Annotated in this window: 55 protein-coding genes, 2 tRNA genes and 4 pseudogenes (2 of these 61 running past the window's edge); 45 read left to right on the forward strand and 16 right to left on the reverse strand. The window is 62.3% G+C overall.

All coding sequences use genetic code 11. From position 1 onward, the window contains the following. On the reverse strand, positions 1–225 hold the 5' portion of the coding sequence (gene wrbA / locus VF673_RS00280; RefSeq protein WP_440290483.1) for an NAD(P)H:quinone oxidoreductase. It extends 393 nt beyond the left edge of the window; only the first 225 of its 618 coding nucleotides appear in the window; its start codon is at positions 223–225; the stop codon falls past the left edge of the window. Beyond that, positions 222–575 carry an arsenate reductase (glutaredoxin) gene (gene arsC / locus VF673_RS00285; protein ID WP_090538163.1) on the reverse strand — a complete coding sequence of 118 codons (354 nt, stop codon included), beginning with the start codon at positions 573–575 and terminating at the stop codon, positions 222–224. The genes wrbA and arsC overlap by 4 nt, the downstream gene beginning before the upstream one ends. Positions 576–735: 160 nt before the next feature. Here arsC and VF673_RS00290 point away from each other — a divergent pair, with 160 nt between their 5' ends. Together VF673_RS00290 and VF673_RS00295 are read left to right on the forward strand one after the other, a co-directional pair. Then, on the forward strand, positions 736–1,989 hold the full coding sequence (locus VF673_RS00290; protein WP_440290484.1) for a YihY family inner membrane protein: 1,254 nt from the start codon (positions 736–738) through the stop codon (positions 1,987–1,989). Continuing rightward, positions 1,986–2,438, forward strand: a complete 453-nt coding sequence (locus VF673_RS00295) for a TlpA family protein disulfide reductase (protein WP_440290485.1) — start codon at positions 1,986–1,988, stop codon at positions 2,436–2,438. The genes VF673_RS00290 and VF673_RS00295 overlap by 4 nt, the downstream gene beginning before the upstream one ends. Before the next feature lie 6 nt (positions 2,439–2,444). Here the strand turns inward: VF673_RS00295 and VF673_RS00300 are convergent, their stop codons facing one another. The 4 genes from VF673_RS00300 to VF673_RS00315 all read right to left on the reverse strand — a co-directional run bounded on the left by VF673_RS00300 (position 2,445) and on the right by VF673_RS00315 (position 6,895). Beyond that, positions 2,445–3,023, reverse strand: a complete 579-nt coding sequence (locus tag VF673_RS00300) for a lytic transglycosylase domain-containing protein (RefSeq protein WP_407046242.1) — start codon at positions 3,021–3,023, stop codon at positions 2,445–2,447. 1 nt (position 3,024) lies between these two features. Beyond that, positions 3,025–3,738 carry a hypothetical protein gene (locus VF673_RS00305; RefSeq protein ID WP_320331760.1) on the reverse strand — a complete coding sequence of 238 codons (714 nt, stop codon included), beginning with the start codon at positions 3,736–3,738 and terminating at the stop codon, positions 3,025–3,027. Then, on the reverse strand, positions 3,735–5,468 hold the full coding sequence (locus tag VF673_RS00310) for a proline--tRNA ligase (protein WP_090538152.1): 1,734 nt from the start codon (positions 5,466–5,468) through the stop codon (positions 3,735–3,737). Before VF673_RS00310 ends, VF673_RS00305 begins: the two co-directional genes overlap by 4 nt. Before the next feature lie 161 nt (positions 5,469–5,629). Next, positions 5,630–6,895 (reverse strand): OprD family porin, encoded by a 1,266-nt coding sequence (locus VF673_RS00315; protein WP_440290486.1) that lies wholly within the window; start codon positions 6,893–6,895, stop codon positions 5,630–5,632. 252 nt (positions 6,896–7,147) lie between these two features. Here VF673_RS00315 and VF673_RS00320 point away from each other — a divergent pair, with 252 nt between their 5' ends. Together VF673_RS00320 and VF673_RS00325 are read left to right on the forward strand one after the other, a co-directional pair. Next, positions 7,148–7,579, forward strand: coding sequence for an HIT domain-containing protein (locus VF673_RS00320; protein ID WP_090538148.1), 432 nt, complete (start codon positions 7,148–7,150; stop codon positions 7,577–7,579). Continuing rightward, complete coding sequence (locus tag VF673_RS00325) at positions 7,576–7,794, forward strand: SlyX family protein (RefSeq protein ID WP_090538146.1); 219 nt, start codon at positions 7,576–7,578, stop codon at positions 7,792–7,794. The genes VF673_RS00320 and VF673_RS00325 overlap by 4 nt, the downstream gene beginning before the upstream one ends. 49 nt (positions 7,795–7,843) lie before the next feature. On the opposite strand, the gene VF673_RS00330 is transcribed toward VF673_RS00325, so the two are convergent. Further along, a complete protein-coding gene (locus tag VF673_RS00330; protein ID WP_440290487.1) occupies positions 7,844–8,440 on the reverse strand; it encodes a cold-shock protein in 597 nt (198 codons plus the stop codon). A 150-nt stretch (positions 8,441–8,590) separates the two neighbouring features. Next, positions 8,591–9,061 (reverse strand): Dps family protein, encoded by a 471-nt coding sequence (locus tag VF673_RS00335; RefSeq protein WP_440290488.1) that lies wholly within the window; start codon positions 9,059–9,061, stop codon positions 8,591–8,593. Positions 9,062–9,292: 231 nt separating this feature from the next. Between VF673_RS00335 and aspS the strand changes: the two genes are divergently transcribed. The 13 genes from aspS to VF673_RS00400 all read left to right on the forward strand — a co-directional run bounded on the left by aspS (position 9,293) and on the right by VF673_RS00400 (position 20,009). Then, positions 9,293–11,068 carry an aspartate--tRNA ligase gene (aspS, locus tag VF673_RS00340; RefSeq protein WP_440290489.1) on the forward strand — a complete coding sequence of 592 codons (1,776 nt, stop codon included), beginning with the start codon at positions 9,293–9,295 and terminating at the stop codon, positions 11,066–11,068. Between the two features lie 246 nt (positions 11,069–11,314). Then, complete coding sequence (locus tag VF673_RS00345; protein WP_090538137.1) at positions 11,315–12,061, forward strand: YebC/PmpR family DNA-binding transcriptional regulator; 747 nt, start codon at positions 11,315–11,317, stop codon at positions 12,059–12,061. A gap of 76 nt (positions 12,062–12,137) precedes the next feature. Further along, entirely contained in the window at positions 12,138–12,665 is a 528-nt protein-coding gene (gene ruvC / locus VF673_RS00350; protein ID WP_320331756.1) for a crossover junction endodeoxyribonuclease RuvC, read from the forward strand. 57 nt (positions 12,666–12,722) lie between these two features. After that, positions 12,723–13,322, forward strand: coding sequence for a Holliday junction branch migration protein RuvA (gene ruvA / locus VF673_RS00355; protein WP_440290490.1), 600 nt, complete (start codon positions 12,723–12,725; stop codon positions 13,320–13,322). A 46-nt stretch (positions 13,323–13,368) separates the two neighbouring features. Further along, positions 13,369–14,409 carry a Holliday junction branch migration DNA helicase RuvB gene (gene ruvB / locus VF673_RS00360; protein WP_090538132.1) on the forward strand — a complete coding sequence of 347 codons (1,041 nt, stop codon included), beginning with the start codon at positions 13,369–13,371 and terminating at the stop codon, positions 14,407–14,409. 88 nt (positions 14,410–14,497) lie between these two features. Continuing rightward, positions 14,498–14,965 carry a tol-pal system-associated acyl-CoA thioesterase gene (gene ybgC / locus VF673_RS00365; RefSeq protein WP_440290491.1) on the forward strand — a complete coding sequence of 156 codons (468 nt, stop codon included), beginning with the start codon at positions 14,498–14,500 and terminating at the stop codon, positions 14,963–14,965. Between the two features lie 4 nt (positions 14,966–14,969). Next, complete coding sequence (gene tolQ, locus VF673_RS00370; protein ID WP_090538130.1) at positions 14,970–15,644, forward strand: protein TolQ; 675 nt, start codon at positions 14,970–14,972, stop codon at positions 15,642–15,644. A gap of 2 nt (positions 15,645–15,646) precedes the next feature. After that, positions 15,647–16,096, forward strand: coding sequence for a protein TolR (tolR, locus tag VF673_RS00375; protein WP_090538128.1), 450 nt, complete (start codon positions 15,647–15,649; stop codon positions 16,094–16,096). 11 nt (positions 16,097–16,107) lie between these two features. Beyond that, positions 16,108–17,145, forward strand: coding sequence for a cell envelope integrity protein TolA (tolA, locus tag VF673_RS00380; protein ID WP_440290873.1), 1,038 nt, complete (start codon positions 16,108–16,110; stop codon positions 17,143–17,145). After that, entirely contained in the window at positions 17,145–18,443 is a 1,299-nt protein-coding gene (tolB, locus tag VF673_RS00385) for a Tol-Pal system beta propeller repeat protein TolB (protein ID WP_090538124.1), read from the forward strand. Before tolA ends, tolB begins: the two co-directional genes overlap by 1 nt. Before the next feature lie 44 nt (positions 18,444–18,487). Continuing rightward, positions 18,488–18,991 (forward strand): peptidoglycan-associated lipoprotein Pal, encoded by a 504-nt coding sequence (pal, locus tag VF673_RS00390; protein WP_090538122.1) that lies wholly within the window; start codon positions 18,488–18,490, stop codon positions 18,989–18,991. Positions 18,992–19,006: 15 nt separating this feature from the next. After that, complete coding sequence (gene ybgF / locus VF673_RS00395; protein ID WP_440290492.1) at positions 19,007–19,807, forward strand: tol-pal system protein YbgF; 801 nt, start codon at positions 19,007–19,009, stop codon at positions 19,805–19,807. A 126-nt stretch (positions 19,808–19,933) separates the two neighbouring features. After that, positions 19,934–20,009, forward strand: a tRNA-Lys gene (locus VF673_RS00400). A 43-nt stretch (positions 20,010–20,052) separates the two neighbouring features. On the opposite strand, the gene VF673_RS00405 is transcribed toward VF673_RS00400, so the two are convergent. Then, entirely contained in the window at positions 20,053–20,511 is a 459-nt protein-coding gene (locus tag VF673_RS00405; RefSeq protein WP_440290493.1) for a hemerythrin domain-containing protein, read from the reverse strand. 169 nt (positions 20,512–20,680) lie between these two features. Here VF673_RS00405 and VF673_RS00410 point away from each other — a divergent pair, with 169 nt between their 5' ends. Both VF673_RS00410 and VF673_RS00415 read left to right on the forward strand, forming a co-directional pair. Beyond that, complete coding sequence (locus VF673_RS00410; RefSeq protein WP_090538118.1) at positions 20,681–21,139, forward strand: ferritin-like domain-containing protein; 459 nt, start codon at positions 20,681–20,683, stop codon at positions 21,137–21,139. Positions 21,140–21,150: 11 nt separating this feature from the next. Next, positions 21,151–21,351, forward strand: a pseudogene (locus VF673_RS00415) (hypothetical protein); the annotation flags it as partial. A gap of 190 nt (positions 21,352–21,541) precedes the next feature. Here VF673_RS00415 and VF673_RS00420 read toward each other — a convergent pair. Beyond that, positions 21,542–22,183: a Yip1 family protein gene (locus tag VF673_RS00420; protein ID WP_440290494.1), complete on the reverse strand. Its 642-nt coding sequence runs from the start codon at positions 22,181–22,183 to the stop codon at positions 21,542–21,544. Between the two features lie 138 nt (positions 22,184–22,321). Here VF673_RS00420 and nadA point away from each other — a divergent pair, with 138 nt between their 5' ends. Beyond that, entirely contained in the window at positions 22,322–23,362 is a 1,041-nt protein-coding gene (nadA, locus tag VF673_RS00425; RefSeq protein WP_090538113.1) for a quinolinate synthase NadA, read from the forward strand. Between the two features lie 51 nt (positions 23,363–23,413). Here nadA and VF673_RS00430 read toward each other — a convergent pair whose 3' ends face one another. After that, positions 23,414–24,817, reverse strand: coding sequence for a M48 family metalloprotease (locus tag VF673_RS00430; RefSeq protein WP_320331835.1), 1,404 nt, complete (start codon positions 24,815–24,817; stop codon positions 23,414–23,416). 135 nt (positions 24,818–24,952) lie between these two features. On the opposite strand from VF673_RS00430, the gene VF673_RS00435 reads away from it, so the two are divergent. After that, positions 24,953–25,201, forward strand: coding sequence for a sulfurtransferase TusA family protein (locus VF673_RS00435; RefSeq protein WP_090538111.1), 249 nt, complete (start codon positions 24,953–24,955; stop codon positions 25,199–25,201). 77 nt (positions 25,202–25,278) lie between these two features. Here VF673_RS00435 and VF673_RS00440 read toward each other — a convergent pair whose 3' ends face one another. Both VF673_RS00440 and VF673_RS00445 read right to left on the reverse strand, forming a co-directional pair. Next, the gene (locus tag VF673_RS00440) at positions 25,279–25,746 is read right to left on the reverse strand and encodes a peroxiredoxin (protein WP_090538109.1); all 468 of its coding nucleotides are present in this window, start codon (positions 25,744–25,746) and stop codon (positions 25,279–25,281) included. A 20-nt stretch (positions 25,747–25,766) separates the two neighbouring features. Next, a complete protein-coding gene (locus tag VF673_RS00445; protein ID WP_273123175.1) occupies positions 25,767–26,324 on the reverse strand; it encodes a glycine cleavage system protein R in 558 nt (185 codons plus the stop codon). A 185-nt stretch (positions 26,325–26,509) separates the two neighbouring features. Between VF673_RS00445 and dapA the strand changes: the two genes are divergently transcribed. The 5 genes from dapA (at position 26,510) to VF673_RS00470 (ending at position 30,165) form a co-directional block, all read left to right on the forward strand. After that, positions 26,510–27,385 (forward strand): 4-hydroxy-tetrahydrodipicolinate synthase, encoded by an 876-nt coding sequence (dapA, locus tag VF673_RS00450; protein ID WP_440290495.1) that lies wholly within the window; start codon positions 26,510–26,512, stop codon positions 27,383–27,385. 32 nt (positions 27,386–27,417) lie between these two features. Continuing rightward, a complete protein-coding gene (gene bamC / locus VF673_RS00455) occupies positions 27,418–28,512 on the forward strand; it encodes an outer membrane protein assembly factor BamC (protein WP_440290496.1) in 1,095 nt (364 codons plus the stop codon). An 8-nt stretch (positions 28,513–28,520) separates the two neighbouring features. Further along, entirely contained in the window at positions 28,521–29,318 is a 798-nt protein-coding gene (locus VF673_RS00460; RefSeq protein WP_090538102.1) for an MBL fold metallo-hydrolase, read from the forward strand. Next, positions 29,318–30,031: a phosphoribosylaminoimidazolesuccinocarboxamide synthase gene (gene purC, locus VF673_RS00465; RefSeq protein WP_440290497.1), complete on the forward strand. Its 714-nt coding sequence runs from the start codon at positions 29,318–29,320 to the stop codon at positions 30,029–30,031. The genes VF673_RS00460 and purC overlap by 1 nt, the downstream gene beginning before the upstream one ends. 44 nt (positions 30,032–30,075) lie before the next feature. Then, positions 30,076–30,165: transfer RNA gene (locus VF673_RS00470), tRNA-Ser, on the forward strand. Positions 30,166–30,207: 42 nt separating this feature from the next. On the opposite strand, the pseudogene VF673_RS00475 reads toward VF673_RS00470, so the two are convergent. Further along, positions 30,208–31,409: pseudogene (locus tag VF673_RS00475) on the reverse strand (ISL3 family transposase). Between the two features lie 178 nt (positions 31,410–31,587). On the opposite strand from VF673_RS00475, the pseudogene VF673_RS00480 reads away from it, so the two are divergent. The 8 genes and pseudogenes from VF673_RS00480 to VF673_RS00515 all read left to right on the forward strand — a co-directional run. After that, positions 31,588–32,610 (forward strand): annotated as a pseudogene (locus VF673_RS00480) (PDDEXK nuclease domain-containing protein). A gap of 81 nt (positions 32,611–32,691) precedes the next feature. Beyond that, complete coding sequence (locus VF673_RS00485; protein ID WP_440290498.1) at positions 32,692–34,074, forward strand: TolC family protein; 1,383 nt, start codon at positions 32,692–32,694, stop codon at positions 34,072–34,074. Further along, positions 34,071–35,069 carry an HlyD family secretion protein gene (locus tag VF673_RS00490; protein ID WP_440290499.1) on the forward strand — a complete coding sequence of 333 codons (999 nt, stop codon included), beginning with the start codon at positions 34,071–34,073 and terminating at the stop codon, positions 35,067–35,069. The genes VF673_RS00485 and VF673_RS00490 overlap by 4 nt, the downstream gene beginning before the upstream one ends. After that, positions 35,054–36,250, forward strand: a complete 1,197-nt coding sequence (locus VF673_RS00495; RefSeq protein ID WP_440290500.1) for an ABC transporter permease — start codon at positions 35,054–35,056, stop codon at positions 36,248–36,250. The genes VF673_RS00490 and VF673_RS00495 overlap by 16 nt, the downstream gene beginning before the upstream one ends. Next, on the forward strand, positions 36,247–37,377 hold the full coding sequence (locus tag VF673_RS00500; RefSeq protein WP_440290501.1) for an ABC transporter permease: 1,131 nt from the start codon (positions 36,247–36,249) through the stop codon (positions 37,375–37,377). The genes VF673_RS00495 and VF673_RS00500 overlap by 4 nt, the downstream gene beginning before the upstream one ends. 414 nt (positions 37,378–37,791) lie before the next feature. Continuing rightward, positions 37,792–38,625, forward strand: a complete 834-nt coding sequence (locus VF673_RS00505; RefSeq protein WP_440290502.1) for an HDOD domain-containing protein — start codon at positions 37,792–37,794, stop codon at positions 38,623–38,625. A gap of 171 nt (positions 38,626–38,796) precedes the next feature. Then, positions 38,797–41,223, forward strand: coding sequence for a mechanosensitive ion channel domain-containing protein (locus VF673_RS00510; RefSeq protein ID WP_440290503.1), 2,427 nt, complete (start codon positions 38,797–38,799; stop codon positions 41,221–41,223). A gap of 251 nt (positions 41,224–41,474) precedes the next feature. Continuing rightward, positions 41,475–41,834, forward strand: a pseudogene (locus VF673_RS00515) (formate/nitrite transporter family protein); the annotation flags it as partial. 116 nt (positions 41,835–41,950) lie between these two features. On the opposite strand, the gene VF673_RS00520 reads toward VF673_RS00515, so the two are convergent. Both VF673_RS00520 and VF673_RS00525 read right to left on the reverse strand, forming a co-directional pair. Continuing rightward, on the reverse strand, positions 41,951–42,775 hold the full coding sequence (locus VF673_RS00520) for a hypothetical protein (protein WP_440290504.1): 825 nt from the start codon (positions 42,773–42,775) through the stop codon (positions 41,951–41,953). A 51-nt stretch (positions 42,776–42,826) separates the two neighbouring features. Beyond that, positions 42,827–43,426: a tetratricopeptide repeat protein gene (locus VF673_RS00525; protein WP_440290505.1), complete on the reverse strand. Its 600-nt coding sequence runs from the start codon at positions 43,424–43,426 to the stop codon at positions 42,827–42,829. A 252-nt stretch (positions 43,427–43,678) separates the two neighbouring features. On the opposite strand from VF673_RS00525, the gene VF673_RS00530 reads away from it, so the two are divergent. The 11 genes from VF673_RS00530 to gspL form a co-directional block, all read left to right on the forward strand. After that, a complete protein-coding gene (locus VF673_RS00530) occupies positions 43,679–45,778 on the forward strand; it encodes a PhoX family protein (RefSeq protein ID WP_440290506.1) in 2,100 nt (699 codons plus the stop codon). A 357-nt stretch (positions 45,779–46,135) separates the two neighbouring features. Beyond that, positions 46,136–46,972, forward strand: a complete 837-nt coding sequence (gene gspC, locus VF673_RS00535) for a type II secretion system protein GspC (RefSeq protein WP_440290507.1) — start codon at positions 46,136–46,138, stop codon at positions 46,970–46,972. Positions 46,973–46,978: 6 nt separating this feature from the next. Beyond that, entirely contained in the window at positions 46,979–49,033 is a 2,055-nt protein-coding gene (gene gspD, locus VF673_RS00540; protein WP_440290508.1) for a type II secretion system secretin GspD, read from the forward strand. A 20-nt stretch (positions 49,034–49,053) separates the two neighbouring features. Beyond that, on the forward strand, positions 49,054–50,574 hold the full coding sequence (gene gspE / locus VF673_RS00545; RefSeq protein ID WP_440290509.1) for a type II secretion system ATPase GspE: 1,521 nt from the start codon (positions 49,054–49,056) through the stop codon (positions 50,572–50,574). A 2-nt stretch (positions 50,575–50,576) separates the two neighbouring features. Further along, positions 50,577–51,788: a type II secretion system inner membrane protein GspF gene (gene gspF, locus VF673_RS00550; RefSeq protein ID WP_440290510.1), complete on the forward strand. Its 1,212-nt coding sequence runs from the start codon at positions 50,577–50,579 to the stop codon at positions 51,786–51,788. 1 nt (position 51,789) lies between these two features. Then, positions 51,790–52,260, forward strand: a complete 471-nt coding sequence (gene gspG / locus VF673_RS00555) for a type II secretion system major pseudopilin GspG (protein WP_090538077.1) — start codon at positions 51,790–51,792, stop codon at positions 52,258–52,260. Then, positions 52,257–52,817, forward strand: coding sequence for a type II secretion system minor pseudopilin GspH (gene gspH / locus VF673_RS00560; RefSeq protein WP_440290511.1), 561 nt, complete (start codon positions 52,257–52,259; stop codon positions 52,815–52,817). Before gspG ends, gspH begins: the two co-directional genes overlap by 4 nt. Continuing rightward, positions 52,798–53,196 (forward strand): type II secretion system minor pseudopilin GspI, encoded by a 399-nt coding sequence (gene gspI / locus VF673_RS00565; protein WP_090538073.1) that lies wholly within the window; start codon positions 52,798–52,800, stop codon positions 53,194–53,196. The genes gspH and gspI overlap by 20 nt, the downstream gene beginning before the upstream one ends. Then, complete coding sequence (gene gspJ / locus VF673_RS00570) at positions 53,193–53,825, forward strand: type II secretion system minor pseudopilin GspJ (protein ID WP_440290512.1); 633 nt, start codon at positions 53,193–53,195, stop codon at positions 53,823–53,825. Before gspI ends, gspJ begins: the two co-directional genes overlap by 4 nt. Before the next feature lie 29 nt (positions 53,826–53,854). Further along, positions 53,855–54,631 carry a hypothetical protein gene (locus VF673_RS00575; RefSeq protein ID WP_440290513.1) on the forward strand — a complete coding sequence of 259 codons (777 nt, stop codon included), beginning with the start codon at positions 53,855–53,857 and terminating at the stop codon, positions 54,629–54,631. Between the two features lie 16 nt (positions 54,632–54,647). Then, a protein-coding gene (gene gspL / locus VF673_RS00580; protein WP_440290514.1) for a type II secretion system protein GspL crosses the window boundary here: on the forward strand, positions 54,648–55,057 show its 5' portion. 823 nt of this gene lie beyond the right edge of the window; the window shows 410 of its 1,233 coding nt (coding positions 1–410); the start codon lies at positions 54,648–54,650; the stop codon falls past the right edge of the window.

Raw genomic sequence — 55,057 nt, forward strand, 5'->3', positions numbered from 1 at the left:
GAGAATCAGCGCCGAGCAATGCTTCAGATCATCCTCGGTGCAGTACAGGGCGCCGGACTCGGGAATCTCCGGTGCGCTGGCGCGGGTTTCCGGGGACACCTTGGGCACGGTGCGCACCCGCGCTTCGATCCCGGCCTGCTCGACACCTTCGGCGATCAGGCGGGCCATGCGCGCGGTGGCGCCGTTATGGCTGTAGTAGAGAACCAGTACATAGGGTGCAGTCATGCGTAGAGCTCCAGGACTTTCTCCGGTGGGCGGGCAACGATGGCCTTGCCGTCACGGATGACGATGGGGCGCTCGATCAGGCGCGGGTAATCGACCATGGCCTGAACCAGCTCGGCCTCGCTCAGGTCCGGGTTGTCCAGCTTGAGTTCCTTGTAGATATCCTCTCCCCGACGCATCAGGTCCCGGGCGTTCATGCCCAGCTGCTGCAGCAGGGCGCTGAGGGTGGCGCTGTCCGGGGGTGTCTCGATGTACTCGACGATTTCCAGCTCGTCTCCCTGCTGCTCCAGCAGCGCCAGCGCCTGGCGGGATTTTGAACAACGGGGGTTGTGATAGATACAGACCTTGGACATGGCAGCTCTCCAATCAGATCCTGTGGGTGGTTTAAGCCGGGCTTGCCCGCTATTCTAAGCCTAAAGCGCTCTGGAAAAGCCATCCGGCGGTGTTACGGGACAAGTCCTTGCACCGGTTCCGTCCAGCGCAGGTACTTGCAACCATTGTCAGGGAACATGAATGACACGTCGACTCCAGCGGCTGATGCACTTCTGTCGCTACCTGCTGCGCCGCTTTGGCGAGGATAACTGTCCCAAGAATGCCGCTGCCCTGACCTACACCACGCTGTTTGCCGTGGTGCCGGTAATGACTGTGACCTACGCGATGCTGGCGGCGATCCCGGCCTTCAGTCAGGTCGGCAGCCAGATCGAGGGCTTCATCTTCGACAACTTCGTGCCCTCCACCGGGGCGGCGCTGCGCGAATACCTCAGCGAATTCTCCCAGCAGGCCCGGCAGCTCACCGGCATCGGTGTGGCGCTGCTGATGGTCACTGCCTTCCTGATGCTGGTGAATATCGAAAAATCCTTCAATGCCATCTGGCGTATCCGCCAGCCCCGACGCGGGCTGTCGAGCTTTCTGCTGTACTGGGCGGTGCTCAGTCTGGGACCCCTGTTGCTGGGAGCCGGTTTCGTGGTCAGTACCTATCTGGCTTCGCTGTCCTTTCTCACCGGCGACGCCATGCTGGCTTCGGCCTGGAAGGAGCTGCTCGCCTGGCTGCCGCTGATGCTGAGCATTGCCGCTTTTACCCTGATCTTCGCCGCCGTACCCAACACTCGGGTGCGTTTTCGCCATGCATTGGCCGGTGGTGTGCTGGTGGCGTTGCTGTTCGAGGGAGCCAAGGCGTGCTTTGCCCTGTATGTCGCGCTGTTTCCCAGCTTCCAGCTGATCTACGGCGCCTTTGCCACCTTCCCGCTGTTTCTGCTGTGGATCTATGTCAGCTGGTTGATCATCCTGTTCGGTGCCGAACTGGTGTGCAATCTGGGCAGCAGCGCCGCCTGGCAGCGTCCGGCCCAGCCCTGGTTGCTCAGCCTGCTGGCGCTGCTGCGAGTGTTCATGCAGGCGCAGAAAAGCGGGCAGGTGGTCGATCTGCCCGGGGTCAACGCCTCGGGTTGGATCATGCCCGAAGACCAGTGGCTGGACCTGACCGAGTGGATGGAGCAGCAGCGACTGATCACCCGTGCCCAGCAGGGCGGCTATGTGCTGAGCCGCGACCCCGGGCAGATGACGCTGGCCGAACTGCTGGGCAGCCTGCCCGAACCCATGCCATCGGTGGCGCAATTGCCGGTTACACTGGGGCAGCATGAAGACTGGTATCCGCCGCTGCGCGAAGCGCTGCAGCGACTGGAAGACTGCCGCCGGCAGGTGCTGGACGGCAGCCTGCGCAGCTGGCTGGCGGATGACGGCCAGGCGAACGCGGAGGGGGAGGGCGCATGAGAAAGTGGTTGTGGGTGACGCTGGTGATTGCAGCGTTCGGGCTGGCCGGCTGCGGCAACGAGCAGTGGCGCGATCACCAGGGCGAAGCCGTGGCCAGGACCGAGCTGCAGGGCAACTGGGTGGTGGTCAACTACTGGGCAGAGTGGTGTGCTCCCTGTCTGCACGAGTTGCCTGAGTTCAACCGGCTGGCGGCGGCGCGGCCGGATATCCGCGTATTCGGCGTCAATTACGACGGTGTCAGCGGTGAGGAGCTGCGCGAACTGTCCGACCGCATGGGGATTGCCTTTCCGGTGATGGGGCAGGACTTCGAGAAGAGTCTGGAGCTGGAGCGCCCACAGGTGCTGCCGACCACCTACATCTTCAATCCCGCCGGTGAATTGGTGCACAGCCTGCCGGGGCCGCAGACCGAAGCGTCGCTGATGGCACTGCTGGGTCAGGACCAGGGCTGATCGGACTCAGTCGCGGACGTACCAATAGCGGTACCAGTATTCCTGCACCTTGTCCGGGTACCTGTGACTGCCCAGGCTGCCGTTGTAGCGGGCCAGGGCGCGCCGCAGATCACCTTTTTCCAGATCCAGATAGTACTTGAGAATGGTGCAGCCGTAACGCAGGTTGGTCGCCAGGTCTATCAGGTTGTCATCCGGCCGGCCCAGTTCGTTTTTCCAGAAGGGCATGACCTGCATGATGCCCTGGGCGCCGGCCCGGGACAGGGCGAAGCGGTCGAACAGGCTTTCCACATGAATGACCGCCAATACCAGGTCGGGCTTGAGCCCGGCGCGGGTAGCTTCGCGGTGTACCAGACGCAGAAAGCGCAGACGCTCGGCCTCGTCGGGAATGTAGCGGTGCATCCGCGTGGACATGTCCAGCAGCCAGACCTGGGCATCGAAGGCGTCACTGAAGCTGTCAGCCTGGGACACCGCCTCCATCAGCAGCGCACGCAGCTCGGGGTCGACCGGCGGGCTCTGGCTCACTGCCCCGACTCCCGGGGCGGTGCAGAGCAGAAGACATAACACTATCCATGTGTTGCGCAGCATGTCAGGGCTGTCCGTTGTGGTCCTGTGCCTGTTGCCGGTCGAGGGCTTCGACGAACTCGAACTGCAGCTCCGGATCGCCGATCGTCAGCAGTATGAGCATGTTCTCCAGCTGGGTGGATTCCTCGCTCAGGCCCAGGGCTTCCAGCTGCCGGACGCGGCTCACCCACTGGGCGACATCCCCTTCCTCCAGGCTGTCGTAGATCAGCGGCACGGCCTGCTGCAGCAGACTGCGCAGCTCGCGGCTGACCAGCAGGTCGGCCTCGGCAACTACATTGCCGTTGGTTCTGGCAACCAGTTCAATGGCGCGAAGCTGGTTCAGGTCCAGATCCACGAACTGCTCCTCCAGCAGGTTCAAGCGTACCGCACCTTCATGGTCGGTCTGCAGCGCAAACTCCTGACCTTCGGCAATCAGGGTCAGCGTCTGGTTGGCCCAGGGCACCGTCTGGTAGCTCTCCCGGCTGCTCAGCTGTCGGCCCTCGGCATCCAGCTCGATGACTTCATGCAGCTTGTGCTCGGTTACCCGGATGATCCGCTGGGGGCGGGACAGTACCCGTGGTTCGCCTGCGTCAATGCTCAGGGTGTGGCTGACCAGATTGTGCTCGACACGGTTGGCAGCCGGGCTGGCCGGCTGCTGGGTGCTGCAACCGCTGAGCAGCAGGCCGGCGCACAGCCAGACTGCCCAGGGCGCCAGTGAATTATGCAGCGCTGTTTTCATGAACGTCCGATACGTTTGAGCAGGAAGTCGAACATCTGGTCCGCGGGCACGCTCTCGGCGTTCTCGGCGCGGCGGTACTTGTATTCCAGTTGACCTTCTGCCAGGCCGCGGTCACTGATGACCACCCGGTGCGGAATGCCGATCAGGTCCATGTCTGCAAATTTCACCCCGGGGCTGGTCTTCTTGTCGCGGTCGTCCAGCAGCACTTCCACGCCCGCCTGCTGCAGCGCGGAATAGAGCTGTTCGGTGGCTTCGCGCACGGCGTCGGAGCTTTCCATTTTCATCGGCACCAGGGCGACCTGGAAGGGGGCCAGGGCATCGGGCCAGAGGATGCCGCGGTCGTCATAGTTCTGCTCGATGGCGGCAGCGACCACGCGGGACACGCCGATGCCGTAGCAGCCCATCAGCAGAGTGCTGGTCTTGCCCTGTTCGTTGAGTACGCTGCAGCCCATGGCCTCGCTGTACTTTCGGCCCAGCTGGAAGATATGACCGACCTCGATACCGCGCTTGATCACCAGCTTGCCGTCGCCATCAGGGCTGATATCCCCTTCGACCACGTTGCGCAGGTCGGCAACCTCGTCGTAACGGGCATCGCGATCCCAGTTGACGCCGGTCAGGTGCTTGCCGTCCTGGTTGGCGCCGCAGACGAAGTCGGCCAGATGGGCGGCGCTGTGGTCGGCAATGACCTTGATGTTCATGCCGACCGGACCGATGGAGCCCGGCTTGCAGCCCAGCGCCTGCTGGATCTGCGCTTCGCTGGCGAAGGTCAGCGGAGCATGGACGGCCGGGTGGTTTTCGGCCTTGATCTCGTTCAGCTCATGGTCACCACGCAGGATCAGCGCGACCAGCGGCTGGGGCTGATCCTTTTCGGCGGCACCGAGCACGATCAGCGATTTGACGGTCCGGGTTGCCGGCAGGTCGAGGAACTGGCACACCGCCTCGATGGTGGTCTGGTCCGGGGTGTCGACCAGCTGCATCTGCTGGCTCGGCGCCGGACGCTCGCCCTGGGGCAGCTGGGCGGTGGCCTTCTCGATGTTGGCCGCGTAACGGCCGGTGTCGGAGAACACGATGTCGTCCTCACCGGACTCGGCCAGCACATGGAACTCGTGGGAACCTTCGCCGCCGATGGAGCCGTTGTCTGCCACCACAGGGCGGAACTCCAGACCCAGGCGGGTGAAGATGTTGCTGTAGGCCTGGTACATGCGGTCGTAGGTCTGCTGCAGGGAGGCCTGATCCATGTGGAAGGAGTAGGCGTCCTTCATGATGAATTCCCGGGCGCGCATCAGACCGAAGCGCGGGCGGATCTCATCGCGGAACTTGGTCTGGATCTGATACATGTTCAGCGGCAGCTGCTTGTAGCTGGTGATCTCGTTGCGGGCCAGCTCGGTGATGACTTCCTCGTGGGTCGGGCCGACACAGAACTCGCGGTCGTGGCGGTCCTTCAGGCGCAGCAGTTCGGGGCCGTACTGTTCCCAGCGGCCGGATTCCTGCCAGAGTTCGGCGGGCTGAATGGCGGGCATCAGCACCTCCAGGGCGCCGGCCTTGTTCATTTCGTCACGCACGATGTCTTCCACCTTGCGCAGCACCCGCAGGCCCATCGGCAGCCAGGTGTAGAGCCCCGAGGCGATCCGTCGGATCATGCCCGCGCGCAGCATCAGCTGGTGGCTGATGACGACGGCGTCGCTGGGAGTTTCCTTGAGGGTGGAGATCAGATATTGGCTGGTGCGCATGGCTGGGTGGTGTCCTGCTGAGAGAAGATCGGGAAATGGCGTCTATTGTACGTTCGCGCCCCATGGACGTATAGCCTGTCAGCGGGCCTTGGCGGCCTGTCGGTGCAGAAACGAAGAACCCGGCCGGAGCCGGGTTCTTCGGGGTTACAGCAGGGTGGTGCTCAGAGCAGGGTCCAGGTGTAGGAGGCGATCAGACGGTTCTCGTCGATATCGCCCCCATCCAGGCCTGCGTCCTGACGGACAGTTGCGTTACGCCAGGTCAGGTCCAGGCCCTGCAGCGCGCCGCGCTGGACGGTGTAGCGCAGGTCGGTGCTGCGTTCCCAGCGGGTGTCGCGATCAATGCCGACAAAGTCGGTGTCGATATTGCTGCCACGCACATAGCGGGTCATGAAGCTCAGACCGGGAATGCCCATGCCTTCGAAGTTGTAGTCGTAGCGGGCCTGCCAGGAGCGCTCGTCCTTGGCGTTGAAGTCGATCACCTGGACCGAGTTGGCCAGATAGATGGCGTTGTCGGCATAGTCATAGCCCGCATCACCGCCCATGCGCTGGTAGGCGACGGTGAAGTCGTGGAAGCCGGCACCCAGGGTGAAGGCCAGCGAGGTGGCCTTGTTACCGAATTCCTCGCCCGCCGGGCTGTCGTCGGAGGTATGGTAGTGGGCCAGATCGGTGGTCAGGTTCAGGCCATTGCCCAGCTCGGCGGTATGGGTGATACCGGCGAAGTGGCGCTTCCACAGGTCTTCGGCCTTGGAGGTATACAGCGAGGCGCTGAGGTTGTCGGCGAACTCGTAGGTACCGCCGAGGTAGGTCACCTTGTCATGATCGATAGTACCGCCGGAGAAGCCGTAGGGATCTTCATATTCGGCGGAGTCGTTCATGTCGCCGCGGTCGGTCATGCGACCGGCTTCCAGCAGCAGTCCGTCAATCGAGGTGTTGGTGATGCTGTAACCGAAGTAGTGGTTGGGCAGCAGGCGGGAGTCTTCGTAAGCGATGACCGGGTTTTCCGGCAGGTGGTAGCCGTAGCGCAGTACGGTGTCACCACCGAAGTTGGCTTTCACTGCACCGCGAATCTCGGAGTATTCGTTCGGTACGGAACCGTCATTGTCCACCGGCAGCAGCCCTGTGCCGGCACGGCCGCGGCCGCTGTCCAGTTTGATGCCTGCCAGGGCCAGCACATCGGCGCCCAGGCCTACCGGGCCTTCGGTGTAGCCGGACTGGAAGTGCAGTGCGAAACCGGTGGCGGTTTCCTCGCGTTTGCTCTGTCCGACGTTGTTACGGAAATCACGGTTGAAATAGAAGGTGCGGTTGCTCAGGGTGGCGGAGGCCCCCTCAACAAAACCTTCTCCCTGAGCGACGGCCTGAGTGGCGATAAGTCCATTGCCCAGTGCAACTGCCAGAGCGATGGAACTCCATCTGATAGTGGTTCTCATGTTACCTGCTCCTTCCGGTGAATATGCTTTTGTATAAGTACTTCAAGCAGCTGGTTTCGAGGATGAGTAAAGCACCAAACCCTCAAATACGAAAGAAATCTGCCTGCTGTTTTTTCAAATAAGCAAGGCGCCCGCCAGTGCGGGCGGATATATTATTATTCGTCAGCCAGCATAACGTGTCGGAAATGTATTTCCTTGATTTACGTCATGATGTGCTTTTGCCAATGCACCCGTCATCCATAGGAATCCGGTATGTTCACTCTGCATCCGCAACTTGCCCAAGACAGTATCGTTATCGGCGAGTTCCAACTAAGCAAACTTCTTCTGGCAAACGATTCTCAATATCCCTGGTTTATTCTTGTTCCGCAGCGTGAGGATGTCAGTGAGATATTCCAGCTCGATCAGGTTGATCGGCAGCAATTGCTGAATGAATCCTGCTGGCTGGGCGAAGCCCTGAAGGATGCCTTCGGCGCCCACAAGATCAATGTCGCTGCGCTTGGCAATATGGTGCCCCAGTTGCATATTCACCATATCGTGCGTTATCGCCATGATCCTGCCTGGCCTGCGCCCGTGTGGGGGAAGCTGCCTGCAGTGCCCTATACCGAGGAACAGGTCGGTGAATGCATCAGACGGTTGCAGACGGTGCTGACTTCTAACATTCGTTATGGGGAGGGTTTTCGATGAGCAGCGATGATCTTGTACAGCGGATGAATGATCTCGAGACCCGGCTGGCCTTTCAGGACGACACCATTCAGGCGTTGAATGACGTGGTGAGCAAGCAGGAGCTGGAACTGGAGCGACTGCAGCGGGCGGTGGAACTGCTGGCTCGACGCCAGGCCGATCTGGCAGCAGCGCTGCCCGGGGAAGCGGACGAGGATCAGCCGCCACCCCATTACTGAGCGATGGCCGCCGGCGGGTGTGCCCGGCCGGCGGCTGCGCTCCCGATTCTCAATCGAGGGGTTGTACGTCCTCGGCCTGCAGGCCCTTCTCCCGGCGTGCGACGACGAACTCGACGCGCTGGCCTTCTTCGAGTACCCGGTGGCCTTCGCCGCGGATGGCGCGGAAGTGGACGAAGACGTCGTCACCCTGGTCCCGGGAAATGAAGCCGAAGCCCTTGCTGGTGTTGAACCACTTGACGGTGCCGGTTTCCCGCGGGCCGTCTGCTCTGGCGCGGCTGCGGCCGCTGCCCAGCGACAGCATGGTGGTCAGGGTAAGTACGGTCAGCAGGCAGACTCCGGCAATGGCAGCAGCCACGGCCCAGGTCAGCAGCGGGCCGGCCGTGGGAGTGATCAGCAGTACGGTCAGAGGCAGCAGCACGCTGACCAGTAACAGGGCCGAGCCCAGCAGACTCAGGCCGTTGCGTACAACCGACTGCTTGCGTGGCTGGACATTGAATTGCTGGAGGTTGGCCAGGCCCAGCAGTGTGGCAGCAATGGCGGTCAGATCGATGGCGCCCTGGCGGGAGAAGAACGGCAGGCTGAAATACAGGCCGCACAGCAGCGCTGCCAGACCTGCGATCAGGTGAAGGTAACGGAGATTATTCAAGGTGGTCCATCCTGTTGTAACTGTTCTATGAGTGAAAAACCGGCTGTACAAGCGTCATGGCCGGGTGCGCACTCTAACCTGAAATGTCGACGGTCACAAAGCGGATGGGGAGGGGAGAGAGGAGCAGGCGTTCGCCTGCTCCTACAGAGCTTACTTCTCCAGCAGGCTGCGCAGCATCCACGCGGTCTTTTCATGCTCCTGCATGCGCTGGGTCAGCAGGTCCGCACTGGGCTCATCACTGGCCTTGTCGCAGGCCGGGAAAGCCTCGCGGGCGGTGCGTGCACAGGTTTCGTGACCCTCGACCAGCAGGCGGATCATGTCGGTTGCGGCCGGCACGCCGTCATCTTCCTTGATCGAACTCAGTTCGGAGAAGGCTTTGTAGGTGCCCGGCGCCGGGAAGCCCAGGGTACGGATACGCTCGGCGATCTCGTCCACCGCCAGTGCCAGCTCGTTGTACTGGGTCTCGAACATGGTGTGCAGCGTCTGGAACATCGGCCCCTTCACGTTCCAGTGGAAGTTGTGGGTCTTCAGGTACAGGGTATAGGTGTCTGCCAGCAGATGGGACAGCCCCTTGGCGATCGCTTCACGATCCTTCTGGCTGATACCGATATCAATCTTCATTATGATCTCCAGGCTTGCTACGAAAAGTCTGTTCAGTATATGCCGAAGCAGGCGCCGCTCAAGCTGAGTTTGCCAATTGTCGGTATTGGTTGTGCCTATGGCCTGGCCGTTGCGCCGGCAATGCTCGCCTGAGTCGGGTGGTTTCGGGTATATTATGGCGCTTTTATCTATCCGGGCTGCCGGGCCGTCCGGCCGGGGCAGCCACTCTGTCGACAACAGGATTCCACACTCATGATGCGTACCCACTATTGCGGCCAGTTGAACGAAACGCTGGCAGACCAGGAAGTGACACTCTGCGGCTGGGTTCACCGTCGCCGCGACCATGGTGGCGTTATCTTCCTTGATATTCGCGATCGTGAAGGGCTGGCCCAGGTGGTCTTCGACCCGGATCGGGAAGAGACCTTCGCTCTGGCCGACCGCGTACGCAGCGAGTATGTGGTCAAGGTGCGCGGCAAGGTCCGCCCGCGTCCGGCCGGCGCCGTGAACCCGAACATGGCCTCCGGTGCCATCGAGGTGCTGGGCTACGAGCTGGAAGTGCTGAACCAGGCCGAGACCCCGCCGTTCCCGCTGGACGAATATTCCGATGTGGGCGAAGAAACCCGCCTGCGTTACCGCTTCATCGACCTGCGTCGGCCGGAAATGGCCGCCAAGCTGAAGCTGCGTTCGCGCATTACCAGCAGCATCCGCCGCTATCTGGACGACAACGGCTTCCTGGATGTGGAAACCCCGATCCTGACCCGTGCCACTCCCGAAGGCGCCCGCGACTACCTGGTACCCAGCCGTACCCATCCCGGCAGCTTCTTCGCCCTGCCGCAGTCGCCCCAGCTGTTCAAACAGCTGCTGATGGTGGCGGGCTTCGACCGCTACTACCAGATCGCCAAGTGCTTCCGCGACGAGGACCTGCGTGCCGACCGTCAGCCGGAATTCACCCAGATCGACATCGAGACCAGCTTCCTCGATGAGTCGGACATCATGGGTCTGACCGAGGGCATGATCCGCGGCCTGTTCAAGGAAGTGCTGGACGTGGATCTGGCCGACTTCCCGCACATGCCCTATGACGAAGCCATGCGCCGCTACGGTTCGGACAAGCCCGACCTGCGGATTTCGCTGGAACTGGTGGACGTGGCCGATCAGCTGACCGAAGTCGACTTCAAGGTATTCAGTGGCCCGGCAAGCGATCCCAAGGGCCGTGTCGCTGCGCTGCGCGTGCCGGGCGGTGCGTCGCTGGCGCGCAAGCAGATCGACGATTACACCAGGTTCGTCGGCATCTACGGTGCCAAGGGTCTGGCCTACATCAAGGTCAACGAGCGGGCCAAGGGCGTCGAAGGTCTGCAGTCGCCGATCGTCAAGTTCATCCCCGAGGACAACCTGAACGTGATCCTGGATCGTGTTGGCGCCGTGGATGGCGACATCGTGTTCTTCGGTGCCGACAAGGCGAAGATCGTTTCCGAGGCGCTGGGTGCCCTGCGCATCAAGCTGGGTCATGACCTGGACCTGCTCACCTGCGAGTGGGCACCGCTGTGGGTGGTCGACTTCCCGATGTTCGAGGAGAACGACGACGGCAGCCTGAGTGCACTGCATCACCCCTTCACCGCGCCCAAGTGCACCCCCGAGGAGCTGCAGGCCAACCCGCAGGCGGCGCTGTCGCGTGCCTACGACATGGTGCTCAACGGGACCGAGCTGGGCGGCGGTTCCATTCGTATCCATCGCAAGGAAATGCAGCAGGCGGTGTTCGACATCCTCGGTATCAGTGCCGAGGAGCAGCAGGAGAAGTTCGGCTTCCTGCTCGACGCCCTCAAGTACGGCGCGCCGCCGCATGGTGGTCTGGCCTTCGGTCTGGACCGTCTGGTGATGCTGATGACCGGCGCCAGCTCGATCCGCGAAGTGATTGCCTTCCCGAAAACCCAGAGCGCTGCCTGTGTCATGACCCAGGCTCCGGGTGCGGTGGATGCCAAGGCACTGCGCGAGCTGAACATCCGTCTGCGCGAGCAGCCCAAGGTCGAATAAGGCCGCAAGCCCTTCGCCCCGGGCACCGCTCCTCCCTGTAGGAGCACCGTCCCGGTGCGAACGGCGTGCAACGCACGCCCGAAATCCCGCTCCGCCGCGGGGTCACGGCTCCCACAGGGCGCAAGTGCGACACTTCTTTCTTGCAGGACCACCGCCCCGGTGCGAAGGGTGTCTTTTTGGTAGAAGCACCGCCCCGGTGCGAACGGCGTGCAACGCATGCCGGATGTAACAAGTACGGAGGTTTTCATGGCTGGTCATTCCAAATGGGCCAACATCAAACACCGCAAGGCGGCGCAGGACGCCAAGCGGGGCAAGATCTTCACCAAGCTCATCCGAGAGCTGACCGTGGCAGCCAAGCTGGGTGGGCCGGAACCGGCTGACAACCCGCGGCTGCGCTCGGCGGTGGACAAGGCTCTGACCGCCAACATGACCCGTGACACCATCGACCGGGCCATCGCCCGGGGTGCCGGCAGCAACGACGCGGACAACGTCGAGGAGCTGGTGTACGAGGGTTACGGCGCCGGTGGTGTGGCCATCCTGGTCGAGGCCATGACCGACAACCGTAACCGTACCGTCGCCGAGGTCCGTCATGCCTTCAACAAGTGCGGTGGCAACCTGGGTACCGAGGGCTCGGTAGCTTACCTGTTCACCCGCCGAGGCCAGATCAGCTATGCCCCGGGCGTGGATGAGGACGCCCTGATGGAGGCGGCGCTGGAAGCGGGCGCCGAGGACGTGGTGACCAATGACGATGGCTCCATCGACGTGCTTACCGCGTTCGAGGATTTCGGCGCGGTCAAGGATGCGCTGGATGCCGCCGGTTTCACCAGCGAGGCGGCGGAAGTGAGCATGATCCCGTCCACCACCACCGAGCTGGATCTGGATACTGCGCAGAAGGTCATCCGCCTGGTCGACATGCTGGAGGATCTGGACGACGTGCAGAACGTCTACAGCAACGCCGACATTCCGGACGATGTTCTGGCGCAGATGGAGTGAGTGGTATAGTCAGGGCATTCGCTGAAAGGGAGGCGCTGCCTCCCTTTCGTCTATCCGGCACAGGATGGCTGCTTGCATGGCGCTGATTCTCGGTATCGACCCCGGCTCGCGCATCACCGGTTTCGGCATCGTCCGTGACGGGCGCAACGGCTGCGAGTACGTCACCTCCGGCTGCATCCGGCTGGGCAGCGGGCCGTTCCCCGAACGTCTGAAACACATCTTCGACGGCTTGAGCGAACTGATCGCGCAGTACCGGCCCGAGGTGCTCAGCATCGAGCAGGTTTTCCTGGCGCGCAATCCGGATTCCGCGCTCAAGCTCGGGCAGGCAAGGGGGGCAGCCATAGTGGCGGCGGTATCCGCCGGGCTGCAGGTGCATGAGTATACGGCGCGGCAGGTCAAGCAGGCGGTGGTCGGAACCGGAGCGGCGGAGAAGACCCAGGTGCAGCACATGGTAACCCAGCTGCTGGGCCTGTCCGGCACCCCCCAGGCGGACGCGGCGGATGCGCTGGCAATCGCCCTGTGCCACGCCCACTCCATAGGGCTCAAGCAGCAGGTCGGCGGCGGCTTGATCGGCCTGCGGGCCGGTCGCATGCGGCGGCGTTGAGGCGCTCGGCAGGCGTGGGCAATATTTTGAATCGGGCAGACGCATAAGGGATGCACAATGATTGGTAGGCTTACAGGCATACTGCTGGAGAAGCAACCACCGCAGATTCTGCTGGATGTGGGTGGCGTGGGTTACGAGGTGGAGGCGCCGATGAGCACCTTCTACCGATTGCCGGCGCTGGGCGAAAAGACCACCCTGCATACCCATCTGGTCGTGCGCGAGGATGCGCAGCTGCTGTATGCCTTCGCCGACAAGCGTGATCGTCAGCTGTTCCGTGAACTGATCCGGCTCAACGGCGTGGGGCCCAAGCTGGCACTGGCGCTCATGTCCGGGCTCGAGGTGGACGAGCTGATCGGCGCCGTCCAGGCCCAGGATACCAGCGCCCTGACCCGGGTGCCGGGGGTGGGCAAGAAGACTGCCGAACGTCTGCTGGTCGAGCTCAAGGGCAAGTTCACGGCCTGGGAAAGCCTGCCCGGCACGGCGCCGCTGGCAACCGGTCCCGCTGCGCAGGCAGCCTCGGGCACCGCGGATGCGGTCAGTGCCCTCATTGCTCTGGGCTACAAGCCTCAGGAGGCCAGCCGGGCGGTGAACGCGATCAAGGAAGAAGGACTCAGCAGCGAAGAATTGATCCGCCGTGCCTTGAAGGGCATGGCCTGATAGGCTCTGACTTCGGTCACCTGAAACTGTTTACCCGGGACACCCCATGCTGGAAGAAGACCGCTTGATCGCCGCCGGACCACGGCAGCAGGAAGAGATGATTGATCGGGCCATCCGGCCTTATCGCCTGGCCGACTACATAGGTCAGCCGACGGTGCGCGAGCAGATGGAGCTGTTCATGGCCGCTGCCCGCGGACGCGGCGAGGCGCTGGATCATCTGCTCATCTTCGGTCCACCCGGCCTGGGCAAGACCACGCTGGCCAATATCGTCGCCCAGGAAATGGGCGTGAAGATCAAGAGTACCTCGGGCCCGGTGCTGGAGCGCGCCGGGGACCTGGCGGCCATGCTCACCAGTCTCGAAGAGGGCGATGTGCTCTTTGTCGACGAGATTCATCGCCTGTCGCCGGTGGTCGAAGAAATTCTGTACCCGGCGATGGAGGACTACCAGCTCGACATCATGATCGGCGAGGGCCCGGCAGCGCGCTCGATCAAGCTCGATCTGCCACCCTTCACCCTGATCGGCGCCACCACCCGCGCCGGCATGCTCACCAATCCGCTGCGTGACCGCTTTGGTATTGTCCAGCGTCTGGAGTTCTACAGTAACGAGGATCTGGCCACCATCGTCTCCCGTTCCGCAGGCATCCTGGGGCTGAAGATTCACCCTGAGGGGGCCTTCGAGATCGCTCGTCGTTCACGGGGTACGCCGCGGATCGCCAACCGGCTGCTGCGTCGGGTCCGTGACTATGCCGAAGTGCGTGGCTCCGGCAGCATTACCCGGGAGATCGCCGACCGGGCGCTGGACCTGCTGGATGTGGATGCGCAGGGCTTCGATCACATGGACCGGCGCCTGCTGCTGACCATGATCGACAAGTTCGATGGCGGCCCGGTGGGCATTGACAGCCTGGCCGCGGCGATCAGTGAGGAACGCCATACCATCGAGGATGTGCTGGAGCCCTATCTGATCCAGCAGGGCTTCATCATGCGTACGCCGCGGGGCAGGGTGGTGACCCGCCACGCCTATCTGCACTTCGGTATGGACCTGCCGGCCAGCAAGGGACCGCAGGCGGGGGATCTGTTTGATCAATAAGTGATGCCCCGGTGCCGTTCTGATAAAAAAATACTATCCCGTTTGGAGGTTGCACCCGCTATGCAAGAACACAATCTGGCACTACATTATGTCGGCTGAAATCACCGGGCGGCCATTCGAGCTCAGAGCCCGTGTCTACTTTGAGGATACCGACGCCGGCGGTATTGTTTACTACGTCAATTACCTGAAATTCATGGAGCGCGCCCGCACCGAGCTGGTGCGTGCCCTTGGTTTTGATCAGAGCGTACTGCAGCGCGAAAATATCATCTTTGTCGTCCACTCCGTCAGCGCCCGATACCATGCTCCGGCGCAGCTGGACGATGAACTTGTGGTGACGGCCGGTGTCTTGGAACTCAAGCGTGCCAGCGTCCGCTTCGCTCAGCAGGTAAGGCGAGCCGATGGCAGGTTGTTATGTGAGGGGGAAGTGCTGGTGGCCTGTGTCAGTGCCGATCAGTACAAACCCAGGATGATACCTCTGGCCCTGAACGAGGCTTTCAAGACCGTCCAGGCGAACCAGTCAATGCAGGATCGAGGAGAAGCAGAGAGTGCAAGCTGATCAAATGTCGATGTGGCACCTGATAAGTGGCGCCAGTGTTCTGGTGCAACTGGTCATGCTGGCCCTGGTCCTGGCATCCATTGCCTCCTGGGTTCTGATCTTCCAGCGCAGCGCGGTGACCCGTGCAGCCAAGCACAGCCTGGACGAATTCGAAGACCGTTTCTGGTCGGGGATCGACCTGGCCAAGCTGTACCGTCAGGTAACCGGCAATCCGAACCCCGATTCAGGGCTGGAGCAGGTGTTCCGTGCCGGCTTCAAGGAATTCTCCCGCATGCGTCAGCAGCCGGGTGTCGAGCCCGAGGCGGTGATGGATGCCGTGCAGCGCGCCATGCGCGTGGCCATCTCCCGGGAAGAGGAAAAGCTCGAGCAGCATCTACCGTTCCTGGCGACCGTCGGTTCCACCAGCCCCTATATCGGTCTGTTCGGTACCGTGTGGGGGATCATGAATTCATTCCGTGGTCTGGCCACCGTGCAGCAGGCAACACTGGCCACGGTAGCCCCGGGTATTGCCGAAGCCCTGATCGCAACGGCCATCGGTCTGTTCGCCGCGATTCCGGCTGTAGTGGCCTATAACCGCTTCTCGGCCCGTGCCGAGATCCTGATCAGCCGCTACTACACCTTCGCCGAAGAGTTCTCCAGCATCCTGCATCGCCGCGTGCATACCAGCGAAGGGGAGTGAGCATGTACACCCAACAGGGGAGACGCCAGAAACGCAAACCTGTCGCCGAGATGAACGTCGTTCCCTATATCGACGTCATGCTGGTGTTGCTGGTGATCTTCATGGTGACCGCCCCGATGCTCAACCAGGGCGTCAAGGTGGACCTGCCGCAGGTGGCCAGCGAGGTATTGCCCTCGGACTCCAATCAGCAGGTGCTGACCCTGTCGGTACTGGCTGATGGCACCTACTACTGGAACCTGGGCGAAACGGTGGATACCGAAAATCGAACAGAAACTGCCATTTCCCTGGAGGAGATGACCGAGGGGGTGGCCAAGATCATGCGTGCCCGCCCCGACACTCTGGTGTATATCCGCGGTGACCGTGAAGTGAACTACGGTGTAGTCGTGGCGGCAATGGCCGCCCTACAGCAATCCGGCGTGCCCAATGTGGGCCTGATCACCGAGGCTCCGTGAGCTACAGATCTATGGTGGAGTCGAACAAAGAGCGCCTCGGCGCTCCCCTGATCAAGGCGCTGGGCATTCACCTGCTGGTCGCCATGCTGCTGTTCGTCTCCTTCAGCAAGGCGCCCGAATTCGAGCCGGCCAAGCCGATAGTTCAGGCGACGCTGGTACAGCTCAATTCCAAGAGCCCGGCGACCACCCAGACCGAGCAGCGCATTGCCGGTGAGGCCGAACGCACCGCAGCTCAGCGGCATGAAGCCGAGGAGCTGGCCAAGGAGCAGCAGAAACGCCAGCAGGAACAGGAGGCCGCGCGCGCCGCTGAACAGCAGCGTCAGGCCGAGCAGCAACGTCAGGCCGAACAGCGCGAGGCGGCCGCCGCAGCGGAGCGCGCTGCCCAGGAACAGAAGGCCGCCGAGGAACGACGGCAGGCTGAGCAGGTCGAAAGGCAGAAGGCTGAAGAGGCAAGGCGTGCCGAGGCGGCCAGACGACTGGCCGAGGAAGAGGCCAAAAAGAAGGCCGCCGAGGAAGAAGCCCAACGCAAGGCCGCCGTGGAGGCGCGCAAGCGTGAGGAAGAGGCTCGCCGCCGCGCCGCAGAGGAAGCCAGGCGCAAGCAGGAGGCTGAAGCCAAGGCGGAAGCCGAACGCGTCGCCAGACTGCAGCGCGAGCAGGAGGAAGCCCGCGCCCGTGCTCTGGCGGATCTGCTGGCCGAGGAAACCCAGTACCAGCGGGCCCAGGCCGACCAGATCGGTGATCAGGTGGCGGCCAGCTATGATGATGTGATCCGCCGCTATGTCAGCGAGCAGTGGCGCCGCCCGCCGACCGCACGTAACGGCATGGTGGTGGAGGTGCGTATCAGCATGCTGCCTTCGGGCGATATCACCGATGTGGTGGTGCTGCGCTCCAGTGGCGATGCGGGATTTGACCAGTCGGCTGTCCAGGCCGTGCGTAATGTCGGTCGTATTCCGGAAATGCAGCAGTTGTCGCGGGACAATCCCGCCGCATTCGATCGTATGTACAGACAGCGTACCTTGCGCTTCAAACCAGAGGACTTGGACTTTTGATGAATTCATTGAAGTACTGGCTGGCCTGCGCTGCCATGCTGTTGATGGCACAGGTCGCACTGGCTCAGGAAGCCATCGAGATTACCCGAGGCAGCGACCGGGCCACTCCCATTGCCGTGGTGCCCTTCGGTTGGCAGGGGGCGTCTCCACTGGCCGAGGACATGGCGCAGATCACCGCCAACAACCTGCGTAACAGCGGCATGTTCGCCCCCTTCGCCCGGGAGAACATGCTCAGCTATCCCACCCGTGCCGAGGAAATCTTCCCCCGTGACTGGAAGATGCTGGGTGTGGAATATGTGCTGGCGGGTCAGGTAACGGCCACGGGCTCGGGCTATCAGCTGCAATATCATCTGTACAGCGTGCCGCGGGAACAGGTGATACTGTCACGCACAGTAAGTGGTGGTCAGAACCAGCTGCGGGATATCGCGCACAAATTGAGTGACGAGGTATTCGAACATATAACCGGCATCAAGGGTGCGTTCAGCACCAAGTTGTTATATGTGGCAGCGGAGCGTTTCTCCGCCGATAATATCCGCTATACTTTGCAGCATTCGGATTATGACGGTGCTCGTGCGGTTACTCTTCTGCAATCGCGGGAGCCGATATTGTCTCCGTCCTATGCACCGGACGGGCAGCGGATTGCCTATGTATCCTTCGAGTCGCGGCGTCCGGAAATATATGTTCACTATGTTCAGACCGGTCGCCGGGAACGGATAACCAGTTTTGAAGGACTTAATGGTGCGCCGGCCTGGTCGCCTGATGGCAAGCGACTGGCCTTTGTATTGTCCCGTGACGGAAATCCCGAAATCTACGTCATGGATCTGGACAGCAAGCAGATGCGTCGGGTGACCAACCATTACGGGATCGACACCGAGCCCACATGGATGGACAACAATACCCTGATCTTTACATCTGACCGGGGCGGGCGTCCCCAGATTTATAAACAGAACCTGAATAGTGGCTCCACAGAACGTCTGACTTTCGTGGGCAACTATAATGCCAATGCCAAACTCTCAGTGGATGGTCGGACTATGGTCATGGTCCATCGCCAGGATGGCTACAGGAATTTCCACATCGCTACACAGGATCTGGAAAGAGGCAATCTGAAAGTATTAACAGAAACGTCGTTGGATGAGTCTCCTACTGTCGCACCCAACGGTACTATGTTAATTTACGCTACCCGTCAACAGGGGCGGGGTGTACTTATGCTGGTTTCGACCAATGGTCGTGCACGGTCGGAGATTCCGACGAAGTTCACAGACCTGCGCGTACCGTCATGGTCCCCATACCTGCCATAGGGTATACCAACACTAAACCACTTGGGGTTTATCAGGAGTCTATGATGGAAGTTATCAAGTTCGGCAAATTGGCAGCTCTGGTTGTCGCTTTCGGCGTTGTGGTTGGTTGTTCCTCCAAGGGTGGTGACGCTGCCGGTACCGGCGCGGTAGACCCGAACGCCGGTTACGGCGCTGGCGCTACCACCGGTGCTGACAGTGGCCTGAGCAGCGAAGAAGCCGCTCTGCGCGCCATCACCACCTTCTACTTCGAGTTCGACAGCTCCGACCTGAAGCCGGAAGCCATGCGCGCTCTGGACGTTCACGCCAAGGACCTGAAAGCTCAGGGCAACCGCGTTGTTCTGGAAGGTCACACCGACGAGCGTGGCACCCGTGAGTACAACATGGCTCTGGGCGAGCGTCGTGCCGCTGCCGTTCAGCGCTACCTGGTTCTGCAGGGCGTGTCCCCGGCCCAGCTCGAGCTGGTCTCCTACGGTGAAGAGAAGCCGGCTGTTGTTGGCTCCACCGAAGAAGCATGGGCTCAGAACCGTCGCGTTGAACTGCGCAAGTAAGCAGTAAGAGGTCACATGAAAGGGTATCAGGGATTCACGCTGGGTTGTCTGCTGTTGCCGGTCGCGGCTCTGGCTCAAGTACCGGTGATGGAAGGGTCGGGTAACACCGGCTACTATCCGCAGCAACAGGCGCCGCGTCTGCCTGATACCCGTTCTGCCTCGGCTGGCCTCTCGGCAGAGGGCCAGCTTCTGCTTCAGCTGGATCAGATGCAGCAGGAAGTATCCATGCTGCGTGGCCTGCTCGAAGAGCAGGAGTATCGCCTCAAGAAGTTGGAACAGGATCAGCTTGATCGCTATCAGGATATTGATCGCCGACTTTCTGCACTTTCCGCGGGATCACCGGCGCCTTCCGGCGACAGTGGTTCTGCATCCCCGGGCCTGGCCCCGGCAACGCCTTCCACCCAGAATCAGACCAGCAACACGCCGCCGGCAGAAGCCGATCCGGAGCGCGAGAAGTTGCTCTATGAAGCCGCCTTTGAACAGGTGCGCCTGCGTGATTTCGAGAAGGCCGAGATGGCATTCAATGCCTTCCTGCGTCGTTACCCGCAGAGCGATTATGCGGGCAATGCCCAATACTGGCTGGGTGAGGTCTATCTGGCGCAGAACGATCTGGACAACGCCGGCAAGGCCTTCGCCCTGGTAATCAGCCAGTACCCCGGCCACCGCAAGGAGGCCGACGCTCTCTACAAGCTTGCCGATGTTGAACGTCGTCTGGGCAATCGAGACAAGGCTGCACAGCTGTACCAGGAAGTACTCAGCAAGCACGGCAATTCCTCAGCCGCACAGCTCGCCCGGCGGGACCTCAACGCACTCTGAGCAGGCGTCAGCGGGGCGTACCAGTGCAGATGGGTGCCGGCCACCGCGTGAGCGGCCAGCGATTGAAAAAATTGAAAAAACTTCTTGAATTTCCCATCTGAATCAGTAAGATATCGCGCATTCAACGGGTCGTTAGCTCAGTTGGTAGAGCAGTTGGCTTTTAACCAATTGGTCGCAGGTTCGAATCCTGCACGACCCACCATTTCCCCCCCCACGTTATCCTCTGCTTTACCCCCTTTCGATGATCAGGCAGCTCGCTTCATCAGCTTGAGTTTTTTCTGCTTCATCTGTTCACCGAGTTCCTCGAGCTGCTCCGCACTCAGCAAATCCTGCGCATCCTTGAACATTTCCTCTTCCTCCTCCTCGATGTGATGCTCCACCAGCTCCTTGAGCACCTTGATTCTGCCGGCGAATTCCACGGTGCCCGGGTCCGTACTCAGCAGATCGGGCAGTACCAGTGAATCCACGGCCCGGTGCTCTTCCTTGGCTTCGTGGTACATCTTGGCCTCTTCCTTGGCACCGGCCTTCTTGAAGGCGGGGTAGAAGTCCTCTTCCTCAAGGGTGGTATGGACTTCCAGTTCCAGGGCAATCTTCTGAAGCAGCTCCGCACGCTTCTTCACCGCCCGCTCCGTGGTGCCGCTGATTTCCTCCAGCAGCTTCTTGACCTTCTCGTGATCCTGTTTCAGCAAGTCTATGGCATTCATCTTGTTGTCCTCGGCCAGTGGCTACATCACATTCCTTGGACGGCTCGCCTCGCGGGGCGTTCAGATTATCTGCCGGTCGAGGTGCTGCGTTAAAACTGGTTGAACCACTGCCCAAGCGGCCCGGTCATTTGTTGTACCACTCACTTGCTGAATGAGCAGGAGCAACTTCATGACCTTAGATACCAAAGAAGTGATTTCCACCCTCAATGATCTGATCGAAACCTGCAAGGATGGTGAAAAGGGCTTTCGTGTATGCGCCGAGGACATTACCCGTCCCGAGCTGAAGACGCTGTTCAACCAGCGCGCCGGCGAGTGCGCCCAGGCCGCTCAGGAGCTGCAGGCCATTGTCATCCGTCTGGGCGGCAACCCCGAGGACAGCACCAGCATGGCTGGCGATCTGCATCGCCGCTGGGTAGATCTCAAGTCGGCCATCACCGGCAAGGACGATGAGGCCATTCTGAACGAGTGCGAGCGCGGCGAAGATGTCGCCAAGCGCAGCTACCACAAGGCCCTGGAAAAGGCTCTGCCGGAAGACATCCGCCAGGTGGTGCAGCGTCAGTACGACGGCGTACTGCGCAACCATGACCAGGTGAAGATGCTGCGCGACGCCGAACGCGCCCGCAGCTGATGCACTGACCCATGAAGCCGGCGTCAGCTGTCGAGCCCGCTCCCGGTTGTCCGCCGGCTTTACATTACGTCAGTGACGAGTCGCCAGGTTATTCCCGGCGGATCCTCAACGACAAACCCGTCTATTTCGACCAGCGGGGCAAACGCATACGCGACCCGGAAACCATCCGGCGCATCAACGCCCTGGCCATTCCCCCGGCTTATCAGGAGGTGGCAAAGCGGCTGGGCAACACGCCCTCGGTCTGCCGCAAATGCTATATCCATCCCGCGATTCTGGACGCCTTCCTGGAAGCGGGACTGGATCAGGTGAAATGGAGCACAGGTCGGGCCAGACGCCGCTGGCTCAAGCCCGAGGAAGTGGATCTGCTGAGCTTTCTGCAGCACTACAGCGTGGACGGCAGCCTCAGGGAATAAGGCCGGGGTCCAGTTGGCGCTCCTCGACATCCTGGTATTCGCCCGGCGGCGAGACCGCTCTCCAGCTTTCCATGTAGAACACCCCGACGCTGACCATGGCCAGCATGCCTGCGCCTATGATGCAGGCGCCGTAGAAATAGGCCTTGTCCTGCGCCAGGCGCATGAAATGGGGCAGGCCGAAGTACAGCTGCACAACAGAAAATAAACCCACCAGGCCGAAGACCGGCAGCAACAGCCAGCGTTCGGGATACAGAGCGGCCAGGCCGCCGAGCATGAAGGGCATCGACAGGAAGGTAGCGAAGGCGATGCCATGGGAAGCGGGCGGGCGATGGGGTGTACGGAACAGCACCCATCGTACTATGTAGCCCATGATGACGGCGTTGGTAACAAAAGCCAGCCAGACCGCCACGCCCAGCAACGCACCACTCTGGCTGGTGAGAAAGCGGCGATCCTCGGAGCCGAACAGTTCCCAGCCGACGGTGGTGCCTCCATACCAGGTGCTCAGGGCGGGAATCAGGGATCCGATCAGCAGCAGCGGGAGAAAGGCCCAGGGCCGACGTTCTATATCGTCATGGATGCGGGTCCAGGTTTTGCGAGGGGCGTAGAATAGACCTGGTACATGTCTGAACATGGGGATATGCCTTTTCCGGTGACCTTGTAATTCTTGACTGGAGCCCCCGGGGATAGTTCCGGCTGGCTTGCCGGCGGGATCGGTAGAACCTGTGGGTCGTGGTATGATGGCGGTCTGTGTTCCCGGAGGGGTTGTTAGATGTCTCAGATTTCCGAAAGGCTGCTGGTGCAGGCCCATCTGGCGGCCAAAGAGCCGGCTCCGCTGACCGATCAGGAAAAGGCGGATTACAAGGCTCGCATCGCGGCTGCGCTCAAGGCGCACGATGCCGTGCTGGTCGCGCACTATTACACTGATCCGCTGCTGCAGGAGCTGGCAGAGGAAACCGGTGGCTGCGTGTCCGATTCTCTGGAAATGGCCCGGTTCGGCAAGAACCACCCGGCCAGCACCCTGGTTGTGGCCGGCGTGCGCTTCATGGGCGAGACGGCGAAGATCCTCAGCCCCGAAAAGCGCGTGCTGATGCCGACGCTCGACGCCACCTGCTCACTGGATCTGGGTTGCCCGGCCGATGAGTTCTCCGCCTTCTGCGATCAGCACCCGGATCGTACCGTGGTGGTCTACGCCAATACCTCGGCAGCGGTGAAAGCCCGTGCCGACTGGGTGGTGACCTCCAGCTGCGCACTGCCGATCGTCGAGAGCCTGATGGACAAGGGCGAGAAGATCCTCTGGGCACCGGACAAGCACCTGGGTGACTACATCCAGCGCCAGACCGGCGCCGACATGCTGCTGTGGGACGGTGCCTGCATCGTCCACGAGGAATTCAAGGCCAAGGCCCTGCTGGACCTGAAGGCAGTCTACCCGGAGGCCGCGGTACTGGTGCACCCGGAATCGCCGGCGTCGGTGGTGGAACTGGCCGATGTGGTCGGCTCCACCAGCCAGCTGATCAGGGCTACCCAGGAACTGCCCAACCCGACCTTCATCGTGGCCACCGACAAGGGCATCTTCTACAAGATGCAGCAGGCCGCTCCGGATCGTCGACTCATCGATGCACCCACCGCCGGCGACGGCGCCACCTGCCGCAGCTGCGCCAATTGTCCGTGGATGGCGATGAACACCCTGCCGCGTCTGCTGCAGAGCCTGGAGCAGGGCACCAACGAGATCCTGGTGCCCGAGGAGCTGATCCCGGCGGCGGTACGTCCGCTGCAGCGCATGCTGGACTTCACCGCCAACCTCAACCGCTGATGGGTGGCATCTGGCCGGGACCAGGGTCCCGGTCAGACTCGCCATGCAGACTCAGAAACTCTTGATGATTTCCCGGCGACGGGCGACTTCGTCCTTGCGGGCATTGATCCGCGAGGTGACGACGAAGTTGTCGCCTGCGCGCTTGAGCGCCTGATCCAGCTGCTCATCGGCCTGATCCAGATCCCCGGCAAGCATGAAGTATTCCGCCCGGGCCTGGTGCACGCCGAGAATGTTGCCGGCCAGCCCGCGGACTTCCGACACCAGATACCAGACGTCCGGGTCGTCACTGCGCAGGCGTGCCAGGCGGTCGGTAACCTGCTCGGCGCCGCGGTAATCCTGCTTGCGCAGCAGCATGTTGGCCTTGGCCTCCAGCAGCGGATAGTTGTCCGGTTGCATTGCCAGCAGCTGATCGAGACGGGTGAGCGCCTGGTCCAGGCGGTTGCGACTGCCGTCCAGCTCGACCTGGGCCAGCTGCACGGCAATGTTGTCGGGGTGCTCGGCCAGCAGCGTCTGCAGCTCGGTTTCCGCCTCGGCCTGCTGGCCGCTGCGGATCAGGGCCAGGGCCAGACCATAGCGGGCGGCAGAGTGCTCGCCTTCATGCTGGTCCAGCAGGGCACGGAAGCGTTGGGCAGCCAGACCGGGGCTTTCTTCATAGAACAGCTGCACCCGGGCACGCATCATCTGGTAGTAGAGACTGTCACGGCGGCCATCGCCGCTGAGCTGGCCTGCGCGGTTGCGCGAGTCGGCGATCCGCGACTGGTTCACCGGGTGGGTCAGCAGGAATTCCGGCGGGGTACGGCTGAAGCGGCTGAGTCTGGCCAGACGCTCGAACATGTCCGGCATGGCATTGGGATCATAGCCTGCGCCTTTGAGGTTCAGCAGGCCGATGCGGTCGGCCTCCTGTTCGTTCTGCCTCGAGAACCGGCGCTGTTCCTGAATGGCGGCGGCCTGGGTCGAGGCCAGGGCAGCGAAGCCGGCATCGCCGCCACCACTGGCAGCGAGGATGATGCTGGCCAGCATGGCGGTCATCAGCGGTATGCGGTTCTGCTGCTGGTGCTGCAGACCGCGGGCGAAATGACGCTGGGACAGGTGAGCCAGTTCGTGGGCCATGACCGAAGCGAACTCGGCTTCGCTATGGGCATGCAGGAACAGCCCGCCGTTGACCCCGATGATGCCGCCCGGTGCGGCAAAGGCGTTGAGCTGGGGGCTGTCCAGGGTAACGAAGGTCAGGCGCCGGTCCTCCAGCTGACTGGTTTCGGCCAGCCCCATGACATGGCGTTCGACGTAGTCCTTGAGCAGCGGATCCTCAAGAGTACGTACCGAGCCGCGCAGCATGGACAGCCAGGCCCGGCCGAGCTGGTATTCCTGCTCGCGGGACATGATTGAGGAACTGGTGTCGCCGAGGGAGGGCAGATTGAACTCGTTGGCGGTCAGGGGCATGGCTACCGCTGTCATCAGGGAGAACAGCAGGATTCGGGCGGGGGCTCTGACGGCGTTGATCAATCGCATGGACTCACTCGTGGTTCAGGATGTGCCGCAGCGGGTGGCGCGTCGCAGGGTTATACTCGCGGCTTGATCTGGAGTGTACGCATGTTTGATGAAAAAAGTGAATTGCAGCCTGACCAGTGTCTGGACGCCCGGGGACTGGCCTGTCCGCTGCCGTTGTTGCGGGCCAAGGTGGCACTCAATGGCATGCAGAGCGGGCAGTTGCTGTATCTGGTGGCTACCGATGCCGGTTCGCAGCGGGACATCGCCCGCTTTGCCGAGCTGGCCGGACACGAGTTGTTACAGGCTGAGGAAAGGGAAGGGGAGTTCCATTACTGGTTGCGCAAGGCCTGAGTGATGGAGGCAGATGGTGCTCGCACCGCTGCAGGGTGCGGGCACCACCCCGTCCGGCATGCTGCCGGGAAGCTGGTTCAGTCCAGCGCCTGGGCGGCGGCCAGCACCTCGGCAACATGGCCGGGGACCTTGACCTTGCGCCATTCGCGGCGCAGTACGCCTTCGCGGTCGATCAGGAAGGTGCTGCGTTCGATACCTTCGTACTGCTTGCCATACAGCTGCTTCTGGCGGATCACATCGAACAGGCGGCACAGGGTTTCATCAGCATCGCTGATCAGCTCGAAGGGGAAGCCCTGTTTGGCGCGGAAGTTCTCATGGGTGCGCAGACTGTCCCGGGAGATGCCGAACACCAGGGTATCGGCGGCCTGGAACTGCTCGTACATGTCGCGGAAGTCCTGACCCTCGGTAGTGCAGCCGGGGGTATGGTCCTTGGGGTAGAAGTAGAGCACGACCTTCTTGCCGGCCAGTTCCGACAGGGTAACTGTGACGCCGCTGGTGGCGGGTGCAGTGAAGTCCGGCAGTGGGGTGTCCACCTTGATACTCATGAAAACAGCCTCGCTAGGGTTCAGTGAAGGGGACGCCAGGGTTCTATCACGGCGTCCAGGTTGAGTTCGTCGCAGAAGTCCAGAAACTGCTCGCGCAGCCAGCTGAGCTGGGTCTTGACCGGAATGGCGATGGTCAGCGTCAGGTTGAGCATCGGGGTACCGGTGTGCTGGGCCATGTAGGTGAAGCTGAGCATTTCCTCGATGTCGATTTCCAGGTGCTGGAAGAAGGTGCACAGCTCGGCGATCAGTTCCGGACGCTGCGCAGCAGTGACGAAGACGTTGTAGGGCAGTGCCGAGGGGCGTTCTTCGAGGGCGTTGCTGCGGCGCAGGGACAGTGTCCAGTGTTCCCTGCGCGCCAGAGGGGGCAACAGGGTCTCGAGGCGGGCCAGGGCGTCCCAGTTGCCGCTGACCTGCAGCAGCAGGGCAGTGCAGGTGCCGTGGCGGGTCATGCGGCTGCTGACGATCAGACAGCGCTGTTCCATGCACAGGCGTGTCAGCGTGCTCGCCATGGCAGTGGTCTGCTGGCCCATGGCATTGATCACCAGAAACTGCTCCCGCGGGCTGGGCGCTGTGGACATGGATACTCCTCGAGGTAATGAACTTGGCCAGCGGCCATCAGGCTGCCTATTGTCCCCGTCTGCCGCCGGGCGTTCAACCACCAGTTTTATTGCCGCCCGCCGCTTTGCAGAGCCGCGTCCCTTGTGCTGATCCCATGGCCTAAGTACCATTGCTGATCATCTCGTATCTTGTTGGAGCCCCTTGCATGATTTCAGGCAGCCTTGTGGCGCTGGTAACCCCCATGGACTCGCGTGGCAACCTGGATTGGCAGGCGCTTGACCGCTTGATCGAATTCCATCTGAACGAGGGCACCGACGGCATTGTTGCGGTCGGTACCACCGGGGAGTCCGCCACCCTGGACATGGAAGAGCACAAGGAAGTCATCCGCCGTGTGGTCGACAAGGTCGCCGGGCGCATTCCGGTGATTGCCGGCACCGGGGCCAACTCCACCAGCGAAGCCGTCGAGCTGACCGAAGACGCGCGCAGTGTCGGCGCCGATGCCTGCCTGCTGGTGACCCCCTATTACAACAAGCCGACTCAGGAAGGCCTGTATCAGCACTTCCGTTTCATCGCCGAGGCGGTGGACATCCCCCAGATTCTCTACAACGTGCCCGGGCGTACCGCCTGCGACATGCTGCCCGACACCGTGGTGCGTCTGGCGGATATCGACAACATCATCGGCATCAAGGAAGCCACCGGCGACCTGCAGCGTGCCCGTGAACTGATCGACCGCGTGGGTGATCGCATGGCAATCTATTCCGGCGACGACCCCACGGCCGTGGAACTCATCCTGATGGGCGGCAAGGGCAATATTTCCGTTACCGCCAACGTGGCACCGCGGCTGATGCACCAGCTGTGCGAGGCGGCGCTGAACGGCGATGCCGAGACCGCCCGCCGTCTGAATGAACAACTGATGCCGCTGCACAGGAAGCTGTTCATCGAATCCAACCCGATTCCGGTGAAATGGGCGCTGCATGAAATGGGGCTGATCGGCGATGGCCTGCGCCTGCCGATGACGCGACTGAGTGACGACTGCCAGCCTGTGGTGCGTGAAGCACTCAAGCAATGCGGTCTGCTGTGAATCCCGGGAACCTGATAATCAAGGAAATGCGAATGAAGCCTGTGCTCAATGCACTGACTCTGATGATGGTTGGCGTAGGACTGAGCGGCTGCGGCTATCTGTTCGGTGAAGATGGTTACTTCCGTGATCGGGGGTCGGACTACCAGACCGCCACCATCGAACCGCGCATGACAGTACCGCCGGAGCTGCAGAGCAAGCCCATCGGCGATCTGCTGCCAGTACCCGGCGAGGTCCGCGCCGGCGGCACAGGCAAGTACAAGGTGCCGCGTCCGCAGGGCATGGCAACAGGTATCGAGTACAGTGAATACTCGATGCAGCAGAACGGCGGTGAACGCTGGCTGCTGGCCCAGCATGGCACCTCTGCCATGTGGCCGCGGGTGCGTCAGTTCCTCAGCGACTACCGTGTGCCGGTCGCCCGGGAGTCGGCTACTCTCGGTGAGCTGGAAACCGGCTGGCTGGGCTTCGACGTGGACGCGGACAACCCGCTGGTACGGCGCCTGGCGCCGGCGGTGGGCCAGAACCGCCGCACCGATGGACAGGAACTGCGCCTGCGGATCCGTGTTGAGCCGGGCGTCCAGTCCGGCACCAGTGAGATCAAGGTACTGCAGGCGCAGCGCAGCCAGGGCAGTACCCAGGACAGCTGGCCCCAGAGCTCAAGCAACAGCAACCTCGAGCGGGCCGTCCTGGCCGAGCTGGAAAGCTATCTGAACCAGAGTGGCGGTGCCGACTCGGTGGCCCTGTCCAGTGCGCCCGCCGCGCGGCGCAGCTCGCTGGATCAGGACGGTGCCGGCAACCCGGTGCTGAACATGACCACCGACTTCAACCGCGCCTGGGCGGCCGTGGGTCAGGCACTGGCCAGCGCCGACATCCATGTTGATGACCTGGATCGCAGCGCCGGTGTGTATTATGTCAATCCGCAGCAGAGCGCCAGACAGGACAAGCCGGGCTTCTTCGGTCGCCTGTTCGGCCGCGGCAAGGCGGAGGCCGACGCGCAGCAGCGTACCCAGGTACGGCTGACACCGGTAGGCAATCGGGTGCAGATCACTGTGGAAGACAGCATCACCACCAGCTCTGATTCCAGCGAGGCAAGAGCGCTGCTCAGCCGGATCCTCGAGAATCTCAACTGAGGCGGCATTTGCGCTATTGCTCACTGGGAAGCGGCAGTCGGGGAAATGCCACGCTGATTGAGTACGGCACAACCCGACTGTTGGTGGACTGCGGCTTCAGCCTGCGCGCAACCGAGCAGCGACTGGCGCGGGCAGGGCTCAGCGCGCATCAACTCACGGCCATTCTGGTCACCCACGAACACTCCGATCACATCAGCGGCGTCGAGCGTCTGGCGCAGCGCTACTCCCTGCCGGTCTACATGACCGCAGGTACCCGCCACGGCATGGGGTCGACCGATCTGCCGGTGCGCCTGATCCGCTTCGGCGAGGACATCGACATCGGCGAGATCCGGGTCACCCCGGTGCCGGTACCCCACGATGCCCGGGAGCCCAGCCAGTTCATCTTCGACAGCGGCTATCACCGCCTCGGCGTGCTCACCGACACCGGCAGCATCACCCCGCTGATAACAGAAATGTACAGTGAACTGGATGCGCTTTTGCTGGAAGCGAATTATGATCCGCACATGCTCGCCAGCGGACCCTATCCACGCTTTCTTCAGGCCCGAGTGGGCGGCGCGTTGGGCCATCTGAGCAACCAGCAGGCCGCCGGCCTGCTCGCCTCCCTGGATACCCGTCGGCTGCAGCAGATCGTCATTGCCCATATCAGTGAAAAGAACAACCGGCCGGAACTGGCCCGGCAAGCTGTTTCCAGTGCCCTGGATGGCTGGTCGGGACAGTTGCAGCTCGCGGCACAGAACCAGGGGCTGCCCTGGCAAGAGATAACCGAGACCACACAACCAACTATCGCCTGCATCGGGAGCCGATAATGGAAAAACGCACTGAACTCTATCGCGGCAAGGCCAAATCGGTTTACACCACCGATGATCCGGATCGCCTCATCCTGCTGTTCCGAAACGACACCTCCGCCTTCGACGGCAAGAAGATAGAGCAGCTCGAGCGCAAGGGCATGGTGAACAACCGCTTCAACGCCTTCATCATGCAGAAGCTGCAGGAAGCCGGCATCCCGACCCAGTTCGACAAGCTGCTGTCCGACACCGAGTGTCTGGTCAAGAAGCTGGACATGATCCCGGTCGAGTGCGTGATCCGTAACTATGCTGCCGGCAGCCTGGTCCGCCGGCTGGGCGTGGAAGAGGGCACCAGACTGACCCCGCCGACCTTCGAGCTGTTTCTCAAGGACGACGCCAAGGGTGACCCCTTCATCAACGAATCCCACGTGGTCACCTTTGGCTGGGCGACCGCCGAGCAGCTGCAGCGCATGCGCGAGCTGACCTTCCAGGTCAACGACATCCTCAAGAAACTGTTCGACGACGCCGGCCTGCAGCTGGTCGACTTCAAACTGGAGTTCGGCCTGTTCAAGGGCGAAATCACCCTCGGCGACGAATTCAGCCCCGACGGCAGCCGCCTGTGGGACAAGGAAACCGGCAAGAAGATGGACAAGGACCGCTTCCGCCAGGGTCTGGGCAACGTCATCGAAGCCTACGAAGAAGTCGCCCAGCGCCTGGGCGTCCCCCTGTCTTAACGCTTTATCGGCCGCAGCGAAGCTGCTATCATGCGCGCCGACTTGGAGAGTTGCCGGAGTGGTCGAACGGGACGGATTCGAAATCCGTTGTACCCGCAAGGGTACCCAGGGTTCGAATCCCTGGCTCTCCGCCAATTGAAGCCAAAAGCCCTGTAAAAACAGGGCTTTTTTGTGGTTCATCGCGCATTTCCGGGGAAGGCGGCCTTGATCTTCAGAAAGAAGTAATCAATGTCGCGGTATCCGTAAGCCATGCGTTTGATCACTTTGATCTTGTTATTGATCCCTTCAAGCTGGCCGGTATGCATTGGCCAGCGCACTCTGGCCAAGATGCCTCGCCAGTAAGGCTTCAGTACTGAGGCGAAGTGCATCAATGCTGGGATGCCGCTTTCGGCAGCATGGGCATGCCATTGACGCACCGTCTTCGCCACTCCCAGGCATCAGGTGCGGTCCATAGCGATCGCAACCCTTCCTTCATTATGTGTACTGTCATGATTGGTTTGTTCGCCTGCAGTACTTCGTCGAGCCGAACCTGCTCACGCTCGTTGAGTGAGGCGGGATTACGCAGCAGCAACCAGTGCGCTTGCTTCACCACCCGACGTGCAGGGCGGTCATGGCGTAGCTGATTTGCAGCGTCTACGCGCACTCGGCTGATGACCTCGCGGCCGTACTTGGCGATCACATGGAACAGGTCATAGACGATGCGCGCGCTCTGGCACTGCGCTCGCACTTCAAGATCAAAAGCAGTGTTCATGTCCATAGCCACGGCCTCGATCCGGGCACGGCTCTCTGGACCAAGCTGTTCGAAGAAGGGGCGAATGGCCCGGCGAGAGCGGTCTTGGGTCACGTAGAGAACACGGCGTGTATCGGCATCAAGGATCACAGTGGCATAGCGATGTCCTTTGAACAGGGCGAACTCGTCCATGATCAGGCGACGCGGTCGAGGCGTTGGCAATAACTCTACCAGCGCCTGGAGCCGCTGATGATCCAGCCGTCTGACCGTCCCCCAATGCAAGCCGAACATATCTGCGACGTGGGCTACCGGCATGCGGGCGCAGCACTCTGCCACCGCCTGAGCCAGTCGCCGAGTCAGTCTGGCATGCCGATCAAGCCAGGGCACACGCTGCAGGTGGCGTCCGCATCCAGCACAGTCCAGACGATAGAGTGTCAGGTCGAGAAACACCGGCAGGCCCAGCATGGGAACATCCCTGACTGAGCGCCTGACTCGCTCATGAACTTGGCGGCAGGGCTTGGCGCAGATACCACAGGCGAGCCGCGCCCTGTCCGGCGCGAGAACGACACAAACGCGGTCATCAAAAATTTGAAGGTCTAGAAGGCGGAAATCCTGCCAGAACGGCAGCCAATCGGTATGATCTGACATGAGGCGGTGCTCTCGGATTATGGTGTTGGTCGCACAACCATCATGACCGAGATGTCACCGCCTCACCTCATTTCTGAAAACGAAAAGTCCGGGTTACCCCGGACTTCGGTGAAGAACCTTTTTTGTGCCTGAAGTTTATTGCAGTAGGCGCTTGCTGAAAGAATAAGGAAAGATTCAGATGAGCACGCCGAATATTCCCCAGAACCCGAACGAAAGCCACTTCCATGAAGTGCTGACGCTGATCCAGAGTGCTCGCCACAAGGCCGCACAGGCAGTTAACACTCAGTTGATTGAGCTGTATTGGCAGGTTGGCGCCTATATCAGCCGCAAGCTGGAGCAGGCAGAATGGGGCGACGCTGTTGTCAGTCAACTGGCTGATTACCTGAAGCAGACGCAACCTGGGTTGCGGGGTTTCACTCGCAGCAACCTGTTTCGAATGCGTCAGTTTTACGAGGCTTATTGCCACCAAGAGAAAGTCGCACCACTGGCGCGACAATTGTCTTGGAGCCATAACCTGATCATTCTAGGTCAGAGCAGGTAGGAAGAAGAGCGCGAGTTTTACCTGCGGATGGCGGTACAGGAAAAGTGGTCAAAACGCGAACTTGAGCGCCAGTTCAAGGCCGCGCTGTTTGAGCGTAGCGTCACGCGGCCGGCAAAAGTCTCAGCAGTGCTGAGACAAACTCATCCGACAGCCCTGGAGGTGTTCCGCGATGCCTACATGGTCGAATTTCTTGACCTGCCCGATAGTCACGTTGAGGCGGACCTTCACCAAGGTCTGCTCACCCGTCTTCGGGACTTCCTGATCGAGCTTGGCCGTGACTTCTGCTTTGTCGGCTCCGAGTACCCCTTGCAGGTAGGTGGGCGCGATTTCGCTCTGGACCTGCTGTTTTTCCATCGCGGCCTCAACTGCCTGGTGGCCATTGAGCTCAAGGTAGGACGTTTCGAGCCGGAATATCTCGGCAAGCTGGGCTTCTACCTGGAAGCGCTGGATCGCGATATCCGCAAACCTCACGAGAACCCCGCCATCGGCGTACTGCTGTGTGCCAGCAAGGATGACGAAGTGGTGGAATACGCCCTCAACCGCAGCCTGTCCCCGGCATTGATAGCCGAATACCAGACCCAGCTGCCGGACAAGGCGTTGCTGCAAGCCAAATTGCATGAATTTTATGCGCTCAACACCGCGCAGGGAGAGACTGAATGAGCGGGCACTCCAGGGCTGAATTAAACAGTACGGCGCTCTATAATCCTTGCATCTTGCTTGCCAGGAATGAAAGGAGACAACATGCCGATATCCCCTGGTCGCAGGCTGCTGGTGCTGCTGACACTGGGTTCCCTTACCGCATTCGTCTCTCTTGGTGCACAGGCGCAACCGCTGGCCCTGCATTTTGAAGAAGCACAAGAGCGCCTCTTGCATGTCTCCGATGCCCTGGCCAGCTCCCGCAGCCAGGTGGAGAGTCGTCGCCAGTTGGCTGAGGCCAGCCGCAGTTTGTCCTACCCGGATGTGTCCATTGATATCCGCCGCCTGCACTTCCAGAAAAGCCTTAAGCTGCCACTGGGCTCGCTGGAGCCGGTAGCCGAGGCCTTCGATATCTCCAGTCCGCTGGAGTTCGCAGAAAAGGATTGGCGCACCCGGCCGATCGTGACGGCGACGATGCCGGTCTGGACTGGCGGGCAAATCAGCGCTGCCAAGGCCGCCGCCAATGCAGCGGCGGACGAGGCCGATGCCCTGCTGGCCCGCGCTGGCCAGGATGAAACCGTGCAACTGGTGGAGGCCTACTTCGGGCAGCAGTTGGCGCAACAGGTTGTCGCGGTGCGACTGGAGGTCCGCAACGGCCTGCAGGAGCATTACGCACATGCGCGCAAACTGGAGCAGGAGGGGTTTGCCACTCGCGCCCAGCTGTTGCAGGCGCAGGTGGCACTGGATAATGCCGAGCGCGAATACGCCAAGGCAGTCAATGACCTGCGCGGAGCTCAAGCGGTACTGGCCGGTTTGTTGCGCAGTGACGTTCCCATCCAACCCCTGTCGCCGCTGTTTGTAGTACAGGCACCCCTTGAACCTGTTGAATACTTTGTCGAGACTGCGGTGCGCCAGCACCCCGGCCTGGAGCAATTGCGCGCGGTGGGCGAGCAGGCCCGGCAAAAGGTTCTGGCGGAACAGGCCAACTGGAAACCGCGCGTATATCTGTTCGGCCAATATGACCTGAAACGCGAGGATGCGCTGCTCACCGAGTCCGATTGGGCCTTTGGTGTCGGGGTGAGTTACACGCTCTTTTCCAATACCGATCGCCATCGCCAGGTGGGCGCGGCGCGCAGTCAGCAGTTGCAGGTGGAGCACGGTTTGCGCGATACCGCCGTCAAGCTGGAAATCGGTGTGGCGCGCGCCTGGCTGGCAGTCGACAGCGCGCGCCAGCAATTCACCCTGCTGGAGAGTGCCCTGGCCAGCGCCGAAGAAAACCTGCGCCTGCAGGGCTTGTCGTTCCAGGAGGGGCAGGCAACCTCCCTCGATGTGATCGATGCCCGCCTCCAGTTGGGCAAAACCCGTACTGATCGTGCCCTGGCGGCCTGGGAGTTCGATCTTGCCTTGATTCAGCTGCTGGATGTCAGCGGACAGACCAACCGTTATAGCGATTACCTTCGCCAAGCCGACATAGTGCTTTCACCATGACCAATACCCGCTCTGCCCTCCCTCGCCTGCTGTTATTGCTGGCTGTTTCCCTGGCGCTGGCCGTCGTCATCGTCGGGCTCTGGCTGGCCTTTCGCACCGCCCCCGGACTGGTACAGGGCATGGCCGATGCCGACTCGGTCAAGGTGTCGGCAAAGATCCCGGCGCGGATCGCCGAACTGCATGTGCGCGAAGGTGAGCGCGTCAGTGCCGGGCAGCATCTGTTCACCCTCGACAGCCCTGAAGTGGAAGCCAAGTTCCGCCAGGCCACCGCGGTGCTGGATGCAGCCCGCGCCCAGGCGGCAAAGGCCAGCGAAGGCGCCCGCGTAGAGCAGATCAGTGCCGCCGAGGCCAACTGGCAGCGTGCAAAAGCCGCCTCGGACCTGGCGCGGACGACGGCCGTGCGTCTCGATCGCCTGCACAGTGAAGGCGTGGTCACCCGACAGCAGCGCGATGAGGCCCTGGCCCAGGCCAGCGCTGCCGAAGCGCTGACCAGGGCTGCACGCGCGCAATACGACGAGGCCCTGGCCGGTGCCCGCCGCGAAGACAGGGATGCGGCCGACGCCCAGGTACGCCAGGCTGAGGCAGCGGTCGCCGAGGTTACCGCTGCCCGCAATGAAGCCCTGGGATTGGCGCCGGCCGCCGGCGAAGTCAGCAAGCGCCTGGCCGACGTGGGCGAGTTGGTACCTGCCGGTTATCCGGTGTTCACCCTGGTGGATATCGACAACATGTGGGTGTCCCTCACCCTGCGGGAAGATCAGTTTGGTGCTGTGAGCATGGGGCACACACTCAAGGGCGACATTCCCGCCTTGGCGTTGAGCGGGGTTGATTTTGAGGTGTACTTCATCAGCCCGGCGGGCGATTTCGCTACCTGGCGGGCCACCCGGCAATCAGCGGGCTACGATGTGAAAAGCTTTGAAGTACGCGCCCGACCGGTGCAGCCGGTTGCCAACTTTCGCCCGGGCATGAGTGTGCTGTTTCCGTGGCCACAACCCTGAACGGAGCCGCCACCGGCTTTCGTGCATCGCTGCGCAGTTCGGCGCGACGCGAATGGCAATTTCTCTGTCACTCGCTCTGGGACATGGCCTTGATCAGCTGGATTCCCTGGCTGGCCATGATCCTGTTCGCGGCGATGTTCTACAGCGCCGTGCCCCGTACGCTGCCGGTGGCCGTGGTGGATGACAGCCGCGGTCCTGTCAGCCGCGAATTGATTCGCGCGCTGGATGCAGCCCCGGCACTGGATGTACGCTCGCATCCGCTGGACCTGCATCAGGCCTGGCCGTTGGTCCGTGCCATGCAGGTGGACGCGGTAATACATATCCCCGCCGATACCGACGACCAGATCCAGCGTGGTCAACCGGCAACGGTGTTCGCGTTTTATAACGCCGCCCTCACCACCGCAGGTGCCACTGCCTTTCGCGATATCGATGCGGCGGTAAAGAACCTCTCCGGCCGGATTGTGTTGGAGCACACCGCATTACAACAGGGCGTGGACAAACTGAAACCACCCCCTGTCAGCGTCCAGGTAACCGTGTTGTTCAACCCGGCGCGCAGCTTTGAGCAGTTCCTGCTGGGATTACTGCTGCCCGCGGTTCTGCATTTGATACTGTGCGTGGCCGTCACCAGTGCCTGTTGCCGGGAACTGCGCGATGGCACTGCCGGACGCTGGCTTGAACAGTGCGGCGGCAGCCTGCCGGGCGCCATTCTCGGTAAATGGCTGATCTATATCCCGATATTCTCCCTCTACGGTTTTGCGGCGGTGCTGTGGGTGAGTGTCATCCGCGGCGATGGTATTGCCGGCTCACTGATGGCGCTGCTGGCAGGCCAGGTATTGCTGTACACCGCCTACGCCGCCATCGGCTTGCTGCTGTCCGGCGTGATACGCAATATGGGTACCGCCTTGTCGGGCGTCGGCCTGTACGCCGGTACCTCGCTGGCTTTCTGCGGCGCCACCTTTCCCATCGACGGTGCCTCCCTGTTCGCCCGCACCTGGCACTACCTCCTGCCTTTTACCAGCTACGTGAAACTGGATGCGGCGGAACGCTATCTGGCAGCACCAGCGACAGTGACCTTCACCCATCTGGGGGCGCTGGTGCTGTTTATCCTGATACCGGGAGCCATCGGTTATCACGCCTATCGCCGGGCGGTCCTTGATCCTTCCACCTGGGGGCAACGATGACCCGCACGGCCATGCAGAATTATCGCGCTGCTTTTGTGGAGGCCTTTGCCAGCACCTTTCGCGCTGTTTTTACCGATCGCGCCGTGGTCATGGTGATGGTGGGCGCCGTTATCCTGTACTCGTTCTTCTATCCCACGGGCTACCAGCAACAGGTGGCCAGCGAACAACCGGTAGTGATTGTCGATCAGGATCGCACCGCCCTCAGCCGGGATCTGATACGCCATATCGAGCGTGTCAGCGCCGTGCAGGTGACGGCGCTGGTGGCCAGCGAGACGGAAGCCATCGCTCAGGTGAGCGCCATGAGGGCCGAGGGTTTCGTGGTCATTCCCAGGGGCTTCGAGCGGGATATCCTGCGTGGCGACCAGGGGGAAGTTGCCATCTATGCCAACGGCGCCTGGCTCGGGCGGGCCAATACCGTGCTCACCGGGCTGGGCGACGCCATCACCGGTTTTGCTCGCGAAGCGGCGGTCAGGCAGGCCGCCTTCGCCGGGGCCGCAGCACAGCCGCCCTTGCACCTGGTGCAGCGGCCCCTGTTCAACACGCGGGAAGGTTACGGCAGTGCGCTGGTCACCGGTGTGGCCGAACTGATCGTGCAGCAAACCCTGTTGGTGGGCATTGCGGTGATGGCGGGAACCCGCCGCGAACGGAGGGGACAACTGTTTTTCAGCGGCACCCAGCTGATCGGCATTGCCAGCGCCTGCCTGCTGATCGGCTTCATCAACATGCTCTACTACGCCGGGTTCATGTTCTGGTACCAGGATTACCCGCGAAGTGGAAACTTCCCGGGCATGCTGGTCGGCGGTCTGTTATTCGTTGGCGCGGTGGTGGCCCTGGGCATGTTCATTGCCAGTTTCTTCCGCACCCGCGAGCGGGCCTACCAGCTTATTCTGGTCACCTCCCTGCCGTTCTTCTTCCTGTCCAACCTCTCCTGGCCAGCCACATCGACACCGCAATGGCTGCTGTGGCTGGCCAAACTTCTGCCATCGACACCGGGCATCAACATCATGGTCAAGTTCAATCAGCTGGGCGCCAGCTTTGCCGAGGCAGCGTGGGAAATGGCGAACCTGCTGGTGTTGATTGTCGTGTTCGGCGTATTGGCCTGGTGGCGCTATCGTCGGCCATCCTGATTACCGCCCCCCTCCCTCATGCCTGATATTCGCTACTCGCGCTGCTGAGCCGGAGCAATTGCTCATGCTGTTTCCGGAGGGCTTCTCTCGTGATGAGATTCTTGGGTTTATGGGGGTGAGCGATGTTGAGCGGATTGCAGAAAAACGAATTGCACGGTTTGAGCGTGTTGTTTATCGGGAATGATGTATCAGCGTCCAGCAGCAGGCTCCATTCTATCACCGGCCACGCCATTTCTTCAGGTGCCGGTTCTCGTCCTCACCAAGCCGGATGCCGAAATTGTCCAGCAGGCTGTTGAACAATTGCGCGAGCGCCATAATGACCTTCGGTCCGTGTAATAATCACTCAGGGCTGCTACGTGCCCTGTGTGTAGTGCTGTTGGCTGGCCAGAAGGGCGGACCGCAAGGAGTAGGTGTATGGACATGAAACAGCGGGCAAGGGAGCTGCTGCGGCGGCTGGAGGCGGCTATTGCGGCCAACCAGCTGGTACTGCCTTCGCTGCCGGAGGTGGTGATCCGGGTGCGGGCGCTGACCGAGTCCGGCAACTGCTCGGTGGAGGAGCTGGAGCGGGAGATTTCGCGGGATCCGGCCATTGCTGCGCGTCTGGTCAAGGTTGCCAACAGTTCGATCATGCGTCGAGGTGTTCCGGTGTCTTCGGTGCGTCAGGCCATCGTGCTGCTGGGTTTCAGACTGGTGCGCTCGATGGTGACGCAGCTGGCGCTGTTGCAGACCATGGGTCGGGCTGGCGGGGACCCGGGGCGCCTGCGCGGTTTTGTCGAGGGCGGCCTGCATATCAGTGCCCTGTGCCGTGATCTGGCCGAATCCTTCCCCTATCTGGATGCGGAGCTGGCCGCCCTCGGCGGGCTGCTGCATGATATCGGCAAGTTGCCGTTGCGCGAGTTTCTCCGTCAGCAGCCCGAGCTGAGCGGGATAGAGCGGCTCAGATTCGAGCTGATGCTGCATCCTCTGGTCGGGGCCATGCTGCTGCGGCACTGGGATATGCCGGAGGAGCTGATACAGATGGCCCGCTGGCACGAAACGGTCCTGCGGGACAACGGCCGCCCGCTGCCTGATTATGTCGACGTGGTAATCGCCGCCAATCTGATGCATTACGGCACGCAGAAGGGGCGTTATGCCCGGTATGCCGGAGTGTCCGTGCCGGCACTGGAAAAGTGCCTGACCGGACGCAATCAGGACGAGCCGAACCTGCACGTGCGCAGGGAGCTGGTCCAGCTGATGACCAGTGAGTAAGCGCTCGCGTAACCCGGGTATCCTCGGATGCCGCTGGGCTGCCCCGACGCGTATCATGTGTGTCTGGCAGGCCCGGGCTCGACACCCATCGAACCGGAGCGCTGCCTGCGACTCGAATGAGCAGGACGCAACCTCACAACGCCGGAATTCGACTTCAACGGGATGAACCGCATGTTCCTCAAGCCAATATCTGCCCTTCTTGCACTGTTCTGGATTCTGCTTGTTGTGCCGCTGGTCCAGGCGCAGTCTTCGGTCATTGAGGAAGTAACGCCCGAGCAGGCCCGGGAAGTGCTTGATGCCCTGCAGGACGATGAGAACCGGGAGGAGGTGCTGCGCGCATTGGAGGAGAGGGCGGCAGAGGAGTCTGCAGAGGAGTCTGAGGTGGCGGTGGAGGAAGAGACGCCGCTGAGTGCAATCGTGCCGCTGGAGGCCGATGGGCTTATTGCCCGCACCCTGGATCAGGTAGGGGACTGGGCAGCGGGGCTGCGGGTCCAGCTGATGCGCGTTACCCAGGCGCTGGGCGAGCTGCCCAACTGGTTTCAGACCACCTTTTTCAATGAGCAGGGGCGCCTGTTGCTGCTGCAGGCGCTGGCCGATATGGCGCTGGTGCTGGGTGTGGGGCTGTGTCTGGAGTGGTTGCTGCGTAGGCTCCTTCGCCGTTCCATGCAGAGCCTGCTGCACAATGCCCGGCAGGCGGATGTTCAGGCGCCGCCAGTCGCGGCGCCGACCCGGGTTGCCGATCCGGTGGTGAAGGCAGCACTGGACCCGACGGATGAGAGTACTGCCCTGGTGCAGACCCAGCGCGATGGTCTGGAGCAGGTTGAGGCGGTCCCGATAGAGCCACCGTCGGTCCTGATCGACCCGCAGGAGGCGGTGCCGGAGGACACCCATTCCGGCGTTGCCGCCCCTGTGGAGTCCGAGGTCAAGGCCCTGCGCCGGCTGCCTTTTGCGCTGACGGCCATGGTGCTGGATCTGCTGCCGCTGGGGCTGTTCTTCGGTATCGCGGCGCTGGTGCTGCAACTGCTTCCCGGTCTGGATATCCGTACCCATCTGGTGACCCGCGAGTTCGTCTATGCCTATGTCATCACCCGGGTGGTGATGGCGGTAGTGCGCCTGCTGCTGGCGCCGGGCGATGCCAGTTTGCGTATCGTCCAGTTGACTGATCTGGCCGCACAGCAGGTACACCGCTGGGCCCGTCGCCTGGTGGTGCTGGCGACCTTCGGTGTGGCCTTCGGCAACGCCCTGGCCATCCTGGGTTCGGGTACCGAGGCGCAACTGGTCGTGATCAAGGCGACATCGCTGCTGGTACATCTGAATCTCATCTATCTGGTGTTCCGCTTCCGCCACCCCGTGGCGCAGTGGATTGCCGGTTCGCAGGACAGGGAGGGGGTGGTGCATGCACTGCGCCAGTGGCTGGCCGGCGTCTGGCCCCTGCTGGCGGCGGTGCTGATCATGGGGACCTGGGTGGTCTGGGCCATGGGTATCGAGGATGGCTTCACCCGGCTGCTGGAGTTCATCGGGCTGTCGGCGGCCATTCTGGTGCTGGGACGCCTGGCGGCGGTGCTGGTGCTCGGCATGCTTGGCCGTCTGGCCGGCGTGGATGCGGATTCCCGCCAGCCCCGGAGCCTGCGCGGCCGGCTGCTGGCCCAGTATTACCCATTGCTGCGCTGGTTGGTGTCGCTGGTGATAACCGCGGTAACCCTGGTGGCGCTGCTCCAGGCCTGGGGGCTGGATGCGCTGGCCTGGTTCGCACCGGGCACCATCGGCCGCATGCTGGCCTCGGCCATGGCGACCATCGCCGTGGCCGTGGTCATCGCACTCATTGTCTGGCAGGCCAGCAACCGCGCGCTGGAAAGGCGCATTGCCCGCTGGCGTTCGGAAGGGGACCTGCTGCGTGCGGCGCGTCTCAATACCCTGCTGCCGATGCTGCGCTCGGCGCTGTTTCTGGTGATTGCCCTGATCGTCGGTCTGACCACCCTCAACCAGATCGGCATCAGCACCGCGCCGCTGATTGCCGGCGCCAGCATCATCGGTGTCGCGGTGGGCTTCGGCTCGCAGAAGCTGGTGCAGGACTTCATCACCGGTATCTTCCTGCTAATGGAGAATGCCATGCAGGTGGGGGATTCGGTGACCGTGGCCGGGGTGTCCGGCACGGTAGAGAACCTGTCGATCCGCACCGTGCGCCTGCGCTCCTCGGACGGGGTGCTGCATATCATTCCCTTCAGTTCGGTGACCACCGTGAGCAACGCCCACCGCGGCATCGGCAATGCGGCGGTGCGGGTCAGCGTCAGTTACGACACCGACATCGACCTGGCGATCAGCGAGCTCAAGGCCATAGGGGCAGAGCTGCGGCAGGACCCGGTGTTCGGTCCCAATACCCTGGCGGACATGGAGGTGTGGGGTGTGGATGCGGTCGATGGCTCCATGGTCACCCTGGCCGGACAGATGCGCTGCGTGGACAAGGCCAGATCCGGCATGCAGCGGGAAATCAACCGCCGTATCCTGGAGCGTTTCCGCCGGGCAGGCATCACCATCGCCGACCCGCGCGAGCGCCCGCTGATGACCGCAGGGCTGAACGGCGGCGCCGAGCCAGTCTGATCGGGCATGCACCAAAGCGGGCGCCATGGGCGCCCGCCTGCACTGTCCTGGATCAGTGATGCGCACCGTTATCCAGCGCTGCGTTTGGTCCCGGGGTTCAGCTGAACCTGTCTGGGTCGGGGCTTCTCCGCCTGTCTTCACTGCCAGCCGAGCTTCTGGCACAGCCCTTGCTCTTCCCTCGGTACAGCAACGCGTAACGAGGGGAGACGCATGGCGGCACACAGCGGACCTAAGCAACAACTGGTCATCGTCGGCACATGCTGTGCAACTGGATGGTGTCGCTGGGCGTGGTCGGCGCCATGATCTCCACCACCGTCGGCGGCAAGGCCATCGCCATGTGGATGCCGATCATGCTGTTCTTCTTCATGGGCTTCGAGCACTCGGTAGTGAACATGTTCCTGTTCCCCTTCGGCATGATCATGGGCGGTGACTTCTCGGTGATGGATTACATGATCTGGAACGAGATTCCCACAGCCCTGGGTAACCTGGTCGGCGGCCTGGCATTTACCGGTCTGACCCTGTACACCACCCACAGGCGCACAGCGGCGCAGCGCTCGCAGTTACGCCTGGTAGACTCGCACACTGGGCATCAGCCAGCATCTGGAAGTTGATTGGCGAAATCTGGCTGGTGTTGTTGATATGGGGGAGGGTGCAGGCAAGAGGGGAGGAGGATGCAGAGGCTGAAAAAAGAATCCAGCCGAGGCTGGATCCTTGCATTGCTGGTTGATCAGTTGCCGACTTTCAGCTGACCACCGCGCCCCAGACCGCCCTGAACTTCCTGAGCCTTGTAGTTACGCAGGGAGATGACCATGTTGTTGTAGGCATCCATGAATGCCGCCACGGTCGCCTTGCCCTCGGGCGTGCGGGAGAAACCGCCCATGCCGCCAGCCGCGCTGCCAGTCAGGGCACCCAATGCGGCGCCAAAGTTGGTAGCAGTAGCGTTACCTTCGGAGATGGACAGCTGTACGCCGGAACGGATATCGAACATGGTCATGGTCACCACGGACTGCTTGCTCTGCAGGGAACCGGCAACAGCACCAGCGAAGCCGCTCATCAGGCCACCCATACCCGCTGCCAGACCGCCCACGGACTCGTTACCGATAATGATCGCCGGCTCCAGGTAGTAGTCAGCGGCAACACGCTGACCAGCATGCTGGTTGGAACCAGCACGGAACTCGCCGGAGTTGCGCTGCTTGTCGGTAATCTCGCTCAGGCGGCTCTCGGTGCGGTTGTTGCCAATGGAGGTAATCACGAAGCAGTTGGATTGCTGAACGGCCAGTCGGATCAACGGCTCGATGGTGGTTACCTGGGTGGCTTGGCCAAAGCTGGCGAACCACTCCTTGCCGCGACCGTCGTCCACTGCGATGGTGCCTAACGGAGCGTCACAACGCTCGAGTGAACTGTTGGCGTTGACGCTGCTGGCACCGCCAGCTGCGCCGGAGGCGGCAGTGGCATTGTTGCCGGTGCTGATCAGGCCGCCGCCGGGGGTAACGCAACCAGCGATTGTCAGTGCAGAGGCGAGAGTGATGAATGGTAGAGTTTTCTTGAACATTTTTAACATCTCATTGTTGGGCAGAATAAACACTGAAGTTGAATAGTTGCATCAGCGCTGATACCAGGAACGGTCATGCCAGTACCAGTAATAGGGAGCGGACAGGTACCAGTGGCCCCAGTACTTGCGTTCAGCCTCACGTATCCGATAGTTCTCATGAGCTACCTGGCGGGCAGCCTGGGCTTCCGGCAGTAGCTGTTGTGCTTCGGTACTGCCCTGTGCTGCGGCGCGGCTCAACCAGGCCTCGGCTTCGGCCGGGTCGGCCCCCATCTCTTCATGACCGCCCAGATACAGCTGACCGAGAGCCAGTTGTGCGGCATCCAAGCCGTTGTCTCCAGCCCGGCGCAACCATTGAATTCCCTGATAACTGTCACGCAGCACACCATCGCCTCGCAGCAGGCGAAGGCCAAGGTCGTAAGCTGCACTGGGGTTCTGTTCCGCCAGTTGAGTGAGGGCCTGCAAGCGCTGCGCTGCGGCTGCATCGACTGGTTCAGGTTGGAAAGTGACTGTGCTGGTGGCTTGCTCGGTGCAGTGACTGTCCTGACAGACACGGACAGTGTCCTTGCGCTGCAATTGGGATTCTGGGGTCTGGTTGGCACACCCACCAAGCGTGAATGCTGCCAAGGTAATAGGCAGGAGAATGCGTCGCATGCTGATCAGTCCGTGAATGAATTGTTAAATTATCTTGCAAGCGAGGCGTAAGATATTTCTTTTTTGCTGGAAATGGAATTGATGGCAAAGTGCCTACAAAGTCATGCTTGATAGCTGGCCAGATGCTTTGGCTGATAAACAGTCAATGCCATCTATTTTTCGCCAAAGCTTAATCCGACTGTCGTCTGCTCTTAACCTTCTCTGGCCATCCTCTACTGCATCTCAACCAGCAGCCTGTAGAGGGAAGCACGGATGTCGAATGAAGTTCGCAATCAGATAACCATCGTTGACAACGGTAACGGTGACGAGCCGCAGATCAGTTACACGGATAACAGGCCCTTCGCCAGCGTGCTGGAGGCGCGGCTGGCTCGCCGTTCACTGCTCAAGGGCAGTGCCGGTGCCGCCGCTCTGGGGTTCATGAGCCTGGGCCTGGCGGGCTGCCTGAGCAGCTCTGACAGCGACGATGATGATGTGGGCGGTGGCGATGCTGGCAATGGTGGCGAGGTCGGTCCGCTGATTGGCTTTACCGCCGTTGCGCCGAGCGAGTCGGATGAGATTGTCGTGCCGCCGGGTTACAGCTATCAGGTCATATTGCCCTGGGGCACGCCCATCACCGGCACCATGCCGGCCTTCGATATCACCAATACCGGTGAAGAGCAGGGCATGCAGATGGGCTCGCACCATGACGGCATGCACTTCTTCCCGATCGAGGGCGAGGAGCCGTTCGAAGGCAGCTCCGACGAGGGGCTGCTGGTGATGAACCACGAGTACGTGGAGCCCCGCTTCATGCATGCCGACCATATCGGTGTGGCACTGGGCAGCGGTGCCATCGTCATGAAGGGCGATGTGCGTGACCGCGATCAGGCGCTCAAGGAGATCAATGCCCATGGCGTGTCCGTGGTGCACGTCAGAAAGCGCGCCGACAACCGCTGGGAGCTGGTGCAGAGCGAATACAACCGCCGCATCACCGGCCTGACACCCATGGAGCTGCATGGCCCGGTGCGCGGCAGCGATCTGGTCAGAACCAAGTACAGCCCGCAAGGCCTGGCCACCCGGGGTACCCTGAACAACTGTGCCATGGGTGTCACCCCCTGGAACACCTACATGGCCGCCGAGGAGAACTGGGCCGGTTATTTCGGCAATCGTGACGAGACCATTCCCCGGGAGCACGCCCATTACGGCATCCGCGCCAACGACAGCCGCTACCGCTGGGCATTGGCCGAAGGCGGTGGCGATGAATTCATCCGCTTCGACGCCACCAGCACCGGCGCCGATGCCACCCAGGACTACCGCAACGAACCCAACTGCTTCGGCTGGATGGTCGAGATTGATCCCTTTGACCCGAACAGCGTGCCGAAGAAGCGCACCAGTCTGGGCCGCTTCGGTCATGAGGGTGTGGTATTCGGCCCGGCCATCGAAGGCAAGCCGGTGGTGTGCTACTCCGGGGACGACTCCACCAACCAGTTCATCTACAAGTTCGTCAGCGAGCAGCCCTTCCAGAAGGGCGTGACCGACGGCTCCATTCTCGATACCGGCGTGCTCTACGTGGCCCGCTTCAACGATGACGGCACCGGCGAATGGCTGCCGCTGGTGTACGGTCAGAACGGCCTGGATGCGAGCAACGGCTTCCGTGACCAGGCGGATGTGCTGGTCAACACCCGCCTGGCCGCCGGCCTGGTCGGTGCCACGCCCATGGACCGCCCTGAATGGGGTGCGGTGGACCCGAACAACGGTGATGTCTATTTCACCCTGACCAACAACAGTGGTCGCAGTACCGCCAACGGCGCCAACCCGCGTACCCAGAACCGCCATGGTCACATCATCCGCTGGGCGGAAGCCGGGGGCGAGCATGCCTCCGCTACCTTCGAGTGGGATATCTTCCTGTTCGGCGGAGATGCAGGGCAGAGCGGTCAGGCCAACCTGGCCGGCAAGGACCCCAACGGCGATGCCCTGACCGTGGACAACCTGCTCAGCTCGCCGGACGGCCTGTGGATCGACAAGGACAGCCGCGTGTGGATCCAGACGGATATCGGGGAAGGCAGCCAGAACTCCGGTGTATACGAGGTGTTCGGCAACAACGCCATGCTCTGTGCCGACCCGAAGACCGGCGAGATGCGCCGCTTCCTGACCGGGCCCATCGGCCAGGAGATCACCGGTGTCATCACCACGCCGGACCAGCGCACCATGTTCATCAACGTGCAGCACCCCGGGGCCACTACCACCCCCACCGAGTGGGAGCTGGGCCCGCGTTACGTGCGCAGCAGCTGGCCGGATCGCAACCCGGCGCGTCTGCCGCCGCGTTCGGCGACGGTAGTGATCTGGAAGGATGATGGCGGTGTCATAGGTAGCTGATTTTCCTCCTTCCCTCAGGGGTGGTTGTCGCTGTGGCGGCAGCCACCCCTTTTTCATTGACCTGTCTCACTGCCGCAGCGTGCAGGGCTCTGGAGCCGCTTTCGCCAGTGATATCAATGAGATATTTCGCGCTTTCGTTTCACCCAAACAGGTTATTGAGGCCGGTCTCACGCGACCGGTAGCGTGCTATGCCGCTGTATTTGAGATTGAGGGGTTGCTGGCGTATGGCAAAATCGTGACAATCGAATCACTGAAGAAAAGTTTCAGGGATATAACAATAAAACTGCAAAGAAAGATCGGTAGCCTCCTGCGACTGATCCTGCAGCTCGAGGGCTGCGCGCTTTGCCTGGAGTATGCATGCCCGTGATAGCCCGTCTCAGCTTGGACTCGGTGGTGAAACTGTCCACCTTTTTGTTGGTTGCTATCACCTCTGTACTGCTGGCCCGCCTGACCTGGACCCTGATAGAACCGACCAGTGTGCTGCCCCCGGCCGCCTCCGTTCCCCTCGCCGAACTCCAGGCCGATTCGGCCACCGGTGCCCGGGGCGGTTTTCGCGAACTTGCCGCCCTGTCCGTATTCGGTACCCCCGCCCGGGAAAACCGGGTCGTCAACGCCCCCGAAACGTCGCTCAGCTGGACACTCAAGGGCGTGTTCACCAACCCCGATCCCAGCCGCAGTGCGGCCATTCTCGCCCCCCAGGGCCAGCCGGAAAAACTGTATCGCGTGGGCGCGTCCCTGCCGGGCAGCGTGACCCTGCAGGAAGTCTTTGCCGATCGCGTCATTCTTGATCGCGGCGGCCGCCTGGAAACCCTGCGCCTCAAACGCCACGATGCCCCGGCCAGTGCCGGGCGGCGCAGCGCTCCGGCCTTGCCGGCTGCCGCGCAGGCCGAGCCCCGAGTTGACCGGGATGCCTGGGTCAACGATCCCCAGCGCTTTCTCGATGTGATCAGTGCCAACCCGGTCATGGAGGACGGCGTCCTCTATGGGCTGGAAGTCTCACCTGCACGCAATGCACGGGAGTTCGAGGCCGCTGGTCTGGTCTCCGGTGACGTGATCACCGAGGTGAACGGCCGGCCGGTAGCGGAAATCAGTGACTACCGTGATCTGCTCACCGAGCTGGCCGATGCCAGTTCGGTGTCTGTTTCTCTGGAGCGTAACGGAGAACCGATGAACATTACGATCAATATGGATTAAGCCCGAATGCCTAGTTTGTTGCCCAAGTGTCGTTACGCCCTGCCGGTGGCCCTGGCCCTGAGCATGCTGAGCGGGAGTCTTGCAGCGCAGAACGCCGCGGTGCAGCCCGAGAATGATGAGTTGGTCCTGAACCTGCGCGATGCCGATATCAATGGTCTGATCGAGATCGTCAGTCAGGAGACCGGCATCAACTTCATCGTTGATCCTCGGGTGCGCGGCCAGGTCAACGTGGTGTCGGGTCAGCCGATCAGGCGCGAGGAGCTGTACGACCTTTTCCTCGGGGTGCTCAAATCCTACGGTTTTGCTGCGGTAACCGGGGCCGAGGGCACCGTGCGCATCGTGCCCGAGGTGCAGGCCAAGGAAAATGAAGTGGGCAGCCTGGAGCAGAACAGCCGGGGCGACGAGTTCATTACCCATGTGATCAGCGTTCGGCATCTGGATGCCAGCCAGCTGGTACGGATCCTGCGACCGCTGGTGCCCAAGGGCGGGCATCTGGCGGCAGCGGCGGAATCCAATTCCCTGGTGATTGCCGATACTGCAGCCAATGTGCGGCGTATCGAGGCGCTGATCAAGCGTATCGACCAGGAGTCCATGGAAGACTTCGAAGTGGTGCCGCTGGAGCATGCGTCGGCCCTGGAGCTGGTGCGCATCATCGAGGGGCTGAACATTGCCAGACCGGAAGAGAGTGGCGGCACCAAGCGGGTGCGGGTGATCGCCGATGAGAGGACCAACGCGCTGATTTTGCTGGGCGACCCCCAACGCCGTTCTTCCTATCGCGCGATGATCCGTCAGCTGGATGTGGTCGGCGACGAAGGAAATACCCAGGTGCATTATCTGCGCTACGCCAAGGCCGAAGACGTGGCCGAAGTGCTGCGCGGCATTGCCGAAGGTCGGGACGTGGACAATGGCACCACTGCCTCCAGCAGCGGCACCAGCAGTGGCAGTGGCAGCTCCTACGGTTATGGCAACCGGGATTCCCGGGTGCGCATCCAGGCCCATGAAAGCACCAACTCGGTGGTCGTGCACGGCCCGGCGGAGCTGAGCCGGGAAATGGCTCAGATCATCCGTCAGCTCGATATCCGTCGTGCCCAGGTGCTGGTCGAGGCGGTGATTGCAGAGGTGTCCTATGACCGCGCCAAGGAGCTGGGCGTGCAGTGGGGCTTCGGTAGCGAGAGTCGCGGGGTTGGGGTGATCAACTTTGCCCGGGCCAGTGGCGGCATCGTCAGTCTGGCCGCCGGTATCGACGCCTTTCTCGATGGTGAAGTGACCTCCCCGCCGTCCCTGTCTGACGGCGCCACCCTGGGCGGGGTGGGGACCATCGGCAGCACCCAGATCGGCCTGCTGATCAACGCCCTGCAGGGCGACAGTTCAAGCAATATCCTGTCCACTCCGAGTCTGCTGACCCTGGATAACGAGGAAGCGGAGATCGTGGTCGGTCAGAACGTGCCCTTCATTGTCGGCCGTTCGGTGGAGAACTCGGGCCAGGCCTTCGATACCATCCAGCGTGAGGATGTGGGCATCAAGCTGCGCATCCGCCCGCAGATCAACGAAGGCAACGCGGTGCGCCTGGAAATTGCCCAGGAGGTATCCCAGATCGCCCCCGGTGCCAGCGCCGCCGCGGACCTGATCACCAACAAGCGCAGCCTCAACACCCACGTGATGGTCGACGACAACCAGTTGATCGTGCTCGGCGGTCTGATCGACGACCAGATGGTCGAGACCCAGGACAAGGTGCCCCTGCTCGGCGACGTGCCCGGCCTGGGACGGCTGTTCCGGTACGACACCGCCAACGTGCAGAAACGCAATCTGATGATATTCCTGCGTCCGGTCATCGTCCGCGACACCGCCGTGGCTGAAAGTCTGACCCACGCCAAGTACAGTTACATGCGGGACCAGCAGCTGAAGGAGCAGGGCCGCCGCGCCAATCTGTTGCCGCGTCAGGACATGCCGATTCTGCCGGACTGGAACTACCTGCTGACCCTGCCGCCGCCCTTCGAGAATGCCAGCCAGCCCGATGTGGCGGTGAGTACGCCGATTCCCGCGCCGCCGAGGGCACGATGACCACAGTGAACGAGGCAGGTATGAGCACAGTACTGCCGGAAACCGGGGCCCAGCCACTGCCGGAGGCAGGGCTGCAGGCCGAGACCGGCTACCGTTTCGCCCGGCGTTTCGGGGTCCTGCCGGACCAGCTGCGCGACGGCCGACTGGATGTGTTCGTGCGTGCCGACTGTGATCCCCAGGCGCTGCTGGAGCTGCGGCGGCTGGCGGGTCATCCGCTGCATCCGGTGATGCTGGATGATGATGCCTTCGCCGCCCGCCTGCGTGACCGCTACGAGCGCTCAGCCAACGATGCCATGCAGTTCGTCGAAGGGTTGGGCGAGGACGCCGATCTGATGTCGGTGGCCCAGTCCCTGGCCGAGCCGGAAGACCTGCTGGAGTCCCAGGATGAAGCGCCCATCATCCGTCTGATCAACGCCCTGCTGTCCGAGGCGGTCAAGGAGAACGCCTCGGACATCCATATCGAACCCTTCGAGAATCGCCTGTCCATCCGCCTGCGGGTCGATGGTGTGCTGCGCGAGGTGCTGGAACCACCGCGGGCGCTGGCGCCGGTGATAGTGTCGCGGATCAAGGTCATGGCCAAGCTGGACATTGCCGAGAAACGCCTGCCCCAGGACGGCCGCATCGGCCTGCGACTGGTGGGCCGCGCAGTGGACGTACGGGTCTCGACCCTGCCGTCCGGGCATGGCGAACGGGTGGTGCTGCGTCTGCTGGACAAGCAGGCCGGTCGTCTCGAGTTGCGTCAGCTGGGCATGTGCGACGGACACTACGAGGCCATGGAGCGCATCATCAATCGTCCCCACGGCATCGTGCTGGTCACCGGCCCGACCGGTTCGGGCAAGACCACCACCCTGTACTCGGCGCTGATGCGGCTCAACGACCGCAGCCGTAACATCCTCACGGTCGAAGACCCCATCGAATACTATCTGGACGGCATCGGCCAGACCCAGATCAATACCAAGGTCGATATGACCTTTGCCCGGGGACTGCGGGCCATCCTTCGTCAGGACCCGGATGTGGTCATGGTCGGGGAGATCCGCGACCTGGAGACGGTACAGATTGCCATCCAGGCCAGTCTCACCGGTCACCTGGTGTTCTCCACCCTGCATACCAACACCGCCATCGGGGCGATTACCCGGCTGCGGGATATGGGCGTGGAACCCTTCCTGCTGTCCTCCACGCTCAACGGTGTGCTGGCCCAGCGGCTGGTGCGCACCCTGTGCCCGGACTGCCGCAAACCGCACACCGCCACCGCCCGGGAATGCCAGCTGCTGGAAGTGGACCCGGCCCAGGCACCGATCCTGTACAGCCCGGTGGGTTGCCCCGAGTGCAACGGCAGCGGTTACCGCGGGCGTACCGGTATCTATGAACTGATCGAGATCGACGACACCCTGCGCGGGCTGATCCACGATGGTGCCAGTGAGCAGGCGATGGTCCGGCATGCCCGGCTGTCGCAGATCGGCATCCGTCAGGACGGCCTGCGCCGCGTGCTGGCCGGGGACACCACGCTGGAAGAAGTCCTGCGCGTGACCCGGGAGGACTGAGCATGCCAGCCTTCGAATACGTCGCCCTGGACCAGACTGGCCGCACCCGCAAGGGCGTGGAGGAGGGCGATTCCTCCCGTCAGGTACGCACCCGCCTGCGGGAGAAGGGCCTGATGCCCATGTCGGTCAACGAGGTGGCGGAAAAGCAGTCGGTGCTGCGCATGCCCATGTTCCAGCGGCGCATCAAGCCGCTGGAGCTGTCGCTGGCCACCCGGCAGATGGCCACCCTGGCCAGGGCCGGCATGCCCATCGAGGAAGTTCTGGGTACCGTGGCCCGCCAGAGCGAATCGCCACGGGTCAAGGCGACCCTGGCGGCGGTGCGCACCCGGGTAATGGAAGGCCTGCCCCTGGCCCACGCCATGGGCGAGTTTCCTTCGGTGTTCCCGATGATCTACCGCACCACCATTGCCGCCGGGGAACAGGCCGGGCGCATGGAGCTGGTGCTCGAGCGGCTGGCGGACAACGTCGAAGCGCAGAATGCCATGCGCCAGAAGATCACCCTGGCGATGTTCTACCCGGCCATCCTGACCCTGGTGGCCATGCTGGTGGTGGTGGCCCTGCTGACCTATGTGGTGCCCGAAGTGGTACAGGTATTTGCCGGCATGAATCAGCAGCTGCCCTGGCTGACCCGGGCGCTGATCGCCACCAGCGATACGGTAAGGGAGTGGGGCTGGCTGATGCTGCTGGGTCTGATCGCCCTGATCACCGGCGTGCGGCAGATCCTCAAACGCCCGGCGGCAAGGCTCCGCTGGGATGGCATGCTGCTGAAGCTGCCGTTGATCGGGCGCCTGGTACGGGGCCTGAACACCGCCCGTTTTGCCCGCACCCTGAACATCCTCGCCGGCAGCGGTGTCCCCCTGCTGGACGCGCTGAACATGAGCGCCTCGGTCATCAGCAATACACCCATGCGCGAGGCGGTGGCCGAGGCCGCCCGCCGTGTGCGCGAAGGTTCCGGCGTCGGTCATGCGCTGGAGCGCAGTGGCTACTTCCCCCCCATGACCCTGAGCCTGATCAAGAGCGGGGAGAGCAGCGGCACCCTGGACAAGATGCTCGAACGGGCCGCGGAAACCCAGGAACGGGAACTGGAGGCACGGATTGCCATGGTCATGGGGGTCTTCGAGCCGCTGCTGATTCTGGCAATGGGGGGCGTGGTACTCATCATCGTACTGGCCATCCTGCTGCCCATCTTTGAACTCAACCAACTGGTCAACTGATATGCAAAGCGTAAAGACAGTCTCCTCAGCCCAACGTGGTTTCACCCTGATCGAGGTCATGGTGGTGGTGGTCATCCTCGGCATCCTCGCCGCCGTGGTGGTGCCCCGGGTCATGGACAGGCCCGACCAGGCCAGGACCACCAAGGTGCAGAACGACATCCGCGCCATGGAGAGTGCGCTGAACCTGTATCGTCTGGACAACTTCAACTACCCCACCACCGAGCAGGGCCTGCGGGCACTGGTCGAGCGACCCAGCGGCGATGCGGCGCGCAACTGGCGGGCCGGTGGTTATATCGACCGTCTGCAGCGTGACCCCTGGGGCAACGAATACCAGTATCTGCGTCCGGGTCGTGATGGTCGGGACTTCGACCTCTACAGTCTGGGCGCCGATGGCCGTCCGGGCGGCACCGGTGCCAATGCCGATATCGGCAACTGGAACCTGGAAAACGCGGACGACGAAAACAACAGGTGAGCACAGTGGCCGCAGCGCAGTTCCGCCATCCCGGTTGCCGGCCGGCCCAGCAGGGGTTCACCCTGATGGAGCTGCTGGTGGTCATGGTGTTGATCGGCGTTGTGGCTGGTCTGGCGTCGCTGTCGATCGGCGATGGCGCCGAACGACAGCTGCGCAGCGAAACCGAACGCCTGGCCATGACCCTGCGACTGGCGCGGGACGAATTGCTGATTACCGGCGAATCGGACCGGGCGCTGGGGCTGCGCCGTGATGGCTACAGTTTCCTCGAACTCATGGTGCTGGATGACAATACCCGCGAGTGGCATGCGCTGGAGGACCCGCAGCTGGGGCCGCGCCGTTTCCCGCAGGATCTGATCGAGGTCCAGCTCGAGCTGGATGGCCAGTACACCGCCTTGCCCCAGACGCGTGGCTGGGAACCGCATATCCGTCTGGGCAATACCGGTGAGATGACGCCGGCGGTGATTACCCTGCGGGTGGCGGGGAGCGAATTGCGCCGCGAGATAGAGGTGACCCTGGAGGGGCGCGTGGAGGTGCGGGATGCGACGCCGCAGGGCTGACCGGCAGCGGGGGTTTACCCTGCTCGAAGTGCTGGTGGCGCTGACCGTGCTGGCCGTGGCCCTGGCGGCGCTGGTCAAGACCGGCGCCGACCATGCGCGCAACTCCGCCTATCTGCAGGAGCGTACCCTGGCCCACTGGGCCGGCCAGAACCTGCTGACCGAATTCCAGACCGGCATGCGCGTCGTTGCCGAAGGCGGCCGTACCGGGGACATCAGCATGGGGCCCTACAGGTTCGGCTTCCGCGTTCAGATGAGCGATTACACCGCCACCACGCCTTTTCCTCTGCCAGCGGTCAAACGTGTGGACATCCGCCTGTGGCTGGCCGAAGAGGGCGAGCAGGCGCAGCGGGCCAATGTATCCGGGTTTCTGCTGCCATGATCCGATCCGAGCGGAAGCGGCAGGGCGGGTTCACCCTGCTGGAGATGCTGATTGCCATGGCCGTGTTCGCGGTCATGAGCATGGTGGCCTACCAGGGATTGCGGGCCGTGCTGGATGCCGATCACATCACCCGGGAGCAGGCCCAGCGGCTGGCCGATCTGCAGGTGACCCTGAGTGTGCTCGAGCGGGATCTGGCCCAGGTGGTGAATGTGCGGGTGCGTGACGAGTTCGGTGATCCGCTGCCGCCGCTCAGATTGCGCGCCGGCGGTGAACATCAGTTATTGGAGCTGGTAAGGGCCGGTGCCGGGGGCGATCAGCGCCTGCGGCGCACCGCCTGGCAGATTACCGAGCGCGGGCTGGAACGCCGCCTGTGGCCGGGTGTGGATATTGTCGATCCCGAGAGCATGCGGGTTCGCCCCTTTGCCGACCTGGTCGCCGAGGACCAGCGGCTGGGAATGGACAGTGCCTTCCATTTCATTGTGCGGACCCAGGCCGGTCTGGACCGGGTGGATGCCTGGCCGCCGGCGGATGCCGATCCCGAGGCGGGCGGCTTGCCGATGGCAGTCGAACTGGTGCTGGACATCCCCGGTCTGGGGGAAATCCGGCGGCTGATGGCGGTAGGTTTATGAGGCGGTGCGGACCACAGCGGCAGCGCGGCGTGGCGCTGATCACAGCTCTGCTGGTCATGGCCCTGGCGGTGGTGGCTGCGGTCGCCATGGCGGTGCGCGGGCAGGCGGATATTCGTCGGACCAGTGCGGTATTCGAGCGGGACTTTTCCCGCCAGGTGGCTCGGGGGGCAGAGAACATGGTGCTGCAGATGCTGGAGCGGGCCGATGGGCCGGAGGATCTGGTGTGGGATACCTGCCGCTCGCCGGTGCTGCCCTTCGAGGTTGACGGGGTGCGGCTTGAGGCTTTTCTGGATGACATGCGCTGTCGTTACAACCTCAACGCCCTGGGCGGAGGACAGGAAGCGGAGCTTGCCGATTTTGCCCGGCTGGTCGACCGGGTATCCCAGGAAAGTGGCGTGCGCATGCCCCCGGGCGCCCAGCTGGCGCTGGCGGTGGCCGACTGGATGAATGCGGAAAGCGATGATCCCGTGTATCGGCTGGAGAACCCGGCCCGGGTATCGGGTAACCGGCCCATGGTTACCGCTTCGGAAATCAACAGCGTGGCCGGCATGACCGCGGAAGCCTGGCAGGCTCTGGCGCCCTACGTGACAGCCTACCCGGGCAGTGCCAGTCCGATCGATCTGGAGCGCAGCCCCAAGCTGATACAGGAAGTATTCTCCGACCGCCAGCTGGGTGGTGACGCAGCCTGGTACATGCGCCTGCAGGTGGTCGCGCACTTTGCCAATCGACGCTTCTACCAGTGCACATTATTGGACGCACCCAATGGAAAGGTGGTGCTCAGAGAACAGACGGCCTGCGAGCCATGAACAGACGGAACACACCATGCTGATAGTGCTATTACCGGAGCCGTCCCTCACTGCAGGGCTGGAGTCACCCCCGCTGTACTGGTGGCGCCTCGGGCGGGAGGGGGCCCTGCTGGAGTCGGGGCAGGATGACCTGCCGGCCCTGCGCAGACGCTACCCGGCGGAGCGACTGCGGCTGCTGGCTCCGGCCACCGTCACCAGTCTGTATCGGGTTTCCATCCCGGTACGCCGGGCCTCGGCAGCGCGTGCGGCGCTGCCCTTCGCGCTGGAGGATCAGCTCGGCCAGGAGCTGGAGGAATTGCATCTGGTAGCCGGTCCCCGCCGGGCCGACGGCCGCTATGTGGCAGCGGTAACCGAACACCGCTGCATGCAGGAATGGATGCAGCTGGTCGAGGCGGCCGGCTGGCGCGCCGACGCCATGCTGCCCCA

This window comes from Halopseudomonas sp. Lyrl_26 (assembly GCF_051948695.1).
Taxonomy (GTDB): Bacteria; Pseudomonadota; Gammaproteobacteria; order Pseudomonadales; family Pseudomonadaceae; genus Halopseudomonas; species Halopseudomonas formosensis.

Excerpts from the sequence above, each read along its gene's own strand:
- gspJ (WP_440290512.1), top strand. The coding sequence starts at position 53,193 with ATGATCCGATCCGAGCGGAAGCGGCAGGGCGGGTTCACCCTGCTGGAG.
- VF673_RS00335 (WP_440290488.1), bottom strand. The coding sequence starts at position 9,061 with ATGAAGATTGATATCGGTATCAGCCAGAAGGATCGTGAAGCGATCGCC.
- VF673_RS00300 (WP_407046242.1), bottom strand. The coding sequence starts at position 3,023 with ATGCTGCGCAACACATGGATAGTGTTATGTCTTCTGCTCTGCACCGCC.
- gspG (WP_090538077.1), top strand. The coding sequence starts at position 51,790 with ATGCAAAGCGTAAAGACAGTCTCCTCAGCCCAACGTGGTTTCACCCTG.
- tolQ (WP_090538130.1), top strand. The coding sequence starts at position 14,970 with ATGTCGATGTGGCACCTGATAAGTGGCGCCAGTGTTCTGGTGCAACTG.
- VF673_RS00520 (WP_440290504.1), bottom strand. The coding sequence starts at position 42,775 with ATGTTCAAGAAAACTCTACCATTCATCACTCTCGCCTCTGCACTGACA.
- VF673_RS00490 (WP_440290499.1), top strand. The coding sequence starts at position 34,071 with ATGACCAATACCCGCTCTGCCCTCCCTCGCCTGCTGTTATTGCTGGCT.
- tolR (WP_090538128.1), top strand. The coding sequence starts at position 15,647 with ATGTACACCCAACAGGGGAGACGCCAGAAACGCAAACCTGTCGCCGAG.
- arsC (WP_090538163.1), bottom strand. The coding sequence starts at position 575 with ATGTCCAAGGTCTGTATCTATCACAACCCCCGTTGTTCAAAATCCCGC.
- VF673_RS00345 (WP_090538137.1), top strand. The coding sequence starts at position 11,315 with ATGGCTGGTCATTCCAAATGGGCCAACATCAAACACCGCAAGGCGGCG.
- VF673_RS00315 (WP_440290486.1), bottom strand. The coding sequence starts at position 6,895 with ATGAGAACCACTATCAGATGGAGTTCCATCGCTCTGGCAGTTGCACTG.
- ybgF (WP_440290492.1), top strand. The coding sequence starts at position 19,007 with ATGAAAGGGTATCAGGGATTCACGCTGGGTTGTCTGCTGTTGCCGGTC.
- VF673_RS00505 (WP_440290502.1), top strand. The coding sequence starts at position 37,792 with ATGGACATGAAACAGCGGGCAAGGGAGCTGCTGCGGCGGCTGGAGGCG.
- VF673_RS00430 (WP_320331835.1), bottom strand. The coding sequence starts at position 24,817 with ATGACAGCGGTAGCCATGCCCCTGACCGCCAACGAGTTCAATCTGCCC.
- dapA (WP_440290495.1), top strand. The coding sequence starts at position 26,510 with ATGATTTCAGGCAGCCTTGTGGCGCTGGTAACCCCCATGGACTCGCGT.
- VF673_RS00325 (WP_090538146.1), top strand. The coding sequence starts at position 7,576 with ATGAGCAGCGATGATCTTGTACAGCGGATGAATGATCTCGAGACCCGG.
- VF673_RS00445 (WP_273123175.1), bottom strand. The coding sequence starts at position 26,324 with ATGTCCACAGCGCCCAGCCCGCGGGAGCAGTTTCTGGTGATCAATGCC.
- tolB (WP_090538124.1), top strand. The coding sequence starts at position 17,145 with ATGAATTCATTGAAGTACTGGCTGGCCTGCGCTGCCATGCTGTTGATG.
- VF673_RS00410 (WP_090538118.1), top strand. The coding sequence starts at position 20,681 with ATGACCTTAGATACCAAAGAAGTGATTTCCACCCTCAATGATCTGATC.
- gspD (WP_440290508.1), top strand. The coding sequence starts at position 46,979 with ATGCCTAGTTTGTTGCCCAAGTGTCGTTACGCCCTGCCGGTGGCCCTG.
- VF673_RS00320 (WP_090538148.1), top strand. The coding sequence starts at position 7,148 with ATGTTCACTCTGCATCCGCAACTTGCCCAAGACAGTATCGTTATCGGC.
- VF673_RS00530 (WP_440290506.1), top strand. The coding sequence starts at position 43,679 with ATGTCGAATGAAGTTCGCAATCAGATAACCATCGTTGACAACGGTAAC.
- VF673_RS00310 (WP_090538152.1), bottom strand. The coding sequence starts at position 5,468 with ATGCGCACCAGCCAATATCTGATCTCCACCCTCAAGGAAACTCCCAGC.
- gspC (WP_440290507.1), top strand. The coding sequence starts at position 46,136 with ATGCCCGTGATAGCCCGTCTCAGCTTGGACTCGGTGGTGAAACTGTCC.
- VF673_RS00420 (WP_440290494.1), bottom strand. The coding sequence starts at position 22,183 with ATGTTCAGACATGTACCAGGTCTATTCTACGCCCCTCGCAAAACCTGG.
- purC (WP_440290497.1), top strand. The coding sequence starts at position 29,318 with ATGGAAAAACGCACTGAACTCTATCGCGGCAAGGCCAAATCGGTTTAC.
- aspS (WP_440290489.1), top strand. The coding sequence starts at position 9,293 with ATGATGCGTACCCACTATTGCGGCCAGTTGAACGAAACGCTGGCAGAC.
- pal (WP_090538122.1), top strand. The coding sequence starts at position 18,488 with ATGGAAGTTATCAAGTTCGGCAAATTGGCAGCTCTGGTTGTCGCTTTC.
- ruvB (WP_090538132.1), top strand. The coding sequence starts at position 13,369 with ATGCTGGAAGAAGACCGCTTGATCGCCGCCGGACCACGGCAGCAGGAA.
- ybgC (WP_440290491.1), top strand. The coding sequence starts at position 14,498 with ATGTCGGCTGAAATCACCGGGCGGCCATTCGAGCTCAGAGCCCGTGTC.
- gspE (WP_440290509.1), top strand. The coding sequence starts at position 49,054 with ATGAGCACAGTACTGCCGGAAACCGGGGCCCAGCCACTGCCGGAGGCA.
- ruvA (WP_440290490.1), top strand. The coding sequence starts at position 12,723 with ATGATTGGTAGGCTTACAGGCATACTGCTGGAGAAGCAACCACCGCAG.
- nadA (WP_090538113.1), top strand. The coding sequence starts at position 22,322 with ATGTCTCAGATTTCCGAAAGGCTGCTGGTGCAGGCCCATCTGGCGGCC.
- VF673_RS00290 (WP_440290484.1), top strand. The coding sequence starts at position 736 with ATGACACGTCGACTCCAGCGGCTGATGCACTTCTGTCGCTACCTGCTG.
- VF673_RS00510 (WP_440290503.1), top strand. The coding sequence starts at position 38,797 with ATGTTCCTCAAGCCAATATCTGCCCTTCTTGCACTGTTCTGGATTCTG.
- tolA (WP_440290873.1), top strand. The coding sequence starts at position 16,108 with ATGGTGGAGTCGAACAAAGAGCGCCTCGGCGCTCCCCTGATCAAGGCG.
- gspF (WP_440290510.1), top strand. The coding sequence starts at position 50,577 with ATGCCAGCCTTCGAATACGTCGCCCTGGACCAGACTGGCCGCACCCGC.
- VF673_RS00440 (WP_090538109.1), bottom strand. The coding sequence starts at position 25,746 with ATGAGTATCAAGGTGGACACCCCACTGCCGGACTTCACTGCACCCGCC.
- VF673_RS00405 (WP_440290493.1), bottom strand. The coding sequence starts at position 20,511 with ATGAATGCCATAGACTTGCTGAAACAGGATCACGAGAAGGTCAAGAAG.
- VF673_RS00500 (WP_440290501.1), top strand. The coding sequence starts at position 36,247 with ATGACCCGCACGGCCATGCAGAATTATCGCGCTGCTTTTGTGGAGGCC.
- VF673_RS00435 (WP_090538111.1), top strand. The coding sequence starts at position 24,953 with ATGTTTGATGAAAAAAGTGAATTGCAGCCTGACCAGTGTCTGGACGCC.
- VF673_RS00525 (WP_440290505.1), bottom strand. The coding sequence starts at position 43,426 with ATGCGACGCATTCTCCTGCCTATTACCTTGGCAGCATTCACGCTTGGT.
- gspI (WP_090538073.1), top strand. The coding sequence starts at position 52,798 with ATGCGACGCCGCAGGGCTGACCGGCAGCGGGGGTTTACCCTGCTCGAA.
- VF673_RS00485 (WP_440290498.1), top strand. The coding sequence starts at position 32,692 with ATGCCGATATCCCCTGGTCGCAGGCTGCTGGTGCTGCTGACACTGGGT.
- VF673_RS00295 (WP_440290485.1), top strand. The coding sequence starts at position 1,986 with ATGAGAAAGTGGTTGTGGGTGACGCTGGTGATTGCAGCGTTCGGGCTG.
- bamC (WP_440290496.1), top strand. The coding sequence starts at position 27,418 with ATGAAGCCTGTGCTCAATGCACTGACTCTGATGATGGTTGGCGTAGGA.
- VF673_RS00305 (WP_320331760.1), bottom strand. The coding sequence starts at position 3,738 with ATGAAAACAGCGCTGCATAATTCACTGGCGCCCTGGGCAGTCTGGCTG.
- ruvC (WP_320331756.1), top strand. The coding sequence starts at position 12,138 with ATGGCGCTGATTCTCGGTATCGACCCCGGCTCGCGCATCACCGGTTTC.